This is a genomic window from Nonlabens arenilitoris (assembly GCF_002954765.1).
In the GTDB taxonomy this organism is placed as follows: domain Bacteria; phylum Bacteroidota; class Bacteroidia; order Flavobacteriales; family Flavobacteriaceae; genus Nonlabens; species Nonlabens arenilitoris.
On record NZ_MTPW01000001.1, the window covers coordinates 2141616 to 2199286 of the forward strand.

The 57671-nt window shown below is 35.4% G+C and carries 57 protein-coding genes (2 of these 57 cut by a window edge); 33 read left to right on the forward strand and 24 right to left on the reverse strand.

The genetic code is table 11. The annotated features are described in order from the left end of the window. The 7 genes from BST92_RS09385 to BST92_RS09415 form a co-directional block, all read left to right on the forward strand. Positions 1 to 227 carry the 3' end of an enoyl-CoA hydratase/isomerase family protein gene (locus BST92_RS09385; RefSeq protein WP_105071216.1) on the forward strand. The gene continues 526 nt to the left of window position 1, outside the view, so 227 of the gene's 753 nt are visible here — the last part of the coding sequence; its start codon lies off the left edge, out of view; the stop codon is at positions 225 to 227. Between the two features lie 83 nt (positions 228 to 310). Next, positions 311 to 685: a four helix bundle protein gene (locus tag BST92_RS09390; protein WP_105072237.1), complete on the forward strand. Its 375-nt coding sequence runs from the start codon at positions 311 to 313 to the stop codon at positions 683 to 685. Positions 686 to 731: 46 nt separating this feature from the next. Further along, complete coding sequence (locus tag BST92_RS09395) at positions 732 to 1328, forward strand: acyltransferase (protein WP_105071217.1); 597 nt, start codon at positions 732 to 734, stop codon at positions 1326 to 1328. An 88-nt stretch (positions 1329 to 1416) separates the two neighbouring features. Then, positions 1417 to 2784 (forward strand): dihydrolipoamide acetyltransferase family protein, encoded by a 1368-nt coding sequence (locus tag BST92_RS09400; RefSeq protein WP_105071218.1) that lies wholly within the window; start codon positions 1417 to 1419, stop codon positions 2782 to 2784. 107 nt (positions 2785 to 2891) lie between these two features. Further along, positions 2892 to 4916, forward strand: a complete 2025-nt coding sequence (locus BST92_RS09405; RefSeq protein ID WP_105072238.1) for an alpha-ketoacid dehydrogenase subunit alpha/beta — start codon at positions 2892 to 2894, stop codon at positions 4914 to 4916. Between the two features lie 2 nt (positions 4917 to 4918). Next, complete coding sequence (locus tag BST92_RS09410) at positions 4919 to 5311, forward strand: hypothetical protein (RefSeq protein ID WP_105071219.1); 393 nt, start codon at positions 4919 to 4921, stop codon at positions 5309 to 5311. 30 nt (positions 5312 to 5341) lie between these two features. Then, positions 5342 to 5758, forward strand: a complete 417-nt coding sequence (locus tag BST92_RS09415; protein ID WP_105071220.1) for an OsmC family protein — start codon at positions 5342 to 5344, stop codon at positions 5756 to 5758. A gap of 36 nt (positions 5759 to 5794) precedes the next feature. On the opposite strand, the gene BST92_RS09420 is transcribed toward BST92_RS09415, so the two are convergent. From BST92_RS09420 to BST92_RS15010, 4 genes are all read right to left on the reverse strand, one after another. Then, entirely contained in the window at positions 5795 to 7504 is a 1710-nt protein-coding gene (locus tag BST92_RS09420; RefSeq protein ID WP_105071221.1) for a hypothetical protein, read from the reverse strand. 206 nt (positions 7505 to 7710) lie between these two features. Beyond that, complete coding sequence (locus BST92_RS09425) at positions 7711 to 8250, reverse strand: DUF4136 domain-containing protein (RefSeq protein ID WP_105071222.1); 540 nt, start codon at positions 8248 to 8250, stop codon at positions 7711 to 7713. A gap of 59 nt (positions 8251 to 8309) precedes the next feature. Beyond that, on the reverse strand, positions 8310 to 10322 hold the full coding sequence (locus BST92_RS09430; protein WP_425437383.1) for a urocanate hydratase: 2013 nt from the start codon (positions 10320 to 10322) through the stop codon (positions 8310 to 8312). 2 nt (positions 10323 to 10324) lie between these two features. Beyond that, entirely contained in the window at positions 10325 to 10489 is a 165-nt protein-coding gene (locus BST92_RS15010) for a C1orf53 family protein (RefSeq protein ID WP_170061730.1), read from the reverse strand. 77 nt (positions 10490 to 10566) lie between these two features. Here BST92_RS15010 and BST92_RS09435 point away from each other — a divergent pair, with 77 nt between their 5' ends. From BST92_RS09435 to hemL, 4 genes are read left to right on the forward strand one after another with little or no spacing between them, the layout of a single operon-like run. Continuing rightward, complete coding sequence (locus BST92_RS09435; RefSeq protein WP_105071223.1) at positions 10567 to 10902, forward strand: hypothetical protein; 336 nt, start codon at positions 10567 to 10569, stop codon at positions 10900 to 10902. Continuing rightward, positions 10899 to 11864: a 1-aminocyclopropane-1-carboxylate deaminase/D-cysteine desulfhydrase gene (locus tag BST92_RS09440; RefSeq protein ID WP_105071224.1), complete on the forward strand. Its 966-nt coding sequence runs from the start codon at positions 10899 to 10901 to the stop codon at positions 11862 to 11864. The genes BST92_RS09435 and BST92_RS09440 overlap by 4 nt, the downstream gene beginning before the upstream one ends. Continuing rightward, complete coding sequence (locus BST92_RS09445) at positions 11854 to 12705, forward strand: glucosaminidase domain-containing protein (protein ID WP_170061731.1); 852 nt, start codon at positions 11854 to 11856, stop codon at positions 12703 to 12705. The genes BST92_RS09440 and BST92_RS09445 overlap by 11 nt, the downstream gene beginning before the upstream one ends. After that, positions 12705 to 13997 (forward strand): glutamate-1-semialdehyde 2,1-aminomutase, encoded by a 1293-nt coding sequence (gene hemL / locus BST92_RS09450; protein ID WP_105071225.1) that lies wholly within the window; start codon positions 12705 to 12707, stop codon positions 13995 to 13997. Before BST92_RS09445 ends, hemL begins: the two co-directional genes overlap by 1 nt. 68 nt (positions 13998 to 14065) lie before the next feature. On the opposite strand, the gene BST92_RS09455 is transcribed toward hemL, so the two are convergent. The 4 genes from BST92_RS09455 to lysS form a co-directional block, all read right to left on the reverse strand. Further along, on the reverse strand, positions 14066 to 14455 hold the full coding sequence (locus BST92_RS09455; RefSeq protein WP_105071226.1) for a hypothetical protein: 390 nt from the start codon (positions 14453 to 14455) through the stop codon (positions 14066 to 14068). 153 nt (positions 14456 to 14608) lie between these two features. After that, on the reverse strand, positions 14609 to 14974 hold the full coding sequence (locus tag BST92_RS09460; protein ID WP_105071227.1) for a hypothetical protein: 366 nt from the start codon (positions 14972 to 14974) through the stop codon (positions 14609 to 14611). Positions 14975 to 15104: 130 nt separating this feature from the next. Then, positions 15105 to 15683 carry an OmpH/Skp family outer membrane protein gene (locus BST92_RS09465; protein ID WP_105071228.1) on the reverse strand — a complete coding sequence of 193 codons (579 nt, stop codon included), beginning with the start codon at positions 15681 to 15683 and terminating at the stop codon, positions 15105 to 15107. A gap of 36 nt (positions 15684 to 15719) precedes the next feature. After that, positions 15720 to 17411, reverse strand: coding sequence for a lysine--tRNA ligase (gene lysS, locus BST92_RS09470; RefSeq protein WP_105071229.1), 1692 nt, complete (start codon positions 17409 to 17411; stop codon positions 15720 to 15722). 160 nt (positions 17412 to 17571) lie between these two features. On the opposite strand from lysS, the gene BST92_RS09475 reads away from it, so the two are divergent. The 4 genes from BST92_RS09475 (at position 17572) to BST92_RS09490 (ending at position 20115) form a co-directional block, all read left to right on the forward strand. Continuing rightward, on the forward strand, positions 17572 to 17727 hold the full coding sequence (locus BST92_RS09475; protein WP_081923490.1) for a YqaE/Pmp3 family membrane protein: 156 nt from the start codon (positions 17572 to 17574) through the stop codon (positions 17725 to 17727). A gap of 79 nt (positions 17728 to 17806) precedes the next feature. Then, positions 17807 to 18190: a hypothetical protein gene (locus BST92_RS09480; RefSeq protein WP_105071230.1), complete on the forward strand. Its 384-nt coding sequence runs from the start codon at positions 17807 to 17809 to the stop codon at positions 18188 to 18190. Between the two features lie 68 nt (positions 18191 to 18258). Continuing rightward, the gene (lipB, locus tag BST92_RS09485; RefSeq protein ID WP_105071231.1) at positions 18259 to 18954 is read left to right on the forward strand and encodes a lipoyl(octanoyl) transferase LipB; all 696 of its coding nucleotides are present in this window, start codon (positions 18259 to 18261) and stop codon (positions 18952 to 18954) included. Between the two features lie 81 nt (positions 18955 to 19035). Next, entirely contained in the window at positions 19036 to 20115 is a 1080-nt protein-coding gene (locus BST92_RS09490; protein WP_105071232.1) for a DNA topoisomerase IB, read from the forward strand. 8 nt (positions 20116 to 20123) lie between these two features. Here BST92_RS09490 and BST92_RS09495 read toward each other — a convergent pair whose 3' ends face one another. Then, positions 20124 to 22553, reverse strand: coding sequence for a hypothetical protein (locus BST92_RS09495; RefSeq protein WP_105071233.1), 2430 nt, complete (start codon positions 22551 to 22553; stop codon positions 20124 to 20126). A 62-nt stretch (positions 22554 to 22615) separates the two neighbouring features. Further along, positions 22616 to 23215 (reverse strand): ribonuclease HII, encoded by a 600-nt coding sequence (locus tag BST92_RS09500; RefSeq protein ID WP_105071234.1) that lies wholly within the window; start codon positions 23213 to 23215, stop codon positions 22616 to 22618. A gap of 221 nt (positions 23216 to 23436) precedes the next feature. Here BST92_RS09500 and BST92_RS09505 point away from each other — a divergent pair, with 221 nt between their 5' ends. From BST92_RS09505 to BST92_RS09525, 5 genes are all read left to right on the forward strand, one after another. Further along, positions 23437 to 25407, forward strand: coding sequence for a putative porin (locus BST92_RS09505; RefSeq protein WP_245910898.1), 1971 nt, complete (start codon positions 23437 to 23439; stop codon positions 25405 to 25407). A 179-nt stretch (positions 25408 to 25586) separates the two neighbouring features. Continuing rightward, the gene (locus tag BST92_RS09510; protein ID WP_105071236.1) at positions 25587 to 26573 is read left to right on the forward strand and encodes an NHL repeat-containing protein; all 987 of its coding nucleotides are present in this window, start codon (positions 25587 to 25589) and stop codon (positions 26571 to 26573) included. 100 nt (positions 26574 to 26673) lie between these two features. Then, entirely contained in the window at positions 26674 to 26958 is a 285-nt protein-coding gene (locus tag BST92_RS09515) for a hypothetical protein (protein WP_146105138.1), read from the forward strand. Between the two features lie 40 nt (positions 26959 to 26998). Further along, positions 26999 to 29476, forward strand: a complete 2478-nt coding sequence (locus BST92_RS09520) for a TonB-dependent receptor (RefSeq protein WP_105071238.1) — start codon at positions 26999 to 27001, stop codon at positions 29474 to 29476. 56 nt (positions 29477 to 29532) lie between these two features. Then, positions 29533 to 30123: a type 1 periplasmic binding fold superfamily protein gene (locus tag BST92_RS09525; RefSeq protein WP_105072241.1), complete on the forward strand. Its 591-nt coding sequence runs from the start codon at positions 29533 to 29535 to the stop codon at positions 30121 to 30123. A gap of 75 nt (positions 30124 to 30198) precedes the next feature. On the opposite strand, the gene BST92_RS15015 is transcribed toward BST92_RS09525, so the two are convergent. The 7 genes from BST92_RS15015 to BST92_RS09555 form a co-directional block, all read right to left on the reverse strand. Next, positions 30199 to 30339, reverse strand: coding sequence for a hypothetical protein (locus tag BST92_RS15015; RefSeq protein WP_170061732.1), 141 nt, complete (start codon positions 30337 to 30339; stop codon positions 30199 to 30201). A 29-nt stretch (positions 30340 to 30368) separates the two neighbouring features. After that, complete coding sequence (locus BST92_RS09530) at positions 30369 to 30536, reverse strand: lmo0937 family membrane protein (RefSeq protein ID WP_036581536.1); 168 nt, start codon at positions 30534 to 30536, stop codon at positions 30369 to 30371. A gap of 88 nt (positions 30537 to 30624) precedes the next feature. After that, positions 30625 to 32166 carry a cryptochrome/photolyase family protein gene (locus tag BST92_RS09535; protein ID WP_105071239.1) on the reverse strand — a complete coding sequence of 514 codons (1542 nt, stop codon included), beginning with the start codon at positions 32164 to 32166 and terminating at the stop codon, positions 30625 to 30627. Between the two features lie 69 nt (positions 32167 to 32235). Continuing rightward, positions 32236 to 33564: a DASH family cryptochrome gene (locus BST92_RS09540; RefSeq protein WP_105071240.1), complete on the reverse strand. Its 1329-nt coding sequence runs from the start codon at positions 33562 to 33564 to the stop codon at positions 32236 to 32238. Between the two features lie 13 nt (positions 33565 to 33577). Further along, complete coding sequence (locus BST92_RS09545; protein WP_105071241.1) at positions 33578 to 33709, reverse strand: DUF2256 domain-containing protein; 132 nt, start codon at positions 33707 to 33709, stop codon at positions 33578 to 33580. Beyond that, complete coding sequence (locus tag BST92_RS09550) at positions 33702 to 34355, reverse strand: flavin reductase family protein (RefSeq protein ID WP_105071242.1); 654 nt, start codon at positions 34353 to 34355, stop codon at positions 33702 to 33704. The genes BST92_RS09545 and BST92_RS09550 overlap by 8 nt, the downstream gene beginning before the upstream one ends. Positions 34356 to 34470: 115 nt before the next feature. Further along, positions 34471 to 38487 carry a fibronectin type III domain-containing protein gene (locus tag BST92_RS09555; protein ID WP_105071243.1) on the reverse strand — a complete coding sequence of 1339 codons (4017 nt, stop codon included), beginning with the start codon at positions 38485 to 38487 and terminating at the stop codon, positions 34471 to 34473. Positions 38488 to 38795: 308 nt separating this feature from the next. Between BST92_RS09555 and BST92_RS09560 the strand changes: the two genes are divergently transcribed. Further along, the gene (locus BST92_RS09560) at positions 38796 to 39593 is read left to right on the forward strand and encodes a class I SAM-dependent methyltransferase (RefSeq protein ID WP_105071244.1); all 798 of its coding nucleotides are present in this window, start codon (positions 38796 to 38798) and stop codon (positions 39591 to 39593) included. 203 nt (positions 39594 to 39796) lie between these two features. Here BST92_RS09560 and BST92_RS09565 read toward each other — a convergent pair whose 3' ends face one another. From BST92_RS09565 to BST92_RS09580, 4 genes are all read right to left on the reverse strand, one after another. Then, a complete protein-coding gene (locus BST92_RS09565; RefSeq protein ID WP_105071245.1) occupies positions 39797 to 42226 on the reverse strand; it encodes a TonB-dependent receptor domain-containing protein in 2430 nt (809 codons plus the stop codon). Beyond that, positions 42207 to 43589, reverse strand: a complete 1383-nt coding sequence (locus tag BST92_RS09570) for an HTTM domain-containing protein (protein WP_105071246.1) — start codon at positions 43587 to 43589, stop codon at positions 42207 to 42209. The genes BST92_RS09565 and BST92_RS09570 overlap by 20 nt, the downstream gene beginning before the upstream one ends. 67 nt (positions 43590 to 43656) lie before the next feature. Further along, positions 43657 to 44778: an imelysin family protein gene (locus BST92_RS09575; RefSeq protein ID WP_105071247.1), complete on the reverse strand. Its 1122-nt coding sequence runs from the start codon at positions 44776 to 44778 to the stop codon at positions 43657 to 43659. A gap of 78 nt (positions 44779 to 44856) precedes the next feature. After that, complete coding sequence (locus BST92_RS09580) at positions 44857 to 46062, reverse strand: DUF4856 domain-containing protein (protein ID WP_105071248.1); 1206 nt, start codon at positions 46060 to 46062, stop codon at positions 44857 to 44859. A gap of 253 nt (positions 46063 to 46315) precedes the next feature. On the opposite strand from BST92_RS09580, the gene guaB reads away from it, so the two are divergent. The 12 genes from guaB to BST92_RS09635 all read left to right on the forward strand — a co-directional run bounded on the left by guaB (position 46316) and on the right by BST92_RS09635 (position 56485). Beyond that, on the forward strand, positions 46316 to 47791 hold the full coding sequence (gene guaB / locus BST92_RS09585; protein ID WP_105071249.1) for an IMP dehydrogenase: 1476 nt from the start codon (positions 46316 to 46318) through the stop codon (positions 47789 to 47791). Positions 47792 to 47793: 2 nt separating this feature from the next. After that, positions 47794 to 48408, forward strand: coding sequence for a fumarylacetoacetate hydrolase family protein (locus BST92_RS09590; protein WP_105071250.1), 615 nt, complete (start codon positions 47794 to 47796; stop codon positions 48406 to 48408). After that, a complete protein-coding gene (locus BST92_RS09595; RefSeq protein ID WP_105071251.1) occupies positions 48405 to 48740 on the forward strand; it encodes an Hpt domain-containing protein in 336 nt (111 codons plus the stop codon). The genes BST92_RS09590 and BST92_RS09595 overlap by 4 nt, the downstream gene beginning before the upstream one ends. Continuing rightward, positions 48741 to 49988 carry a CinA family nicotinamide mononucleotide deamidase-related protein gene (locus tag BST92_RS09600; RefSeq protein WP_105071252.1) on the forward strand — a complete coding sequence of 416 codons (1248 nt, stop codon included), beginning with the start codon at positions 48741 to 48743 and terminating at the stop codon, positions 49986 to 49988. 158 nt (positions 49989 to 50146) lie between these two features. Continuing rightward, on the forward strand, positions 50147 to 50386 hold the full coding sequence (gene rpmB, locus BST92_RS09605; RefSeq protein WP_036581503.1) for a 50S ribosomal protein L28: 240 nt from the start codon (positions 50147 to 50149) through the stop codon (positions 50384 to 50386). Between the two features lie 19 nt (positions 50387 to 50405). Next, positions 50406 to 50588 (forward strand): 50S ribosomal protein L33, encoded by a 183-nt coding sequence (rpmG, locus tag BST92_RS09610; protein WP_040003760.1) that lies wholly within the window; start codon positions 50406 to 50408, stop codon positions 50586 to 50588. Between the two features lie 6 nt (positions 50589 to 50594). Next, complete coding sequence (locus tag BST92_RS09615; protein WP_081866548.1) at positions 50595 to 50747, forward strand: DUF4295 domain-containing protein; 153 nt, start codon at positions 50595 to 50597, stop codon at positions 50745 to 50747. A gap of 167 nt (positions 50748 to 50914) precedes the next feature. Beyond that, positions 50915 to 51868 carry a signal recognition particle-docking protein FtsY gene (ftsY, locus tag BST92_RS09620; RefSeq protein ID WP_105071253.1) on the forward strand — a complete coding sequence of 318 codons (954 nt, stop codon included), beginning with the start codon at positions 50915 to 50917 and terminating at the stop codon, positions 51866 to 51868. Positions 51869 to 51950: 82 nt separating this feature from the next. Next, positions 51951 to 53552 (forward strand): amidase family protein, encoded by a 1602-nt coding sequence (locus BST92_RS09625; RefSeq protein WP_211292471.1) that lies wholly within the window; start codon positions 51951 to 51953, stop codon positions 53550 to 53552. Between the two features lie 12 nt (positions 53553 to 53564). After that, positions 53565 to 53888, forward strand: coding sequence for a hypothetical protein (locus BST92_RS14935; protein ID WP_146105139.1), 324 nt, complete (start codon positions 53565 to 53567; stop codon positions 53886 to 53888). 441 nt (positions 53889 to 54329) lie between these two features. Beyond that, positions 54330 to 55634: a 30S ribosomal protein S12 methylthiotransferase RimO gene (rimO, locus tag BST92_RS09630; RefSeq protein ID WP_105071254.1), complete on the forward strand. Its 1305-nt coding sequence runs from the start codon at positions 54330 to 54332 to the stop codon at positions 55632 to 55634. A 170-nt stretch (positions 55635 to 55804) separates the two neighbouring features. Continuing rightward, positions 55805 to 56485, forward strand: coding sequence for a TlpA family protein disulfide reductase (locus tag BST92_RS09635; protein WP_105071255.1), 681 nt, complete (start codon positions 55805 to 55807; stop codon positions 56483 to 56485). Between the two features lie 2 nt (positions 56486 to 56487). Here BST92_RS09635 and BST92_RS15020 read toward each other — a convergent pair whose 3' ends face one another. The 3 genes in view from BST92_RS15020 to BST92_RS09645 are tightly spaced (at most 57 nt apart) and all read right to left on the reverse strand, a layout consistent with a single transcriptional unit that may run on beyond the window. After that, the gene (locus BST92_RS15020; RefSeq protein WP_170061733.1) at positions 56488 to 56655 is read right to left on the reverse strand and encodes a hypothetical protein; all 168 of its coding nucleotides are present in this window, start codon (positions 56653 to 56655) and stop codon (positions 56488 to 56490) included. Then, a complete protein-coding gene (locus BST92_RS09640) occupies positions 56643 to 57344 on the reverse strand; it encodes an ABC transporter ATP-binding protein (RefSeq protein ID WP_036581482.1) in 702 nt (233 codons plus the stop codon). The genes BST92_RS15020 and BST92_RS09640 overlap by 13 nt, the downstream gene beginning before the upstream one ends. A 57-nt stretch (positions 57345 to 57401) precedes the next feature. Then, positions 57402 to 57671: the 3' end of an O-methyltransferase gene (locus BST92_RS09645; RefSeq protein WP_105071256.1), read on the reverse strand. 498 nt of this gene lie beyond the right edge of the window; 270 of the gene's 768 nt are visible here — the last part of the coding sequence; its start codon lies off the right edge, out of view — the gene reads right to left on this strand; it ends in the stop codon at positions 57402 to 57404.

Consider the following 57671-nt stretch of genomic DNA (forward strand, 5'->3'; position numbering starts at 1 on the left):
ACGGGCTATTTGCTGAAGTGTATGAATCTACAGAAGAAATGGACGCAGGAATACAAGCATTTGCAGAGAACCTATGCACTTATAATCCAGATGCTATGGTCGAGATGAAAAAGATGTTCTGGACTGGTTGTGAAAATTGGGATCAATTACTTTTTGAAAGAGCAAAGATTTCTGGAAGATTGGTATTGAGTGAGTTTACTAAGGAGACCTTGAAGCGCTTTCGCTAGTCTTGAGTTATGAGTTATGAGTTATGAGCTATGAGTTATAAGTGGATCCTAATAAAATGACAATAAATATTCAAATTAGAATTATGGAATTTGAAAGTAATTATCATTTCAGTTTTGAAAATCTAAAGGTTTATCAAAAAGCTGTTTATTTTGGCGAGACTATTAATCAACTTGTAGATAAATTTCCTAAAAAGGAAATGTATCGCTTATCCTCACAATTCTGTCGAGCAGCAGATTCAATAGCAGCTAATATATCAGAAGGTTCAGGAAGCACAGATCCTAATTTTAATAGATACCTAAAAATGGCCTGGGATAGCAGTCATGAATGCGTTACCTGGAATACTAAAGCATTTCTGAGAAAGTATATCTCAAAAGAGGAATTTGAAAATAATCGAGCCGTGCTTACTGAAATAGGTAAAATGATTTTTGGACTAAGAAGTAAATTAAAATCAAAATAATTGAACGCTAGGAGCTAACCGCTCATAGCTCAAAACTCATAGCTCTATGATCTACTCTTTCAAATCCCACATTCCAGTAATTCACGAGTCTAGTTTTGTGCATCCACAAGCAACTGTAATTGGTAATGTGATTATAGGTAAGAATTGTTATGTTGGGCCTAGTGCAGTAATACGCGGTGATTGGGGTGAGATCATAATTGAAAATGGTGTGAATGTGCAAGAAAATTGTACGATCCATATGTTTCCAGGTAAAAGCATCACGCTTAAAGAAGGTGCGCACGTAGGTCACGGAGCTATTATCCATGGCGCAAACCTAGGTCGCAATTGTATGATAGGTATGAATAGTGTCATTATGGATGACGCAATTATAGGAGACGAGTGCATAGTAGGTGCCATGGCATTTGTAAAAGCCGAAGCCGTTTTTGAACCACGTAGTCTTATCGTAGGAAATCCAGCCAAAAAAATTAAAGATGTTTCTGATCAAATGATCAAGTGGAAAACTGCTGGAACTAAACTATATCAACAACTACCTGCAGACTGTCACGAGACCATGCAAGAAGTAGAACCACTTCGTGAGATTCCTGAAAATAGACCTGTTCAAGAAGATTTTTATAAGACACTACAGGAGATTAAAGGTAAATAAAATAATTGTTGTAGATCCGCTTTCGCGAAAGCAGAATTACAACAAACTTTTCACTACTAACAAGCGTTAGTTTTCTTATTTTTATGCCATGGCAAAGACTATGGATTTTATACTCCCAAAAATGGGAGAATCAATTACAGAAGGAACAATACTTAACTGGCTAGTTCAAGAAGGAGAAGCTTTTGAAGAAGGAGATATTCTTGTAGAAGTAGGAACGGATAAGGTAGATAATGAGGTGCCGGCACCTGTGGCAGGTGTAATGTCTAAACATTTATTTACCGACGGTGATGTTGTCGAAATAGGAAGCGTGATTGCACAGTTTGAAGAGTCTGATGGTACTGTAAAAACTGCGGCTGGCCCAAAATCTTCAAATGCTAATCAGGCAGTTAAAAAAGATTTAATCGTAGATAAGCCGCCTAAGATGGTAAAAGCAAGTTCAAAAGCTACTGCGGTTTCTAATTCTTATGTTAATCAAGATCTTTTTGTGAGTCCGCTCATAGATAGTATGGCACGTAAGCATCATATTTCTTATGAGGAACTTGCTCGCATACCAGCAACTGGTCATGAAGGTAGATTGCGCAAGAGTGACGTGGTAAATTATATTAATGAAGGTAGACCTTTTCAGTTTGCGCAAGCAGTCTCAAATGAACCAGATCCTACCGCATACCGTATACCTCAATTAAAACTGGATAAAGGAACTGGAACCATTATAAAAATGGACCGCATGCGCTCTATGATTGCAGATCATATGGTGTATTCTAAACATACCAGTCCACATGTGACTGCTTATGTAGAAGCAGATCTTACAGATTTAGTGAACTGGCGTAATAAAAATAAAGCACCTTTTCAAGAAAAATACGGTGAGCGATTAACGTTTACACCACTTTTTGTAGATGCAGTAGCGAGAGCGATTAAAGAATATCCTAATATCAACGCTAGTGTAGATGGTTCCAATATCATCGTTAAAGAAAATATCAATGTAGGAATGGCAACAGCATTACCATCAGGTAATTTAATAGTACCTGTGGTTAAAAATGCAGACCAAAAATCTCTACAAGAAATCGCTGCAGATGTGAATCGCATGGCAAACCTAGCAAGAGAAAATAAATTAGGTGGTGACGATATTAAAGGTGGAACGTTTACTATATCAAATGTGGGAACTTTTGGTTCATTAATGGGAACACCTATTATCAATCAGCCAGAGGTGGCTATTCTTGCAACAGGAATTATAAAAAAACGTGCCGAGGTAATAACCATAGATGGCGTGGACAGTATTGAGATAAGAAGTATGATGATGCTATCATTATCATTTGATCATAGAGTAGTAGATGGCTTTTTGGGAGGTAGTTTTTTAAAGCAAGTGGCTTTGAATTTAGAAGCTGCACCTGATAAAGATTTTTTAAAAAAATTTAGGTGTCAGTCTGAGCTTGTCGAAGACGAATTAAAAATCTACTGAGTTAATTATTAAGCATAGCCGTTCTACAACGGCTTGACATAAAAACAAACAAATTGGAAAAGTCAATTTTAGAATTCGGTTACAAAAACCTAACAACTGCCAAAGCCATGGCAGAACTCTACGAAGAGAACTTTAAAACAGTTTCTAAGTACGTGCATGCAACTAGTCGTGGTCACGAGGTGATTCAGACGGCGCTAGGAATGCAGTTGTTACCTCAAGATTATGCGTTTCCGTACTATCGTGATGATGCCATGTTACTCTCTATAGGGATGAAACCTTATGATTTAATGTTGCAGTTACTGGCTAAAAAAGATGATCCATTTTCTGGTGGACGTACGTATTATTCACATCCATCATTGAATGATATCGATAAGCCTAAAATCCCACATCAATCTAGTGCTACAGGAATGCAGGCGATTCCTGCGACTGGTGTTGCTTTAGGACTTCACTATCGTGAGAGTTTAACTGATGAACAAAGAGTTGCTATTGATTCAAATTCAAATTCAAGTTCAAGTTCTGATTCCATTGTCGTTTGTTCTCTAGGTGATGCATCTGTGACCGAAGGTGAGATTGCTGAGGCTTTTCAAATGGCAGCTTTAAAGCAATTGCCTATTTTATATCTAGTGCAAGATAACGGTTGGGATATCAGCGCAAATGCTGCAGAGACTCGTGCACAAAATGCGGCAGAATATGCTGCTGGATTCCATGGAATAGAGGCCATTTCCATTGATGGAACTGACTTTGAAGAAAGTTACAACACTTTGAATGCGGTGATAGAAAAAATAAGGACAGAACGCAGACCGTTTTTAGTCCATGCTAAAGTTCCTTTGTTGAATCACCACACGAGTGGTGTAAGAATGGAGTTTTATCGTGATGATTTGGAAGAGGCAAGAAGCCGTGATCCGTATCCGCGTATGAGACAGTTATTGCTCGATAATGGATTTAGTGAGCAGGATGTGGATGATTATGACGCTTTCGCGAAAGCGGAATCTAAAAAAGCTCTTGAGCAAGCTATGACCATGCCAGATCCTGAGCCATCAGATTTATTCACACATGATTTTGCGCCAACTCCAATTACGGAAGAAAAAGGAGAACGCTCTCCAGAAGGCGCAGAAAAAGTCGTGATGGTAGATTGTGCACTGTTTGCCATTGAGGAATTAATGAAAAAACATCCAGAATGCTTGTTATATGGGCAAGATGTAGGTGGTAGATTAGGTGGTGTTTTTAGAGAAGCGGCGACGCTGGCACAAAAATTTGGCGATAATCGAGTATTCAATACGCCGATTCAAGAAGCATTTATAGTAGGTAGTACGGTAGGAATGAGTGCTGCAGGTTTAAAACCTATCGTAGAGGTGCAATTTGCAGATTATATCTGGCCTGGATTGAATCAGCTGTTTACAGAGGTGTCTCGTTCTTGTTACCTAAGTAATGGAAAATGGCCAGTATCGATGATCTTGCGCGTTCCGATAGGTGCTTATGGTTCTGGTGGTCCTTACCACTCTAGTTCTATGGAAAGCGTGGTGTCTAACATAAGAGGTTTAAAGATCGCCTATCCATCAAATGGCGCCGACTTAAAAGGATTGATGAAAGCTGCTTATTATGACCCTAATCCGGTGGTGATTTTTGAGCACAAAGGATTGTACTGGTCTAAAGTAAAAGGAACTAAAGGAGCTACAAGTGTAGAGCCTAGTGAAGATTATGTATTGCCTTTTGGGAAAGCATGGGTGCTTCAAGAAATCTGGAAAAAACAGGAAGAAGAAACCTTGAGTATTATTACTTACGGAATGGGTGTGCACTGGGCAATGAATGCTACAGAAGAATTAGGCTTACAGGATAGAGTAGAAGTAGTGGATTTAAGAACGCTGCATCCACTAGATTATGAGACCGTTTTTGCTAGTGTAAAAAAATGTGGTAAGTGTTTAGTAGTCACCGAAGAACCTAGTGAAAATAGTTTCTCACGTGCCTTACAAGGTCGTATTCAAGAAGAGTGTTTTAGATATTTAGACGCACCAGTAATGGTTATAGGTTCAGAAAATATGCCAGCGATACCATTAAATTCAGTGCTTGAAGAAACGATGATTCCAAGTACAGAGAAAGTAAAAACTAAGATTAAGGAAATATTGTTTTATTAGTTATGAAGCGATTTCTAGTTTTATTCGTACTGATTGTTGTTCTTTCATGCGCGCATAGGAATTACAGCTATGTTCAATCACCAAGTTATGTATTAAAACCTGGTGATACTTTGTTTACATTTAATGAAAATGCGGTTCAGGGAAAATGGCTTATCAATTATCCATCGGACAAGAGCTATGTTATTTATAAAGATGGTTATAGATTAAATAAGGAAAATAACTTTACTAAAAATGAGAATCAAAAATATGTTTTGAAAATGGATAGTATTTTCTATTTCAGAAATTCGAAAGTTTATTCTGGCAAACTCCTATTTCAAACTTATAAAGAATTAAAAATCAATTGGGGAAATTCTGAAACGATATCTTATTACCGACCTAAAGTTAGAGTTAAATAAGTTTTTTAATTAAAATTATAGCTAGAAAGCATGAAAATAACCCTAGAAAGAAAGAATACAGAATATCTACTAGAAGCAAAAGGTGTTTCTGGAAACACCGTGATGATAGACCATAGCGGTATGGAAACTGTTCAAGGAGTAAGTCCTATGGAGTTACTTCTTATGGGTGTAGGCTCTTGTAGTGCGATAGATATTATCGCGATTTTAAAAAAACAACGCCAGAATATTACTAGTTATAAGGTTGAGGTAACTGGAGAGCGTTATGAGTTAGATGATTCTAAGCCATTTAAATCTATGCATGTTCTTGTGAAATTAGAAGGAGATATCCATCCAGATAAAGCTCAAAAAGCTGCAGATTTAAGTTTTGCTAAATATTGCTCAGTTTCAAAGAGTTTTGATAAGTGTGTGGAGATTACATATAGTATTCAAATAAACAAGCCTTCTTAGTTAAGAAGGCTTGTTTATTTGAAGATGATTTTGAAATTATTTTATTTTCTCAATCGTAAAAAAGTTGCTACCAGCATCAGGCCGCATTGTAATGGTTCCATTATTTCCAGCTTGTTCAACATGAACAAAAATTTCATCACCAGCTTGAATTTCAATTATTTCAGTGATGTTAATACTGGAAGTATTAACTCCATTTCGATTTCTTATGTAATTATTTGATGTAGGTGATCCGGGAAACTCAAAAGATCCAGATCGATCAATTCTTAATTCTGCATCTAATTGTAAGTCGGCCACAGTAGTCGTAGGGTCAATAACCATCGCCATTGCTACAACAATTCTGTAGCGTCCATCTTCATTAACGGTAAGACGAGTTTGTGAATCACTTTCAGCAACAGTAAAAAGACTTGTGTCATCATTCCATTCATTGAAAGCAAATAACTCTAATTCATTTCCTGTAAAATCATTAAGGTTTTGTGGTCTACTAGCGGCATTACCGAATCGCGCTGAACGATCTTCTCTAAATTGAGGAATCCATCTACTTCCGTTCCATGAATATAATCCTTCTCTAACATCGTTGCGATAACCTGATGGACTGAGGTCTTCATTAGTATTGTAGATAATTGTTCCTTTTACAACACCAGTTACAGGTGCAGCTAGTGATGCGTCAGTAAGAGCAACTCTATTTATCAATAGTCCTTTATCTGTAGCTCCTAGCTCTAGACTAGCTGCATCTTCTATAGAAGTAGTACCTATTCCTACACTACCATTAGTGTAAATGTTATCAGTAATATCAGTAGCAGCGTTAGTAGTAGATTCTACATGCCAGTCATAATCCTTGTCAGCAGATGTTATAATTCTATTCCATCTTTCTTGCCAGACATATAAACCTTCTGTACCTGAGCTCGTCCTGGAATTATAAGCAATTAGTCCATTTAATGGATCACTTACTAATGGAGCAAAGGTTGATAAATCTGCAATATTAATACGGTTAGGTAGAAAACCTTTGTCACTATGAGCTAAAGATAAAGAAGCATAATCAGGATTACTATTTGCTCCTATTTGAATGTTTTCTCTCTCTGGATTTGCATTGAGTATCACTCCAGAATCTCCACGTATTTGTAGATTCATATCTGGATCACCATCAGGATTAAAGGTAATCTGACTTGAACTACCAAAAGATTGATGAGCTAGAAAATCGTCACCATTACTGGTAAAAGTAAGATTGAGGTTACTCGAGCTTAAATACATTCCAGAATTTGATGAGTTCACAAAAGAATAACTAGGTGAAGTCTCAGTACCGTTAGCAATACTTCGTAATGTTCCGTTAGTCTCAAATCTAAATCTGTCACTACTATTTGTTTTTATAATCACAGGTTGTGAATTATTACTCCCTAATCTATTTGTTGAAGTGATGGTATTACCTTCAAGAGACCAATCCGAGTCATTCCCTAAAGCAATCCATTGATCTGTACCATTCCAATAGTAAAAGCCTTTATTTAAAGGATTTGAACCATTTACAACATTTATGTTGTAGACTAAAACTCCTTCTTCTAGAGTGCTTCCAGAAAGTGAGATTCCAGATAAACTATTACTGGCTGATAGAGCTACCTTAGGTATAAGAATTCCTTTATCAGTTTCATTAATATCTAGTGCGGTTCCATCTGCTGGGGAAGAAGTGTTGATCCCGACTTGCGCAAAAATGACTTGAGAGCTCAGAAAAATAAATAAAAGAGTAAATATTCTCATATAAATAAAATTGTCTTCAAATTTAAGTTATGTTACCCATTGATGACCTAATAATATCATAATGAAACACTTTGTCGATGTTTTTGCTTTTTAAATCGGTAAAATGTCATTTTTGCCATACCGTTGAACGGAAATTTGTACACTGTAAAATAAAAAAATCCCATTTCATATTAAAGAAATGGGATTTGAGTTAAAATGTAATAGGATTATTGTTTTGGTGGATACTGCATTAAGATTTCTTGTACGATTTTATTAATTCGTTCTGTTTTTTTAACTGGGTCGTTACTACGTATAGGCGCAGTTCCTACACCTTGCCATATTAATTCTTTTTTTTGCGCATCTATAAAGTCTATATGTAGAACACCTTCATTAACTGTGTTTACATTATTGCCGCCAAAACCGTTATTCCAGCCTAGTCCGCCCCAGCCCCAACCAAAGCCAGCATTCCAGCCCCAATTGTTGTACACATCAACACGCTGTTGTGTTTTAGTGAAAATGTTGATCATAACGTCAGGCGTTTGTGATTTGCTCCAGCCGCTCGCTAGCATTTGTGCATCAATTGCTTTTAAAATACGTTTTTTATCTAAGTCGTTAATGTCAGCCTCATCGATACCTTGTTTAAAATATCCGTAGGTCTTAAATTGATTAAAATCGGTTCCTACTGCATAGTCTTGAGAAACTCTCACGGTTTGACATCCTACTAGCAATACAATTGCTGCGATTAGTAAAGTAGCTTTTTTTATCATGGCTTTATAGATTACGCTTTTGCGAAAACGTGATTACTAATCAACTTTCTCAAAAGCAATTAAACTTTATTCAATAAATCATCACTCACGCTATGCGGTAAGGTAACTTGCAGCTGTGGATTCAATTCCATAGCTCTTTTAATAGCAAAAACAGCATTGTCATTTCTAGCCCAGTTACGTCTAGCAATACCATTATTAACATCCCAAAAAAGCATAGACTCAAGTCTCGTTTCTGCTTCAATAGTACCATCAATAAACATGCCGAAACCACCGTTAATTACCTCGCCCCAACCGACGCCACCACCATTGTGAATAGATACCCAGGTAGCACCTCTAAAACTGTCTCCTATTACATTCTGTATCGCCATATCTGCGGTGAAACGAGAGCCATCATATATATTAGAGGTCTCTCTATATGGTGAATCTGTACCTGATACATCGTGATGATCACGACCTAGAACAACTGGTCCTATGTAACCATCAGCAATCGCTTTATTAAATGCTCTTGCTATTTCTATACGTCCTTGCGCATCTGCATAAAGGATGCGTGCTTGAGAACCTACTACAAGTTTATTCTCTTGAGCGCCTTTTATCCATTTTATATTATCCTGCATTTGCTGTTGGATACATTCAGGTGCATCTTGTGATAATTGCTCTAATACATCTGTCGCAATTTGATCTGTTTTCTTAAGATCTTCTGGATCATTAGATGCGCAAACCCATCTAAATGGACCAAAGCCGTAATCAAAACACATAGGTCCCATAATGTCTTGTACATAAGATGGATATCTGAACTCTTTGTCTTCACCAGTGATATCAGCATCTGCACGGCTAGATTCTAGTAAGAATGCGTTACCATAATCAAAGAAATAAGTGCCTTTATCTGTGTGTTTATTTATGGCATCTACATGTCTGCGCAATGAGCGTTGCACTTCTTTTTTAAATTCTTCGGGATGATCACTCATCATCTCATTAGACTCTTCAAAGCTTAAATCAACTGGATAGTATCCACCTGCCCAAGGATTGTGTAAACTGGTTTGATCGCTACCTATAGATATGTCTATGTTTGCCTCATAAAGTGCTTCCCATACATTAACAATATTACCTTCATATGCTATGGATACAATCTCATTGTTAGATTGGGCTTCTTTAACTCGTGTAATTAATTGTTCTGTATTTTTAATCACAACATCTACCCAGCCTTGTGAGTGTCTGGTATGAACAGCTTTAGGATTCATTTCAGCACAGATAGTGATGCATCCTGCGATATTACCAGCTTTAGGTTGTGCGCCACTCATTCCGCCTAGTCCAGATGTAACAAAAATATTACCAGTAGGTTCTTTTTTTATTTTTCTAAACGCGTTCAATACTGTTATTGTAGTTCCATGAACAATGCCTTGTGGTCCTATATACATGTATGAACCAGCAGTCATCTGTCCATATTGAGTAACACCTAATGCATTAAATTTTTCCCAATCATCAGGTTGAGAATAATTAGGAATCATCATGCCATTAGTCACAACACATCGTGGTGCACCTTTATGTGAAGGGAAGAGTCCCATGGGATGACCACTGTACATCGCTAACGTTTGTTCATCAGTCATCTCACTGAGGTACTTCATGGTTAATAAGTACTGTGCCCAATTTGAAAAAACACCACCGTTACCACCATAGGTGATTAATTCATGTGGATGTTGTGCTACGGCATGATCTAAGTTATTTTGAATCATTAACATAATCGCGGCAGCCTGTTTTGATTTATATGGGTAATCTTCAATATTACGAGCTTTGATTTCATAAGCAGGCATAAATCGATACATATAAATACGACCATAATCCTGCAGTTCTTTTTTAAACTCAGGAAGTAATGTGGCATGATGTTTTGGTTCAAAATATCTTAAAGCATTGCGTAAGGCTAGTTCTTCTTCAGCTTCAGAAAGAATTTTTTTGCGTTTAGGTGCATGATTCACATTAGAATCATAGACATACGGTGCTGGTAATGTATCTGGGATTCCTTGTTTTATGCTTTCGCGGAAGCGTGTTAAAGAATCATTTGGGGCTATTTGCATCATAGTTATTTTTTAATACTATCTGATGATTTATCATAACCGTAAGGACAATGGCGGCAACCACTTTTACAACAATAGCCTCTTTTAAGGTGGTATTGTTCTGTAAAACAGCGATAACCTTGAGGTGTGAGATAATAATCTCCTTCTTCTACGGGAATGATTTTTTTCATTGCCATAAAAATACGACACTGTTTGCGGTCTATAAAGTATTGTAGTAGCAGAATCCTAGAAGTGGTATTTTTGTTCCATGTTTATAAGACGCGTTACATTATTTAAATGGGTAAATGGAATGGTGATATGGCCATTTTTATTAGTTCAAGATAAAAAGTCTATTGAAGATCCTGTTTTTATGAATCATGAGAAAATCCATGAAAGACAGCAGTTAGAATTGCTAATTATTCCATTTTTTATATGGTATCTTATTGAATATTGTGTGTTAAGATTAAAGTATAAACATGATAGAGCATATCGCAATATCGTTTTTGAAAGAGAGGCTTATGTTATGGAGTGTGATCTGGATTACTTAAAATCTCGTAGGACTTTGAGTTTTATGAAATTTTACTCTCAAAAGTATAGGGTATGAAGATTTTTGATGTGAAAAATGCAGTGAATCAACGATATCGTGAATTTAATAATGGAGCGATTGTAGTGGATATAAAACGCGAAGATTTATTAAATACTCATGTATCTGGGAATAAACTGCGCAAATTGAAATACAATTTATTACAAGCGCAACAAAAAGGTATAAATACTGTACTCACCTATGGTGGGGCGTTTTCTAATCATATTGCTGCTACAGCGGCTGCTGGGAATATTTGCGGATTTAAAACCATAGGTGTTATAAGAGGTGAAGAGTTAGGACGCGATCTAGAGAAAACTCTCAACAGCAATAAAACTTTACAAACGGCACATCAATTAGGGATGCAGTTTAAATTTATATCTCGTTCTGATTATAGAGTTAAATATGAAAAAGAATTTCAGCAACGATTAAAAGCAGAATTTATAGAGTTTTATAACATTCCAGAAGGTGGTACTAATCAACTAGCAGTTAAAGGTTGTGAAGAAATTTTAACCTCAGTGGACAAAACTACATATGATTACATTTGTCTAGCCGCTGGAACTGGTGGTACAGCCGCAGGAATTATTAATAGTGTAGAAAGTCATCAAAGAGTATTAGTGTTTTCGGCATTGAAAGGTGATTTTATGTTTGATGAGATCGCTAAGTATACCGATAGAGAAAACTTTATGGTATTTAATGAAGATAGATTTGGCGGATATGCAAAGTCTAGTGATGGATTAATTAAGTTTATGAATGGACGCTTTCGCGAAAGCGTAACTGAGCAAAATCCTAAGGGAATACCACTTGAACCCATTTATACAGGAAAAATGATGTATCGATTAGAACATCTTATTAAGTCTGGCGTTATCTCTGGAGAAACTCGTATTTTAGCCATTCATACTGGCGGTTTGCAAAGTGTCGCAGGATACAATGACATGCTAGAAAAAAAAGGCAAAATTACCTTAGATTATATCAATGAAATTTAAGTCCATACTCTACATCGCACTTATTAGTTTATTTATAGCTTCTTGTGGCTCAAATAAAAAGGTGGTCACCACTAAAAAACGGGATAAAACGACCAAAACCCGTAACGATAACCCTAATACCGAAACACATAATACAGTAATTACTGAAGATGAAGAAAAAATCACAGAAACTGTAAAAACGCGTAGCGGTGATAAAGTGGCTAATTATGTAGATCAATTTAAAGATGTTGCGATGAAGGAAATGCGACTCTATAAAATTCCAGCAAGTATCACTCTTGCACAAGGTATTTTAGAAAGTGGTTCTGGATTCGGTAGATTATCAGTAGAGGCAAATAACCATTTTGGGATTAAATGTCACACGGCATGGACAGGTGAACGCATTTACCATGATGATGATGAAGATCAAGAGTGTTTTAGAAAATACGTTTCACCTGATTATTCTTATCGCGATCATTCTTTATTCTTAACACAGCGTAAAAGGTATGCCGGCTTATTTAAATTAGATAAAGATGATTATAAGGGTTGGGCACACGGATTACGTAAAGCAGGATATGCGACTGATAAAAAATATCCTCAAAAATTAATAAGCCTTATAGAAAGATACCAACTATATCAATATGATGCCATTGTTTTAGGTCATCCTGTAAAAACATATACAGAGACGACCACATCAACAGACAAAACAGAACGTCATATTGTTAAATCTGGAGATACACTTTATGGTATCGCCAAAAAATATAATCTTACCGTAGAACAATTAAAAACTTATAATAGTTTAAAATCTACAACACTAAGTATAGGACAAGTCCTAATTGTTAAACCAATTTCTAAAGATTTTTAATGTCATTTAGTTATCAACGTAGTAGTGCGCTTTTTAAAGAAGCGCAAAAAGTAATTCCTGGTGGAGTCAACTCTCCTGTTCGTGCATTTAATGCAGTAGGCGGATCTCCTGTTTTTGTTAATCATGCTAAAGGTGCTTATTTATATGATGTAGATGGAAATAAGATCATCGATTACATAGCCTCATGGGGACCTATGATTTTAGGTCATGCCTTTGATCCTGTAGTAGATGCCGTAAAAGCAGCTGCAGATAAAGGAACCTCTTATGGTATGCCTACAGAATTAGAAACCAAAATAGCAGAACTAGCAGTGTCCATGGCACCTAACGTAGACCAAATACGTATGGTAAATTCTGGTACTGAGGCTTGTATGAGCGCTGTACGATTAGCTCGTGGATTTACTGGTCGTGATAAAATCATCAAATTTGCAGGTTGCTACCATGGTCACAGTGATTCTTTTTTAATTCAGGCTGGTAGTGGTGCTGTCACTTTTGGTAGTCCTAATAGTCCTGGAGTGACTCAAGGTACTGCAAAGGACACCTTGTTAGCGCAGTATAATAATCTAGAGCAAGTTGCAGATATATTTAAGAAAAACGAAGGAGAGATAGCTTGTGTTATCATTGAACCTATTGCAGGTAATATGGGATGTATAGTTCCTCAAAAGGGTTTTCTAGAAGGTGTAAGGTCGCTTTGTGATGAGAATGGTTCTTTATTTATTTTTGATGAGGTGATGACCGGTTTCAGACTAGCTGCAGGTGGTGCTCAAGAAACAACAGGAGTAAAGGCAGACATAGTTACCTATGGAAAAGTGATAGGTGGTGGATTGCCAGTAGGAGCATTTGCTGCGAGACAAGAAATAATGAATCATCTAGCGCCATTAGGTCCTGTTTATCAAGCAGGAACATTGAGTGGTAATCCACTAGCTATGAGTGCTGGTATTGCAATGTTATCTCATTTAAATGACAATCCTGATATCTTTACGAGTCTAGCTCAAAAAACGGAACGTCTTCACAAAGGAATTGATGTCGTATTAACAGAGAAAGGCATGCCGTATCAAATTAATAGATATGGTTCCATGATGTCTGTTCATTTTACAGATCAACCAGTGATCGATTTTACTAGTGCGGCAACAGGTAATAATGACTGGTTTAAGAAATTTTTCCATGGACTTTTAAATCGTGGTATTTATTTACCACCTAGTGCGTTTGAAAGTTATTTCTTAAACAATGCATTGAGCAATGAAGATATAGATAAGACTATTGAAGCTACTAGAGAAGTAGTTGCAGAGTGGTAGAATAAAATATAACATATAAAAAAGCCGTTTCAATTGAAACGGCTTTTTTATATGTTAAAGAATAAATCTTATTTAGGATTCATCGCGTTTTTAACCATTGCATATTTTTCCTCTCCTAAAAAAGTTTTTAGTTGAGATTCAAATCTATCGCTGATATCATTGATTTTGGACTGCATTGCAATATCAGATAGATTTTCTCTTTTTACACTTAAAGTTTGAGTCTCTTTTTCATGGACTAGCTCAAGTAATTCTCCTCTTCTTTTTGTTTCTACATTACCTAATGTCATGATTTGATCTACCTTTTGATCAATTATTGCATTAATCTTGTCATTCTTTTCAGAGATTAAACGGCTGTTTTCTAATTGAGCATCAGTTATTTGAGGTGTTTGAGCATAGCCTAAACCTGCCACTGATATTGCTAGTATAAAAAGTAATTTTTCATGATTGTTGTTTTTCAAGGTTTTAAAAATAAGAAATAAAATAGTTAAACAAAATAAAAGCCCTTAACATTCTAATGATAAGGACTTTTAAACCAAACTAAACTAAATCAAACTAATCTCTATTTTTTCTTTTTCTGTCGCCTTTTCCGCGCTTTTTTGCTCTTTGCTGCATCATTTTTTCCCATTCTGCATATTGATCATTATTAAGTATTTTTTCATACTTCTTTTAACCGCAATCTTTTCATCTAGCATTTTTAGTCTTGCTTCCTTCTTCTGCTCATCAGTCAGTTTTTCACGATCTTCACGAGATATTTTGTTTGCTTTTCTCTTTTCAGCTTGTTTCAAAAGAATTTGATAAACGTCTTTTTCTTGTTGATCAGATAAATCTAATGCAAGTGTTAACTTTTTAGATTGAACTGTGGCCATTTCTTGAGGTGAGACATCTTTCATTCTTTCTCCTCGCTGTCCTTGTCTTCCTTCTTGTGCTTGTGTTACTGTCATTACCATTAAGGCAATTAGTACAATTATCTTTTTCATGTTTTTTATTTTTTGTTACATCTCTATGACTAGAGTAAAGATGAAAAGGTTTAATAATGGTATAAAAAAAAGCCAAGCGATATGCTTGACTTTTTAAACTTTAAGAGACTAATAGGTTTGTTATACCTTACTATTCAGCAGTTTCATTATTTTCTGTACTATCCTCAGTATTTGGGGTCTTAGAATCTTTTTTACTGCTGTATGAAGCATTAATTTCTTTGATGATAGTCTCTGTAATATTACTAGACTCATTACCATAAATTAATCCACCAGATTTATTTTTTCCTAGCACAAAAGAGTAATTATTCTTCTTTGCATAGTCTGCAATAAACTCTTCTACATGAGTGTCTAATTCTTTTAAATCATTTTCAAGCTGCTCTTGTAAACTTTGTTCTTGAGTTTTGATTTGAGACTCTATCATCTGCCATTTCTTACCAAATGCGACAATATCTGGATTAGTTTGTTGTTGTTGTTGGCTTAGTTTATTGAATTTTGCTTGCAGTGGTGCAGCTTCAACTTGATAAGCCATCGCTAGACTATCTGTTCTTTTCTTAAAGTCTTCTTGTCTTTTAGTAATAGAAGCTTCTAGATCAATTTTTTCTTGATATTCTTCATAAACTTTAGCATTGTCTATAAAAGCAATTTTTTGAGTTTCTTGACAGGATGCTGCGATTGTTAAAACGGCAACTAGGGCTATAATCTTTTTCATATGTATTTTTAAATTTTAAAAGGTAATGATTCAGGTTTATATAGTTTTGATAATTAAAGAATCATCGGTCTTTTCTACTTTGGTGATTTTTTTTGCGTTTAAGCCTTTTATAGCCTTATCCCATTTTTTATTACTTAAGCTTACTTGCTCTTTAAGCTCATTTAAATCCATTTCTGTTTGTTTTTTAAGAATGTCAAAAACGGTTTTTTCATCTTCAGTAAGATCTAGAGCTTTCTTCTCAGGTTTCATTTGAGGGAAGAATAATACTTCTTGTATAGAAGGATTATTGGTTAAGAACATGATCAACCGATCCATCCCTATTCCTAGTCCACTAGTAGGTGGCATACCGTATTCTAGTGCTCTTAAGAAATCCTGGTCGATAAACATTGCCTCATCATCGCCACGATCACCTAGTGCAACTTGCGCTTCAAAACGCTCGCGTTGATCAATTGGGTCATTCAACTCAGAGTAAGCATTTGCGATCTCCTTACCACACACCATCAATTCAAAACGTTCTGTAAGTTCTGGATTATCTCTGTGTGCTTTACATAGTGGTGACATCTCTTTAGGATAGTCTGTGATAAAGGTAGGTTGGATATAGTTTCCTTCACACTTTTCTCCAAAGATTTCATCGATAAGCTTTCCTTTACCCATTGTGGCATCTACGTCTATTCCTTCCGCTTTCGCGAAAGCGTATAACTCAGCCTCACTTTTTCCATCAATATCAAATCCTGTAAAATCAATGATCGATTGACGCATGGTTATTCTAGGATAAGGTGCTTTCCATTCTATTGTTTGATCTCCAAACTGACTACTTGTTTTTCCATTAACAGAAACAGCACAATGTTCTAAAAGGCGCTCTGTGAAATCCATCATCCAGTTGTAGTCCTTATAAGCGACATAGATTTCCATTGCGGTAAACTCTGGATTGTGAGTTCGATCCATACCTTCATTACGGAAGTTTTTACTGAATTCATATACACCATCAAATCCACCAACGATTAATCTTTTTAAATATAATTCATTTGCAATACGCATATAAAGCGGTATGTCTAACGAATTGTGATGCGTTATAAATGGACGTGCAGCAGCTCCACCTGGGATAGGTTGTAGTATAGGAGTTTCTACTTCAAAATACTCGCGGTCGTTAAAAAATGTGCGCATGGCGTTGAAGAGTTTTGTACGTTTTACAAAAACTTCTTTTACCTGTGGATTTACCACTAGATCTGCATAACGCTGGCGATAACGCATTTCTGGATCTACAAATCCATCATGTACTTTACCTTCTGCATCAACCTTAGGTAATGGTAATGGTTTCAATGCTTTAGTAAGAAGTGTGAATTTTTTAACCATGATGGTCATTTCTCCCACCTGTGTTTTAAATAATTCACCTTCTATACCTATAATGTCACCTATGTCTAATAATTTTTTATAAACATCATTATACTGTGATTTATCATCACCTGGACAGATTTCATCACGATTAAAATATACTTGTATACGGCCTTCACTATCTTGAAGCTCAGCAAAAGAGGCAGCTCCAGCAATACGTCTAGACATTAAACGTCCTGCGACGTTTACCTGTTTACCTTCCTTGAAATCTGCTTTTATAGATGTAGAGGTATGATCTACTGGATATAAAGCTGCAGGATAAGGATCAATTCCCATCTCACGCAATTTGCCTAGTTTCTCGCGGCGTATGATTTCTTGTTCAGAAAGTGGATTCATGTCTTAATTTATTAAGCTTGCAAAGATAACTTGCTTACATGGTGTAACAAAATTGTTTTTGTGCAGTCCTATTTTTAGTCGCAGTTTTAAATTGTGACTGAAGATTATTTACTCTTAAGGTGATAATTTAATTATTTTCAACTGATTACTATATAAAATTATGAGTTTCTGGCGTGTATTACTCGCGATTATTTTTCCTCCATTATCTGTTATAGGGAAAGGATGCGGTTCTATTTTAATTGTTTTTATACTAACTTGTCTAGGTTGGGTTCCTGGAGTTATAGCTGCGTTAATTATTTTGAATAAAAATAACTAGCCTTTATAAGCAACCTATAAGTTAAATAAGCATCTATGATGTTGTAAAAGCATTACCTTTTATATAATCGTCCAATTTAATGAAACGTCTTATTTTTTTATTTATCGCAGTGGTTACTATTATTTCTTGTTCGATTGAAGAAGATTATAATACGTTTATTGTAACTAACAATTCTAGTGAAGAGATTTATATCGCCTTTGATTTTGATAATTCTGTAATTTCTTCGTTTGAAGATTCTAGTCTTGAATCTTCAAGATTAATTCAATCCATGAGTAGTAGTTTATTTTCTGTAGATGAAAGTGTCTTTTCTGGTAATACAGATTTGACGCTTATTATTATCAGTAAAGATGTGTATGATACAAATTCATGGCAAGATATCGTGGATAATCAACTATTTGATGAGCGATATGATTTAACCTTGAGTGAATTAAGAGAATTAAATAATGAGATTGTCTACAACTAGAAAAGTCTTATTTCTTTTTTAAGATACTAGTCTGATAGTTTTATGGCTGCAAGTTTTACCTTTGCCATATGAATAAACAAGTGCAGTTTAAAGATTTGGGTCGCAAGGATTATAAAGAAACTTGGGATCATCAAGAGCAACTTTTCAAAGATATTATTGATGTAAAAATTAAGAATAGGAGAGAAGATGCAGGTCTCGAAACTGATAATCATTTACTTTTTGTAGAGCATGATCACGTTTATACACTAGGTAAAAGTGGTGATTTAGAAAACCTATTAGCTAACGAGAGTTTACTTAAAAACATAGGAGCTACTTTTTACAAGATCAATCGTGGTGGCGATATTACTTACCATGGACCAGGACAGATTGTTGGTTATCCTATACTAGATTTAGAAAACTTCTTTACTGACATACATAAGTACTTACGTTTCCTTGAAGAGATTTTTATTAAAATTCTAGCAGATTATGGTCTTAAGGGAGAACGTAGTGATGGCGAGACAGGTGTATGGCTAGATGTAGGAACTCCATTTGCGCGCAAGATTTGTGCTATGGGTGTACGAGCTAGTCGCTGGGTGACCATGCATGGGTTTGCATTTAATGTAAATGCTAACCTAGGCTATTTTGATCACATCATTCCATGTGGTATTGAAGATAAGGCCGTCACTTCACTTGCTGTAGAACTAAAACGTCCAGTTGATGAGAATGAAGTGAAAGAGAAAATTAAAATGTATTTCTCAGAACTTTTTGAAGCAGAACTAGTATAAACAATAGTTTTAATAGCTAATTGTTTCAGAATTAGCCTTTTTTTATGTTTTAAAAGTAGGATTCTGTTCTATTTTTAAAACATGACTTTATCACCAGATCAAATAAAAGAATGTCTCACTCAACCTGAAGCAGCTGCTCAACTAGCAGATCTTGTGTATATACATAATGATCATTTAAATATTTATCGTAAAAAATATGGTAGAGGATTTACCTACTTAATTCATAACAAGGAACGACTGGTAGATAAAAAGCAGCTTAAAAGAATAAAATCTTTAGTGATACCGCCGGCATGGCGAGAAGTTCGTATCAGTGAATTACCTAATGGTCATTTACAAGTAGTAGGTCGTGATGATAAAAATAGAAAAGTCTATTTATATCACGACATGTGGTCGTTATTACGCAATCAAACTAAGTTTTTTAAAATGTCAGCTTTTGCAAAGGCATTACCTAAAATAAGAAAGAGATTGGAAAATGACCTCGATCAAGATGGGATGCCACAAAGTAAATGTCTAGCTTTAGTTTTAAGCATCATGGATCAAACCTATATAAGAGTAGGAAACCAATATTATGCAGATAAGAATGATACCTATGGTTTATCAACGATGCGTACTAGGCATCTTAAAAATACTAATCAAGGCATTCAATTCTCATTTATAGGTAAAAAAGGAGTTCAACAAGAAACTAGTATTGAAGATCCAGATCTAGTGAATCATATCCATCAATGTGAAGAAATACCAGGATGGGAATTATTTCAATATTATGATGAAAATGGTCAACATCAATCTATAGATAGTGGAATGATTAATGACTATATACATGATGTTGCAGGTGATATTTTTAGTGCAAAAGATTTTAGAACATGGGGTGCTACTCACGAGTTTTTTAAGAACCTAACAGAGTTAGATCACTATCAAGATGATAAAGAGTGTGAGAAAAATATTTTAAAATCGTATGACGCTGCTGCAGATGCTTTAGGGAATACAAGAACGGTTTGTAAAAAATATTATGTGCATCCACAGCTGCCAGAATCTTACAGAAATGGATCTTTTAAAAGTTATACACAGAAACTTAAAAAATTAAAGGATAGCGAGTTTTTTGAAGCAACTGAGAAATGTGTTCAAGAAATTATAGCAGATTTTGAAATCAAATTTAACACCTAATCTACATACTACCACTTATAGATGATAATGTCATCACCGTCTAGTGTGGCTAGTAAATTGCTTTTAGATCTTGCAACGGCCGTGTTGCCGCTACCATAAACAGGAAAAGAATTTAAAATATTCCCATTTTTATCTAGCAAATAGACTAGATTCTCACCAGAATCTATAAGATGAATAAACTCTTCTCTAAGTAGTTTGTCCATTTTGGCTTTAGAATAAGTCCCGTACGGTAATTCTATCGTTTTGCCGTTAATTGTCAGCTTATTGTTGTTTTGAATTAGTTCTACACTCTTTAAGGCTATGTAGTGTTCAGTATCAGTAAGTTTTTTGCCAGAATCTGTTATTTTACCGGTTGTAGGGTTTAAATAGATCAGTTTGTCATCATCTAACATTTTTATTAAGTTTTTCTGAAAACTCATGGTTCCTACCAGTTGAACATTCTCTTTAACTTTAGTTCTTATTTTTCCTGTACGGTTGAGTAGAGAGATAGTATTATCCGCTTTCGCGAAAGCGATGTAATCACGACTGCCTACTCTATAATGCTGTGGTTGACTTATGATCTCTTCCTGATCTTTATACTTAAAACCTTTTACTTCATTACCACTAATGTCATACATGGTAAGCATTTTACCATGTGTTATTAAAAAGCGATAATTACGATTATTATCATAGTCAAATACGCTGAGTGGCTGAGTAATACCACCTTTAATCTTAATAGGGTATTTGTTCACATCATTACCATTGCGATCTAGGTAATAGACGGATTTATTAGTGCTGAATGCAAGTTGTTTGCGTCCATTTTTATAGCCGTCTACCGCATTTATCTCACCTATTATAATAGCGTCTAGATCCTTGCTCCAGTATTTTTTACCAGTGTCTGATATTAGGTGTAATTTAAAGTCCTCATCTTGAAAAGCGACATCGTGTTTCCCGGTAAGATGATTAGGGAATATAAATGGACCTGCGATAATTTTGCGTGGTGATTTAAAAGACCCAGATTGAACAATGCCGCTAGATTGAATACTAGCGTCTAATTGTGGTATACTGGTGTGGTAGTGAGCATAACCCTTTTCATGCACATATTGACTGACCATAAAAGGGTAATCTTTACTCGATACTTTATTGATGATTTTAGAGTCATCGTTATCTGTAACAGATTCTTGAATATTACTTAAACTGGTAAAGTACATAAGTGTGCTAGAATCACTTATATTATTAGATAAATCTTCCCACCAGGCTTGTTGTGATAAAGCAGATTTGTTTTGGTAACTGACTATAAATTCCTCTGGAGCAGTAGCTGTGGTTGATAGTATTAAAAAGTCTTCTATAACGGTAAGGAACTTATAGTCGTTAACAGGTAGTAGTGGTTGCATACCAGCTGTTTTAACGGGTTCTCTTAGTTCATAGATAGTGAAATTGCGATAGTCAAATTTTGCACTTGTCGCACTGTCCATATCCATAAATAAGGCCTCAAACGGTTTAAGTGAAAAGACCAAAGCTTCTGTTTTAGGTAGTGCCACTTGCGCTAGTTCTGTGCTATTGTCTAGTATTAATTGTAGGGTCTTATCTAGTTTAGTGGTGTTATCATTGTAATAGTCGATCTGTTTGTGTAATTTATTTATGTCATTATATGTGACAATCACCGCTTGATTAACATTACTAGGTATGATCGCAGGTAGACGGTTTTGTTGTGCTTTTAAGTCATTAAAAATCGCATGGAATTGCTGTGATGAATCTGCATAAGTGAATATACCGTCAATGTTAAAGGCATGATCTGTTTTACGTGGTTCTAATTGAAACCAGTGGCCTCTAATTTTAGAACTATTAGATTTTTGCTTTAATAAAAAATGCTGTAACCAGTCTTTTTGAGAACCGTGAATGTAAATACTTAAATCTGCTCCAGATGTGCGATTATAAATGGATGCAAATTGAGAATCAAAAACATAATCATCAACATTGCGACGTATCAAACTTTCAATAACTAATCGTGAGGTACTTGCTATATGGAATCCATTATGATTAAGATAATAATATGGTATATCATGTGTTGAATCTTCGGCATAAGTTATCTGATCATAAGTGTGGACGGACATGCTGTCTGCTATTACAACTTTACTCTCTATGAGGTCAGTAATTAAAGTTATGGCGATGTTGTCCTTACCTTCAGGACTGATGGCGATAATACTTTCTCCTTTAAGATCATAATCCATCAAAAAAGCACTTGCATTTGTTAACTCTTGGATGCGCTTTAAATCTTTAACTTCTTTTAAAAGGGCGCTAGAGGAGAGTACATCACTTAAGTTTTTTATATCATTAGTTGCTACGATTATTTTAGAATCAGTAGGAATGCGATTTAAAATCTGTTGATTAACGGTAGTATTATCGTTACAGCCTATTAAAAAAAGGCTAAGAAAAAGTACGGCAATAAGGCCACGCATAGTTTAAGTGTTTGTACAAAAATAGAAAGATAATTTACGATAACGTTACAGTTTGCAATAAGTTATAGATCTACCTTTAACTGATCTGGTAAAAGTTTAAAAGTCATTCTATGGTATGGAGTAGTGCCGTGTTCTTTAATGGCTTCTCGATGTTTTTTTGTTGGATAACCTTGGTTTTTATTCCAGTCGTATTGTGGATATTCCATAGATATATTTTCCATGTAATCATCACGGTAGGTTTTGGCCAGAATTGATGCTGCGGCAATATGTAAGTACTTACCATCTCCTTTAATAACTGTAGTGGCAGTGATATTTGCATATGGTTTAAAACGGTTACCATCAACCGCTATATGTTCTGGTCTTATTTTTAGCCCATCAATAGCCTGGTGCATGGCTAGAATGCTAGCATTAAGAATATTGATTTTATCTATGGTATCCATCATTACATGAGATACGTGATAGGCGATGGCGTGCTCTTCTATTATGGTGCGTAGTTGATATCTACGCTTACGCGAAAGCTTCTTACTATCATTTAATAAATCACTTTTAAAATTAGGTGGTAAAATAACTGCGGCAGCAGTCACAGGTCCAGAAAGGCAACCTCTACCAGCCTCGTCAGTACCACATTCAACAATATCAGGATGTATTTGATTTAAAAGCATATGCTAAAATAGGAATTATTGTTAAAATTAATTTGTGATTACAGTTGAGAAACTACTTAAGATTTGAGATCGATGACCGATAATATGTTTATGACCATTTAACATACAAAATTTAAAACCTTAACCTAGTGCTTGAAAAACTTGTGATTATCGTTTTTCATAATAGGACCACTTTAAACGCGTTATTATGTTTACTTTTGATGCCTTGAGCAGCTATGCACATGAATAAGAATATATTACTCTTTTTACTATTACCGCTTTGGGCTTGGGCTCAATTGCCTACTCAAACTACAACTAGTGGTCTTAATAACAATCGGCCTCAATTTGGTAAAGAAAAAGATTTAACGGTTGAAGGTGAAAAACCGCCTATTACAGATTATTTAATCATATCGCAAGATCGTGATACTACATTTGTAGACACGACTCTTACTATGGCCAAGGATTATAAATATAATTACTTGCGTCGTGATGATTTTGAATTAATGCCTTTCCATAATATAGGTAGACCATATAATAGTTTAGGGAAAAATTTTGATTTTGATTTATTGACTCCACGTATAGGTGCTCGAGCAAGGCATGCTAATTATATAGAAATAGATGATGTTCTTGATTATCATGTGCCTACACCTCTCACAGAGTTATATTTCAAAACGGTTGTGAATCAAGGTCAGCAATTAGATGCTCTTTTTACGACAAATGTGTCACCAGAATTGAATTTTTCTATATCATATAAAGGTTTACGTAGTGCTGGTAATTATGTTAATACACTTACTAGTACAGGGAATTTTAAGTTTACCACTAATTATGTTTCAAAAAGTAAAAAATATAGACTGAGATTGCACACTGTTTTTCAAGATAATTTAAATCAAGAAAATGGTGGTCTTAATCCAGAATCATTAGAAGGATTTATAACAGGTAATGAGGATTTACAAGATCGTGGCAGGTTAGAACCTAATTTAACAGATGCCACTAGTTTTTTAGAAGGAAAACGATATTATCTTAATCACGATTATGAGATTTTAGGCGATAAGGATTCTACTTCCTATTACAGTGCACGGGTTTATAATACAGCTTTCTATGAAGATAAGCTTTATCGCTATGAAGAAAATAGTGCTAGCAATAGTTTTTTAGGAGCTTCATACGTGAGTAGTAACTTAAGAGATCAGACAGATTTAGAACAAGGCGCTTTAGAGGCTGGAATTACTTATGATCACTATATACTAGGTTATTTTAAAGCTGGTGTTGTAAGGCAAGAATATAATTATGGTTATAATAGAACGTTAGATTTAGGCCCAGGAAATTTTATTACTAATAGATTAAAGGGTGAATTATATCAATTCAAAGGTGCCTTTGAAAAACGTATAGGTAAGTTTGATATTAAAATAGCTACGGGAATAAATGTTGCTGGTGATTTAGATGGGCAGTATCTTAATGGTAGCGCTCGTTATGCTTTTAAAGACGTGAAGATTGATGCCGGTATTGCAATTAGCTCTAGAGCGCCAGATTTTAACTATCAATTATTTCAAAGTGATTACGTAAACTATAACTGGCAAAATAATTTCAGTAATATAGAAAAACAGCAGTTAAGCTTTAACGTACAATCAGAAAAATATTTTGATTTAGATATCAGTTTTACAACCTTACAAGATCATGTGTATTTTGAGGAAAATAATGTGCTGAATTCTGATAACGAAGTGACCGGTTATAACTCACGACCTGTTCAAGCTTTAGATGATATAACTTATTTAAAAATAAAAGCGCACAAGGATATTAGATTCTTGAGATACTTTGGTTTAGACAATACCATTATGTATCAAAACGTTTCTCAAGGATCAGACATTATTAATGTTCCAGAATTTACTACTAGAAACTCCTTATACTACAAAGATCGACTGTTTAAAAATGCCCTTTTATTACAAACGGGTCTTACTTTAAAATACTTTAGTAGCTATTACATGGATTCATATGATCCTGTACTAGGAGAATTTACGGTACAAACAGATCAGGAATTAGGAGCGTTCCCAATGGTCGACTTTTTTGTAAATGCTAAGGTTAGACAAACACGGATCTTTTTTAAGTTAGAGCATCTTAACCAGCTATTTGCTAGTGGCGACAATTATTTTAGTGCTCCACGTACTCCATATCGCGACTTTACTGTCCGTTTTGGTGTAGTTTGGAATTTCTTCTTATAAGTACTTCTTCTTACTATTCTAAATTTTATCTTAAAGAATGTTAATTTATGGGTTTTTGATCTGCTTTAGCGACAGTAAAACTGTTGAAATTGTTAAAACTGATTGAAATTAGTCATTTTTATAAAACCATAAGAACTGTTCTAGCGTACATATTGTAACTAACAATAAATAGTACAACTATGAAAAAGCAAATTATTGCCATCGCAGTATTAAGTTTAACCATTTTCTCATGTTCAAATGACGATGATAATGGAAACAGTAACCCTAAAAGAGCTGAACTATATGCAACTAGTACAGCAAATGGAAACATAACCGTATACGACTTTTCTACCGGTGCCAGTCCTTCCACAAGCACACTAACAACAGCTTCCACTTCAAATGAAGGTATTCAATATAGCGCCGCTGCTGATGAGCTTTATGTAGCCTCCCGTAGCTCATTCAACTTAAATGCTTACTCAAATATAGAAGCACAGCTTTTAGGAACTACAACAGCGATAGTAGGTGTAAATGGTTCTATTGATTTTACAAGTCCTCGAGCTCTTGCAGTAAGTGGAAATAGTGTTGTCGTTGCAGATAATGGTAACAATCAATTATTTGTATATAATAGAACGTCTAATGGTCTTTCTCTAGCAAATACTTTTGATATTTCTTTTCCTGTATGGGGAATTGAATTTGTAGGCAACGATTTATATGTCGTAGTTGATACAACAGGTGATCTTGCAGTTTTCAATAACTTCTTAAGTAACTCAGCAGATGGAGCTCTTGCAGCTTCAAAAAGAATTACCATTGAAGGGATAGTAAGAACACACGGTATTGCTTATGACGCATCAGATGATTTATTAATCATGACTGATATAGGTGATGCAGGAAGTGACTCAGATGGTGGTTATCATCTTATTGAAAATGCAACTTCTCAAATTTCAGGAGTAGCAAATGGCGGTACATTAGCAGTAGCATCTCAAACAAGAATCGCTGGGTCTAACACCTTATTAGGTAACCCAGTAGATGTGACATATGACACAGATGCAAATGTTGTTTATATTGCCGAGATTGCAAATGGTGGTGGTAGAATCCTAGGATTCCCAGTAACAGCAACGGGTAATGCAACGCCTATGGTAAACAATATGTTGACATCTGCTAGTTCAGTAGATTTCTACAATGAATAAAAAGGAATGATGAATTTTTTAAAAGCTGCTATTTTATAGCAGCTTTTTTTATGCCTTTATTTAGAATTAATTAAGAATTAGTATTCTATATTTGGCATTGATGAAAGCTAGATTGTTCATATCGCGTCTATTGCTAGCCATTTTTGTAATGGTTCAGCTATCTGCATTGCATGAATTGCAACACGATGATGCATCGCACAATTGCGATATTTGCATGATTTCTCATGATTTTCAATCTCAATCTTATCAATTAGCAATAACGACCACAGTTTGCTCAGTAATAGAAATACCTGTTATTCAAGATAAGGGTGATGAGTATTTTGCTTTCGCGAAAGCGTCCTATACACCTTTACACATTTCCATCAGGCCACCGCCAGCTGTATAATCCCAGTATTTTTTTTACGATTAACAGTTAATTTACTACAATGAAAACACTTACATTGTGGTTGCTCATAATGCTTTTTGCAGCACTATGGTCAACTGCACAGGACTGTGCCTACACATTAGAAGGTACTGTCAAAGACTATCATGATAATAGTTCACTAGAACTGGCAACAGTTTATATAGCAAATTTACAGAGAACAGTAAGTACTGATGTGAATGGTTCTTTTAAAATAAAGGACTTGTGCGCAGGAGTTTATTATTTATCAATTGCCCATATCGATTGTGAGCCTAAAAAAATTACGGTTGACCTTACGAACTCTCAAAAAATTGAAATTTTACTAGAGCATCATGTTGAGGATCTGCAAACTATTAAAGTTATTGCAGATGTACACGATGATCACAATAATACACAGTCCACAACGCGTATCAAGAAAGAAACGGTACAAAATTATAGTGGAGCAACTTTAGGTGATGCTTTATCGAGTGTTGCTGGTGTTAGTTCATTAAAAACCGGGAATAGTGTAGTAAAGCCTGTAATACATGGTCTTTATGGTAGTAGAGTAGCTATAGTTAATGATGGAATCCGTCAACAAGATCAAGAATGGGGAATTGAGCACGCGCCTAATATAGATGTAAATACTGCAAGTAGTATACAAGTGATTAAGGGAGCAAGTGCTTTAAGGTATGGTGGTGATGCGATAGGAGGAACAATAATAATTGAACCAGCTAGAATTATATCAAAAGATACTTTAATAGGAACAGTTATTAGTCAGGTGCAGTCTAATGGTCGTGGTGGTTCTATTACTGGATCATTAAATAACTATCGCAAATCGGGCTGGTATCAACAAGTCACGGCTACTTATAAAAGATTAGGCGATTATGAAGCACCAGATTATGTATTGAGAAATACTGGTAATGAGACAACTGCATTAAATCTAGGGATAGGTTTTAAGTCATTTGAGTATGGGGGAAATTTTAAATATTCTTATTATGAATCATCTTTAGGGATTTTAAGAGCTTCTCATATAGGAAATGCAGCAGACTTAGTGCGCAGTATTAATTCTGGAACACCTACGGTCATTAATGATTTTACTTATGCTATCGATGTCCCAAGGCAAGAAGTAGCTCATCATAGTTTGAGATTTAACGCTTTTAAAAGGTTTGCTAGTCTAGGAAAACTTGAGGCAGATTACTCGTTACAATTTAATAATCGAAAAGAATATGACATAAGACGTGGAAGTAATGCTGGTAGGGCGTCTTTGGACATGGATTTAATTACACATAACGCTTCATTAAATATATTATTGGATGCTAGCAATACAACCACAGTAAATGTAGGGATAGATGGAATGTATCAAGTCAATACACCAGATGCTAATACTGGTGTACGTCGATTAATCCCTGATTATAATGCAACAAAGGTGGGAACTTATCTTAGTGTTAATCATCATCTTAAAGATAATTGGATTATAGATGCTGGTTTAAGATTAGACTCATATAAAATAGATGCAGATAAATTTTATTTTCAAACTCGCTGGGAAAGTCTAGGCTATGACCAGCAATTTCCACAGTTTGAAATAAGAACAGAAGGAAATCAATTACTTACTAATCCTGTTTTAGATTATGGTCTATTTGCTTTTACAGCAGGGACTAAATATTTCTTTAATGATCATTATGATCTTGCTGTTAATGTTAGTTCTGCAAACCGTGCACCTAACCCTAGCGAGTTGTTTAGTGATGGACTACATCATGCTCTAGCGACGATTGAATTAGGGAGATTAGACCTAGATAAAGAGCAATCTTATAAATTTAATACCACTTTCCATGTAAATCATGGAAAGCTTGACCTGGAATTTAATCCTTATCTAAATTTTGTAAGTGATTTTATTCAGTTAGTACCTACCTCAATAGAGACCACGACTCGAGGTGCTTTCCCAGTGTATCAATATGAACAACTGGATGCGAGATTATGGGGAATGGATGTAAGTGCGAGTTATAATTTTTATAGTAAACAGCCTGTAAAGCAAACAACTGAAAACGATCTGGTTTATAAAGTCAAACGTTTGTTGAATTTTAATTCGCAGTTTTCTTATATACATGGAACTGATATTGACGCAGATGAGCCTCTTATCGATATGCCACCAGCACAGTTCAGTAATACGATAACTTGGTTTAATGCTGTGAATACAGGATTAGAATTTTACTTAACAAATCATACTGTGCTGGAGCAAACACGATTTCCTAATAATAACTATGAAGTAAATGTTCCTTTAGAAACAGGTGGTTTTGAAATGCGTGAAGTAAACATTTCACAGCCACCGGCAGCTTATAGTCTATGGAATGCTGGAGTGAGTTATAGTTTTTTCTCTAAGAAAAATCCAAAAGTCAGAAAATCTCTTTTAAAACTCAGTGTGCTAAACATATTTAATACCAGCTATCGCAATTACCTTAATAGACAGCGCTTCTATGCTGATGATGTAGGTCGTGATATTCAACTTCAATTCATATATAATATTTAATAATAAACCATAATAACAATTAATTAAACAAGTAAATTAAGTAAATAATGAAAACAATGAAAACAATTAACGCAATCAACCCGAGAACAATGAGATCAAATGCAATTAAAGTACTAGGATTACTAGCGGCAACAGCTGTCTTTACATCATGTGATAATGATGATGATATTAGTGCTGAAAATGAAGAAGAAGTAATAACAACTGTTGAGTACACATTAACGAGTACAACTGATGCTAATAATGTAGTAGTGTTTACATCAGTAGATGCAGATGGTGAAGGGCCGCTTTCTCCAGTAGAAACTGTTACTGGAACCTTAATGGCTAATACAGTCTACAATGGTAGTATTAAATTTTTAAATGAATTAGAATCACCAGCAGAAGACATTACTGTTGAAGTTGCAGAAGAAGATGATGAGCATGAAGTTTTCTATATCGATTCTATATCTGACTTAACTATCGCAAAAGTTGATACAGATGTAAACGGTAATTCTCTAGGCTTAGATACTACATTCACTACTGGAGCTTCTGGCACAGGTACATTGACAGTTGTTTTAAGACATGAGCCTTTAAAGCCTAACGATGGAACACTAGCAAATGCAGGCGGCGAAACTGATGTACAAGTTGAATTTGATTTAGATGTTCAATAAGAACTTTTGAATATAGCCTAAGAAAAAAGCCATTCCTTTAAGAATGGCTTTTTGTTTATAATATATACAGTACAACTAGTCTACTGCATCTTCTACGTCATCTGCAACGCTTTCAACAGCGTCTTCTACTTTATCTCCTGTGCTTTCTTCACGACAACTAGATATAGAAATAGTGAATAATGCAACAATGGCAATTACGATTGATTTTTTGATCATGATATTGGTTTTTAAAAGTTAGTGTTTGATTATAATGGTTTCTTACCTGATATAATATTGTAAAGAATTACGATTACTGCAATTACTAGTAAAACATGAATAAGATTACCCATTCCCATTCCACCGCCTATTCCAGCTAGTCCTAAGACCCAAATAATTATACAGATTACTGCTACAAGCCATAAAATACTTCTCATAATTTAAATGTTTAATTGGTTATATGACTAATTTATAACTATTCTTTTATCAATTTGCTAATAAAATCAAAATTCACATTAAATTATGTTAATAATTGTGAGGATTATTAATTACGTCATTTGCTCTTGATTTATGAGCCATTAATTTATCTGTATCCATCTTCTTCAATAAATTCATCATCATAGCCATGCGATGATTTCCTTTAAAATAATCTTTCTTCTCATCTAGAAAATTCCAGTATAAAGAATTGAAAGGGCATGCATTTTCCTCAGCATTCTTTTTAGAAACTTTATAATGGCACCCTTTACAGTAATTACTCATTTTATTAATGTAACTACCGCTAGATACGTAAGGCTTAGTAGCAACTATCCCACCATCTGCCCATTGCGACATACCACGTGTGTTAGTGATCTCTACCCATTCTATAGCATCTATATAAATGCCTAGATACCATTCGTCTACATAACTAGGCTCTGTCATGGTCAGTAATGCATAGTTCCCAGTGACCATCAATCGTTGAATATGATGTGCATATGCATTATCGAGGGAATTATTAATGGAGTGACTTAAACAGTTCATCTTAGTCTTACCAGTCCAGTAAAATTCTGGTAACTTATTTTGATTTTCTAGTTGGTTTTGACTTTGATAGCTAGGCATTTCCTTCCAGTATATTCCTCGCATAAATTCGCGCCATCCTAGTATTTGTCTTATAAAACCTTCTACTTGGGAAATGTCAATTTTTGGTTTTCCGCTTTCGCGAAAGCGAACTAATACAGCGTCTATGACTTCTCTAGGGCTTAATAGTTTACAATTCATTGCAAAGCTCAACCTCGAATGATATAAATAGTGTTGGTCTGTATGCATAGCATCTTGATAGGTGCCGAATTCTATAAGTAAATGCTCACAGAAGTAATTTAATACATCCAGTCCATCCTGTCTACTGGTAGGCCAGTTGAAGTCTTTTTCATCGATGCGTCCCATGGTTTTTACACCTTCTTTTTTAAGAAGATTTACTATTGCAGTAACGTCTTTTCTAAAACCACGCTTGTGTGGTATGTCAGTCTCGCCTTTCCATTGATTGCGGTTACTGTGATCATAATTCCATTTTCCTCCTTCGGGTTCTAGGTCATCATCAATCATAATTTGATGCTTCTTGCGCATATCTCGATAGAAATATTCCATTGTCATGCGTTTTTTACCTTTAAAGAATTTCTCAACATCTTTTCTTTTAGTAAAAAAATGTTCGGTATCATAACCTTGCCATTCTATTTCTAGTGATTTACAGAAGTCTTTGAGCTGTTGATCTAGTCTGTATTCATCTGGTGCTAGGTATTCAAACTTTTCAATCTTTTGTTCTTTGATGATTTGGTTAAGGTTCTCTACTAGATCTTGGGTATTTTTATCATCATCGAGGTGGTAGTAAATGCTTTTCCAGCCACGATTGTTTATCCATTCATTAAAACCACGCATCGCCATAAAAAAGGCAACGACTTTTTGTATATGATGGGTGACATAATCTGTTTCCTGACGCATTTCGGCCATGAAGTAAATGATGTTTTCTTGGTCACCATTAAACCAAGAGTGTTTATGATTAAGTTGATCGCCTAGTATGAGTCTTAATGTTTTCATTTTTTAAAATTTCAGATTGGGTCTGTAATGGCTTTTTTACCTAGAGATTTGAAGTACTGCTAATGAGTTTTAAAACAATTCCTCTTGTAACCATATTCTTTGATATTTACCATCACTATCGTACCTACTTGCTTGCAATTGAATATTAAAGGTTCTATTTCTAGGATCGTTACCTACACCACTATTGTACATCCAGTTACCATAATTAGAATGCACATCATAATCAATTAAAATATGCTCAAAATATGCTGCGCCTATACGCCAGTCTTGTTCTTTATGCATGGACCAGTAGCTGGCAACGTTTTGCCTACCTCTATTGCTCATCCAACCAGTGGCGGCCAGTTCCATCATGTTTGCGTTTACAAATCTCTCATGAGTTTCACCATTGATCCATTTTATTAATTCACGTTCACTGGTTTTCCATTCATAATCTTTGTGTAGGATACCACCTAATTTGAAGATGTTGTTCCCATTTTTCAATGAAACATATTTAAAGAAATCACGCCATATAAGCTCAAAAACAAGCCAATAGGTATCTTGATTTTTTTTCACTTCTTTTTCAAATCGTTGTACTTCCCAATAGATTTCACGTGCACTGATGCAACCTATTGCTAGCCAAGCACTTAATTTGCTACTGTAATCGATGCCTATTAAACCGTTTCTAGTTTTTTTATAGTATTGAAGTTTGCCAGTATCCCAGAAATAATGATTGATTCTATCCCATGCTGCAGTGGCGCCACCTTTCCATGGAAATGTGCTGCGATGATCTTTTTCAAAGCTTTCTAGGCCTAGGTCTTGTAGTGTTGGGATTGTAGTAAGAGCAACTTCCGGAAGTTCTTGTTTGTAATTTCTTATATCAACTAACGATCTTACTCGAGATTCTTTCTCACACTTTTTACGGAACTGCGTAAAAACGGTTGGGATTTTTTGAAAGTTAGAGTAGGGAACATCTTCTGGATGAAAAAGGAACTGATCATAAATGCGATGTCCTTTAGGTTTTATCTCTAGCTTATCGAGTGCTGTACCTAATCGTTTTTCTTGCTCAACCTCATCACGTGTCCACTCTTTTTGTAAAAAGATATTTGTGATGTGATGCTCTTTAATTATATCTGGAATCACATTTGCTGGCGAATCGTAGTATACTAGCAAAGGAATACCGTGGTCTTTTAATTGTTTGCGTAAATCTTCTATAGCTTCAATAATGAACTGCGCTCTAAATTTTCCCATTTTACCAAAAGGTAAATCTAGATCAATATCAAGACCAAAATTACTGTTCTGATAAAAGATTGGGTCAAAACAATATACACCTATTACTTCACCGTTATTATCACACGCATTTTTAAGGCTATGATTATCAGTTACTCTTAAATCATTTCTAAACCAGACGAGATTATTCATATATCAATTAATGCTATTTATTTGCGCTACATTTTTTACTGCAATACTTTACAGTTTCCCAATTCTTTTCCCATTTTTTACGCCAGGTGAATTCTCTATTACACACCGGACATACTTTAGTAGGTAAGTTGTGTTGGTTACGCATTATGGTGAATTGAAAGTTCTTCTAACTCTTTGTCTACTTGTGCATAAGACAATCGCTTTTTTGTGTTGGTGACAGCATAACCGTCTAAACCATTAATTGCAATGCTACCTGCTTTACCTATGTCTAGCCATCCATCTAGGTGTAAAATATCTGGTGTTATAAATATGTCAGTTATTTTACAAATGACTAGAATGCAGTTGTTCTCTTTAATAGGGTATTCGTTTACATAATCTGCTGCAACTTGAATGGATGCTTCCTTTACAAAAGGTGCAACAAAATTATCACGACGAAGTAATTCTATATCTAACTCATCAAATTCAGAAACTTGCTCAGCATATTTTGCACTCGATTGATGTGCTCTGTCTACTAGATTCATATTCACATGGTTTAAGGTAATTTTACCAGTAGTTTTTAAATTCTGATAAGTATGACCGACTCCATGTCCTAATGGTCGTTGGACAAAACTAAACATGGCTGGATTGCTTCCTAAATGTGTGACACTACTAAAAATGGCTACATTGTCTGTATCGTCTATGGAACGAGATGCTAGTAGGTTAGCGCTCTTAAATCCAGTTACACTATTAATAAGATTGCCGCGATAAAAGCGATCATAGTTTTCTAAGTCTTTGTGTGAGATATGTTGCATGTAGTCAAAATTACGTTTAATATTTCAACTTAAAAGTTAAACATTATTAAATACAGAATAAAAAAATGGTCTCTAATAAAGAGACCATTTTAAGGGTTAATTAAATTTTAATCCATTATTCAACTATAAATCTTTTGATTATAGTTTCTTTATAAGTCTTAATTTGAATCATATAAATTCCTGTAGGTAAGTCTGATACATCGACTTTTTGTTTTGTTTTACCACTAGAAATATATTGTCCTTGCAAATTAATTATGCTATAGTCTATAGACTCTAATCTAGGTGCCGCAATGTTTAAGTAGCCATTACGTACTGGATTTGGATATATTGTTATAAACGGTGTACTTACGGCCGTAACGCTGCTTAGGAAGCTATTAGCAATAGCGCCACCTACACAAAAGTTAGTAACCTCTGTAGTGGTAAAAGATCCACCAGCAGCAAGTGTTGTTCCATCTGCGGTCAAGCTATAGCTTCCATTCCCATAAGAACAACACATTCCGTCTCCATATGAATCATTAAAAGTTAATACATAGCAATCTGCTGGTAATGATAACGGAATATTGATGCTTGAACCTTCTGCCTGTCCATCATATCCACTACCAGAGGCTATAGTTGTACCATTGCCATTTGCTAAAGACCAACTTGTTTCTGAAGCATAACGGTCAAAGGTTATGGAAAGGTTTGCTGTGGTACTTGTGGCATTTGAACTTAAAGCTATATCGTCTATGGCTATATCACCTTGCCATTGATTAGTTGTAGTTCCTACAAATCTTAATTGAACGTCATTTCCAGTGTAAGGACTTAAGTCTATACTGGCCGTTAACCAAGCGTTTCCTTGATTGCCTGCTCGAGACCATAACGCAGACCAGCTAGAGCCATTATCAATACTTGCCTGCAACGTTAAACTTCCCATACTGGCAATGCCATACATATGATATTTAAAACTCATAGTTGCAGAATTTAAAGTGGTTAAGTCAAAACATGGCGAATTAAAATAGGTGGTTTTTGAAGTGTTGTTAGGAGCAGATGCCTCAACATACATATAAAACGAGCCTTGAGAAGCCGAACTAGGACCTGTATTACTTGATGGTGTACTACCTGATCTTCTAGTCCAGTCAAAATCATCTCCAGTTCCCTGAGACCAACCGCCTAAACCTGTTTCATATCCTTCATTATACGGTAAAGAAATAGCATTTACACAACCAGGTGTTGAGGTAGCTTCAGTGGTAAAATTAACAGCACTACTTAGTGAGCTGTTGTTACCGGCAGCGTCTTTTGCTCTTACTGCAACGCTATAAGATGTTCCAGCGCTCAAACCGGTTAAGCTTGCTGTAGTTCCAGTCACATTATTTAATAGAGAACCATCTATATAAAGGTCATAACTAGTTACTCCTATGTTGTCACTAGACGCACTCCATGAAATGGTAGCGGTATTTTGAGTTATTGAAGTAACACTTAACCCAGCCGGAACTGATGGTGCTGTTTGATCAGTTGGTGTGACACTTATACTATTAGAGGCGCTAGAGATATTACCTGCTGCGTCTACAGCTCTTATATTAAAGCTATAGCTAGTACCTATTACTAATCCTGTAATTTGTATACTAGTGTTTGCCGTGGTTGTCAATACAGTAGTGCCACGTCTAACTTCATAAGCAATAACGCCTATATTATCAGTTGATGCGGTCCAGTTTAAATCTACCGTAGATTCAGTAAGGTTACTACTAGTCAATGATGAAGGAGCGCTAGGTGCTGTAGTATCAACAGTGCTATTGCTTATAATCACCGTATAATCTTCTACCTCGCCATAATTAAAACTACCACAAGATGCAGGTATTGCATTGTATTGCATAGAAATTCTCATTCTAGTGGCACCACTTAATGCACTGTTAGGTATAGAAATAGAACCACTAGCAGGCGTGTTTTGCGATGCAGCTGCTGTCCAGACGGTTTCACCACTATCGTTAAAATCACCATCCTGATTAAAATCTATCCAGGCTGCATAACCTTCAGCATACACAGTACCTGTCCAAGTAGGTGTTACGGTTAAGGTGTAATCAGTTCCTTTAGAAAGATTAGTAGATACATTAGTATAGTTTGTATAACCACCAGCACCAGCAACGCTACTTTGATCAATCGTATTAAATTGTACACGACCTATAAACTCGTCTGCAACGCTATTACCATTTGAGGCACAGTATTGTACGCTGGTTGTTGAGAATGTGATGCTAGAACTGTATGCGCTAACACTTCCGTCGTCACAAACACTGCGTACTTGAGCCTGGTAAGATGTCGTCGCAGTTAATCCATTGATAGTTATACTAGGCGTGTTTGTGGCAAGGTTAGTCCATGTTGTGGTTCCGCTTTCGCGAAAGCGTACCTGATACGTAGCACTTGCCACAGCATTCCAGCCTATAGATGCGTCAGAACTACTTGAGCCATTTACATTGATGCCGGATGGAGTAGAGGCAACACATGGTTGAGCTTGAGCGGCAATTCCAGTCACGATTAAAGAATAATTTTGACTACCGCTACTTAAACTTCCTTTATGTGTTATGGTTATCGTGTATGTACCAGATGGATTGTTTATATCAACACGTTCATAGGGATCACGACTATTGTCTCCTTTGCCGTTAGAGGTGATACCAGTAAGTCTCCATGGATTAAATGTCGTTCCAGACTTAGTAACTCTAATGTCTAAATCATTTACCAGTCGCGCGGTATTACTATTTGCAGTGGTGGTTGCTGTACCGGCAACATCTGTCCATGAAATAGAAGCTTTAAGGTCTTCAAGTCCACTAGCATTTACATCTATAGTATAAGATTGTCCCGAGCTTAGTGTCAGTTCTGAAACGATAGAATTAGTTCCTTCTGTCATTAAAGTTTCGGCTGCTTTTTTAGTATTCATAAGTCCCCAACCATAGATGGCGTCAGGACCACTGCTTCCAGCATCATCTGCTGTGTGTAGTGCTATACCTTTTAAGGTTGCTGCTCTCATGTACGAGCCGTTAAGGCTGTTGTGATATTGTTGTAATAGTAATAAAGATCCCATCACATTAGGTGATGCCATCGATGTTCCTGTAATTGAATTATAGGCTGTATTACTACTTTCATAAGTAGAATAAACACTTGTACCATTACCTGTGATGTCTGGTTTTATACGTAAATCGTCTGTGGGACCTTCACTAGAACTACTATTGATTGAAACGCTGTTCAACGTACCATTTGAATTGATATTAGCATCATTTGCATTTGCGACAACTAGGTTATTTTTTGAAACGGCATGACCAGTTAATTTATCATAACTAGCATTTCCGTCTAGTGGAGCACCATTTGCACTGTTATCATTACCATCATTTCCAGCGGCAACTACCATTAAGTAATATGGAGCATTATACATGATAATGTCCCAATCTCTAGACTCATCAATATAACCACCAAAGAAGTAAGAAGGCAGTTGTGGATTACCAAATTGATCTCTGGTCGCATAACCATAAGAATGGTTAGAAAGTAACATACCATTTGAGGCTTGCGATGTTGCTTCGGCTTTATCATTATTCCAGTCGTGGCCTACAGCGCTAGCACGTGGAGCCATACCTTTAGCGGCTGGTTGAGCTCCATAAGCTATTACAGTTCCCGTGACGTGTGCAGCATGGTAATTAAGTGTGGTTGAGCTGTCACCTATAGAAAAACGATTAGTGCCACCAGGACCATCATACTCTTGATGTGATGCACGAGCCAGTCCACCATCCCAAATGTAACCGGTCATGTTTTGACCTTCTATGTTTAGTCCTAGTCCACCATTGCTATGTAAATAATTAGTGCGTGTAGATGTTGCGGCATCTACATTTAGGGTTGAATAATAGATAGGAGTGCCATTTACAATTCTTTGTATTTCCACTAATGTACCATCATCTAATATTTTTCTAACAGCGATGTTGTTGGCTATGGCATAGCTCATAGCTTCCTGTTTTTCTTGAACAGACTCTAGTTGGAATCTGGTCTCAAGTTGCTGAAGTTTAACCAGATCCATTCTACTGGTTATCGTCTCGCGTTCTTTTTCTGTCTGAGCGACTGACAGAAGTCCTATTAGACCGATGAAAGAACAAAGTAAGCGTTTAGTAGTAATTCTCATTCTTTGATTGTTTTAAGGTTAATGACATATAGTTAATCAATTTATATGTTAAAAATTTAAGATATAGGTAATTTTATTCTTACTCGTTACAGATACTTAATTCCTAATCAATGTGTAAATGTTTGGTTTTCAGTATGTTGATTTGTTAAGTGAATTGTTGATAGAATTTTACAGTTGAACTGAACTAATTGTTGTTTTATCCGATTAAAAGCGCGGTTAACCGATTTTATTTGCTCTTCATATACTAGTTCACTGTTTCGCGATAAGATATTATCTATTATTGTTTTACATCAATTAAATAGTGCGTCATGGATCTTGAAAAAGCTTTTGAAATAAATAAAGAAACTTGGAATAAAAAGACAGCTGTACATTTTGAGAGTGAGTTCTATGATAAGGACGCTTTCGCGAAAGCGAAGAATTCTCTTAATACTTATGAATTAACGGCACTAGGTGATGTAAAAGGTAAAAAGTTGCTGCATTTACAATGTCATTTTGGTCAGGATACCTTGAGCTGGGCACATAAAGGCGCTGAAGTTACAGGAGTAGATATAAGTGATGAGGCTATAAAACTAGCTCGTAAATTGAGTAAAGAGCTAGATATACCTGCGCAATTTGTGTGCTGTAATGTGCTTGAAACATCAGATTATGTTGAAGATAAATTTGATATCATCTTTACCAGTTATGGTACTATAGGCTGGTTGCCAGATCTAAAGCCATGGGCACAGATGATAAGTGAACGCTTAAAATCAGGCGGAATTTTCTATATAGCAGATTTTCATCCTATCGCCTGGATGTATGATTACAATGTGACACCGCCGGTTATGAAATATCACTATGCGAGAGAAGAAGCCATATATGATGAATATGAAGGTACTTATGCAAATAATACATCTAAAATAATTAGTAAGGAGTATGGCTGGAATCACAGCCTGAGTGAAGTAGTACAGTCACTCTTAAATGCTGGACTTGATATAGATTTGCTTACTGAGCATGATGGAAGTCCCTATAATGTTTTTCCAAACATGAAGTTGCAGGATGATGGATTGTATTATCTAGAAGATGGATTGTATCCTATAATCTTTGAAGTAAGAGCTAGAAAGGCATAAAAAAAATGCCCTACTTATGAATTAGGGCATTTTAGGGGAAAGCATTTTGAATTAACTTTACAAAACGTTAGCAATTTAGTAAAATACTTTTCTAGATACAATAGAAAAAAATGAAAATAAGCTAACTATTAGTAAGAATATTCCAGTATCTATAATTGAGGCTAGTAGTTTTTAAGAATATAATATTTTTAAAGATTATTTTCTTAGATCTTAATCTCTAGAGTTACATAGTAATTACGGTTAGGCGAGGTGATAATTCCTGGTCCTGGATAACCGGTTGCTCTTCTTGTAAAATAGGAATTGTCTAGTACGTTATTAATTCCAGCTTCTAGTTTAAAGCGATTGTATTTATATGATGTTGAGAAATCTAACACATCATAAGCAGGTATGGCACCTATCACACCACTTAAATTTCCATCAGTTGCATTTGTTGCATCTGTAAATTGTTGTGATAAGTAAGAGTACTGTATACTGGATAAGAAATTTTTATATCCTAATTGAATTCCGGTTTTAAAATTAACTTCTGGTATAAATTCTACCTTATTACCTTCAATACCGTTTGCATCAGAATTTGTGTACTCTGAACTTACTAGAGAAGTGTTGAAAAATAGATTGAATTTATAATCTCGATTTTTAATGAATAATTTCTGTAAGTTGAGGTCAACCAGGCTTTCTAAACCATAGATAACTGCGTCACCTACATTACCACGTTGACTTTTTACACGACCATCATTGGATACAACCTGAGTAAAACCTATACGGTCATTATAAAATAAGGCAAACGCACTAGCGTCATAAGAAACGAAGTTATTAATATTACCACGTGCACCTATATCTGCTGTAAAACCTTTCTCATCATCTATATTTGGGTTAATCTCAAAAGCTGGATTTATGGTGCTTATGTCTGTAAATGTTACTGACCTATAGTTTTGTGAAATGTTACCATAAAATTCTACAGCGTCAGTAGGTTTATAACTAGTTCCTAATCCTAGTAAGGCAAATGCCCTTTCATTAGATCTATTTTCGTCAATTATTTCATTAAAGATGACATTGCCTGCAGCGTCCGTTCTTATTTCTCTTGTAAATCCTTCACTTTCGGTTTTTATATATTCTAGTCTGAAGCCTGGTGTAAAAGAAAGTTTATCGTTTGCATAAAAGATGTTTTCACCAAATAGAGAAATATTTAAATTGGGATAAATAAAGTCATTTTGATTTGAGTAGTTAGGAAACTCATCAAATCTGAAGTTGAAATCTGCATCGCTACCATCGCTTCCAGGACCTTGAGTACTTGTGTTGTTTGCTTTATAAAACTTAGAACCGATTAAGAAAATATTTTTCTTTCCAGCAAGATTGTAGTGGCTTAATAATCGAGCTTCGGCTCCATAATTATTAAAATCTCCTTTTATTAAATCTCTTTCATTACCTGGATCAACTTGATCGACACGATTTGTTCTGAAACCTAACGCATTACGTTGTGCTTGCAGTCCAAATGCGTTAAATGTGAATTTTGTGTCTTCAGTAAAATCATGAGAGAACTTAAGATTGTATAAAAACCAATCTACTTCAAACCAGTTACGTTCTCTATTGCTTTGAAAAGGATCATCTTCAAATTGTCGATCATTAAGACCACCAGCCTGCTGTGCTAGGTAATTAAGATATGTGATCTCTCCTGTTACCTTAGTCTGATCACTAAATTGATAACCGATGTGAGCATACACATTTTTTGATTCAAACTGAGAATTAGGTCTAAAACCATCGCCTTTTTTATAATTGAAAAAAGTATAATAACTCCATTTACCACTGGTGCCGCTTAGGCTGGTAAAGTTAGTGTATAGCCCATTAGATCCTATAGTGTTTCTAGTGATAAGCTCTAGAGATTTAGATGGATGAGGTTCTTTCATAACAAAATTTACTAGACCACCGAATTGTGTGCCGTATTGCAAGGATGCTGCACCACGTATTACTTGAATACTCTTTAAACCTTCTGCAGGTGGAGCATAGTAACTCTCTGGATAACCCAGCACATCTGCACTGATGTCATAACCATTTTGTCTCGTATTAAAGTTTGCGGTTCTATTAGGGTCTAGTCCACGGCCGCCTATGTTTAATTGTAAACCGGCATCATCATTTTGATAAATGTTTAGGCCAGCTACTTGATTAAATATTTGACGCGCGTTATTTGCCGCTAGGTTTGCAGTAGAATTTTCAATCAGGACAACTTCTGTTTTTTTACCAGCATATATAGAAGTTCCTTCAACATCTTTTAAACGTTCTAGTTGAAATATTTTTTCTTTACGTACCGTTAACTCAATTGCTGTTAGCTCTTCACCTAGTTGCTGTAATTGTACATCTTTTACAAGGTCTGTATTAATATTTATAGATTCTTCATACACAACATATTCATAACTGAACCAGATGAGTGTTAACTGATTTTGTGTGGTTGAAAAACGATACTTTCCATTTAGATCAGTTATGGCTAGTTGCCCAGCGTTTTTATCATAGATGGCTACATTTTCAATGGCTGTACCAGTGATGCGATCAGTAACTGTACCCGTAATTTGGTAAGCTTGTGCATATGACACAGACCAGGTCAGTATCATTAATAGTAAAATACTATAATCCTTTAATTTCATCTTCTAGTGGTAATATCCAGTCTTTGTGCTGGAATGAATCTTTAATCTGGTATAGATCTGTTGTAGGATCTATTAATCTGCGGCTGGTCCTTCCATTTAACGCGGCATAACAGTCTACATAAACTTGTACATTTTTATAACCTTGTGCGCTGTAGTGATCCCCTAAAAAATGAGCATATTCTAAAATAAAATCTGGTTGAAAGCTCATTTGTTTCTCTTGAAAAGACGTTAAAAAATCATCATTTTGTATGTAAAATGACTGTCCTGATGCGTCGACTATTTTGAATTGTGCATTTCCCATTTTCTCCATTAACATCACTCGCCACGAGAATCTATAACCTTCTTCAGTCCAGAACAATTCACCGGGATAGGTAAGGTAGCGCCATGGGAATAGTAGTTGGAATGTGAAAAATATAACTAATACTGGTATAATGATATTTTTAAATTTAATTTCATATGGTGTATGACCAGTACGCTTTCGCGAAAGCGGAGTTAATAAAAAGCTTAATGGGCTCAATTGTTTTTTTAGAAAGGCTATTATATTTTCATGCAATTTACTGTCAAAAAATACCAAGGCACTTACAATCATTATAAATGGAAACATTCCTATAGGAAACAATACACGTGTCAATACATGAAATATAATCACAGCTATGAATGCCCAAAGCCTTGTTTTTTTATAAAGTAATAGAAAAGGGATGAGCAAGTCATAGATCATGCCAGTCCAACTAAATGCATAATGTACCCATTCTTGTTGCATGATGTTACCCAGAAATGGTAAGTCGTATTTTGAAGGTAGCCATATTTTTAAAGGCATGGCTTTTAAGAGCCAGTCGCTATTGATTTTTGCTAGTCCAGCATAAAAATAGACAATACTTAATAGTAGTTTTATGCTATCAATACTCCATTGTGGTATGGATGGTGTGGTTAGATTGTTAGTTTTTGTTTTATTATAGTCTAGGGAAAAATAGCGGTTTGCTGGTAAAAAAATCATCAAAAAACTAAGTAGGCTAATAAAGTAATAGTGATTTAAATAAGTAGTTTTATCCATCAACTCTATATAAGTGAAGCTTAAGAAAAACAGGATAATAGATAACCTATATTTAAATCCTATGGCAATAAAAAAAGCGGTTAAACCGCAAATAGTAAATAATAAATAAGTGAATGTGCCTAGAGGTTTTGCCCATTCAAATCCAAAATATGAGAAATGAAATTGAGGTTCTATGTAAAGGCTATTGATCCATCCATGTGCAGCAAATCTTATAATACTATAAAACATCATGACTCCAAATCCAATGCGGAAAACCGCTAATGGCGCAGCAGATGTGTTCTTATCTAGATATGTCAGTATCGTTTTTTTCATAACCTAAAAAAAGGTTGTCTCATATTTTTCTATGAGGACAACCTTTTTTAAAATGTATTGATAGGGATTAATCACCATCAGCATCGACATAATCTACACTTATATTAAGTGTTTGTAACATGTCTACTTTTAACATAACGGTGACACGTTGTAGTTCATCATAAGTCATTAACATAGCAACATTATTATTATTTACCTGATCAAATAAATTATTATCCAGTTGATTAAGTTCAGTTCTGGCGGCTTCTATCTGACTATTTATAGAGGCTGTAAGGTCAGAAGTTCCACTGTTATCTCTTAATAGAGTCACATAACTTGCATAGCTTATACCATTGGTTGAGTTATTATAAGCTCTACCATTAAAGAAGTCTTGAACCGCTTGTAGAGCAGTTAGGGCAAGTTCTTTAGAATAAACTTTACTGTATAATCCTTCAACTTTATCTGCAAGTGGTGTTGTTGAAAAAACTCCTGCAGGTATTCCTACTTTATTTGCACGCAATCCCTTTTCATAATAAAAAATGAAATCGTTAATCAGCATGTTTACAGAGCTTGAAGCTGTATTTGCAGTGCTGTTTACAAATATATCTCTATAAGAACTAGTCCAGTCAGTTAATACAGTTGTGGTAAGTATATGCATTTGATCAATAATATCACTTAGGTAATTTTTGTATCCTAGTGCGTTGCTGTCAGTGGTGTAAAAGTCTATTATAGCACTGTCGTCATTACCTAAACCGTATAGTAAGTAGTCTATTGCAGGAAAGCCTACAGCGTCATTATTATTAGGACTGGTAAGGTCATAGGTTCCAGATGCTATGTTGTTTTGGATATCAGTCGTATTTGTAGGATAGATATTCATCTGGAAACTATATAGAATTTCTTCAGCCTTACCAATGTTAAACATCTCAACGTACTGCCATGTTTTATAAGCTGCTAGCCAGTCAGTTCTTAAATTATCAAGATTAGTCTGATTAGGCGTCGCTATAAAAATTTCTTTTGAAGCTTTTAAAGCAACTAAGTCAGAATCCAAATCTTGTAAAGCAGGTATGATAATGTTATCTGCTGCATTTTCTAAAAGCGATTTTCTGTCAAAGTTGTCTGATGAACCGTTAGCAGAATCGTCATTAGATTCAGTACATGAGCTGATCAGTATTACAGAAAACAGGGCTAAAGCTAATTGTTTGATCTTCATTATTAATTTTTAAAAGTTTGCAAATGTACCGTTGTAGTCGAGAGTATGTCCTATTAACTACATTAAATAAATGATAATTTAATTACTAGCTTGTGTGGTAGTGAAATTAAACCTTGCTGCGATATCATCTGATATTTGATCTAAAGTAGCAGGAGTAACGTCCCAGAAACCATTTCCAGTCATTAATTGATTTAAATAGTTATCTACTTCGGTCTTACTAAAATAAGGGGCATCAGTAATAGGATTACGTGTGAATTGAAGACTATAGATAAATCCGTAAGCTTCAGATAATCCATGAAAAGCTCTTGCAGGATCTGTTGTCAAGTTGTCTTTTCCGTTTTGTAAGTAAAACACAGCTCTTACAGCAGGAATTAATGAGATGTTCTCTCTAATTATAGCCGCTTGCTCATCTCTTACACTATAATTTTTATCAACAATTGCTTGACGTCCTAATTTAAAAGCATCATAGATTGTACTTGCTATACCAGCAAAATCTGCATCACTTTCTACACGATCGATATATTCACTTAAAAAGCTGTCTTGATCTAAAACAGGCGCGGTTGCATCTGGTTCTGCTCCATATAAGTATCCAAATGCTTCATCCCATTTGTGCTCCATATTAGTATAGTTTTTACCTGATACTAATATATCATTATCATTATCTGCTCTGTTTGTGCTTTCGTCAAGTACGGTTGTACTCAAATAATTATTTAAAATCTGGTCAGACATTAAAGCTCCTAAAAGACCTTTAGCAAATGCTTGATCATATTCTAGACCTTTGGCATTAACGTATCTAATGGTACCGCCACCAGCTTGTTGAATCTGTCCTGGTACACCAGCACTAGCAGTGTTGTTCCATGCAGGGAATATGTCATTTACTTGGGATGATATATAGTTATCAAAATCTGCTCTAATCGCAGCAGCATCTGTAGCGTTGCTAGAAAAATAGTCAGCACTGGCAGCAACTTTACTGCGTACACTTTTATCAGATGCGTTTAGGTCTGCGTCGCTAAAATCATTAGATCCTGCTACATGAGCAAACATGTTAGCTAATTGCGTTTCTGTAGTGGTAGTTTCTTTAAAAGCCGTTTTAATTTCTTCTGCCATTGCTATGCGTGTGGTCTGACCAGAGTAACTAACGGTACTTTCAGTTCCTCTAGTGAATGAATAAGTTGCAGGTGCAATTACATTGTTAGCAGTCATGTCATCATCATTATCACATGAAGTGGTAAGAAAGATAGCTAGGACAGCAGTAGCGATTAAAGATATTTTTCTAAGAGTCATTTTTCTTTTATTTAGACTTGATATAAATAGTTGAACTAATTTCGGCTGCAAATTTAAGCCCTTATTTAGATTTAATAAAGATAAGGCTGTGAATTTGTTATCGATATTTCTGATAAAAAATGATTTAATGATTGTTTTTTGTTATTAATACTGGTTCTAAATAGTAAGTTATTGACTATTTAAGTATTGTAATATTCATTTAAGTACTCACTAATTAAAAAACGTATATTTGCATGCAATAAAATTCTATTGCATGATTTCCCACGATTCTAAATTTCTAGGTGAAGGTTTAACCTATGACGATGTACTTCTTGTACCTGCTTATAGTGAGGTGCTCCCTCGAGAAGTAAGTATAAAAACAAAATTTTCAAGAAATATTACACTTAATGCACCTGTAATTAGTGCAGCTATGGATACGGTAACAGAAAGCCGTATGGCTATCGCTATGGCGCAAGAAGGTGGAATAGGGATCTTGCATAAGAACATGTCTATAGAAGCTCAAGCTCAAAAAGTACGACGTGTAAAAAGGGCTGAGAGCGGTATGATTATCGATCCAGTTACTCTAACCATAGAGGCCACGATAGGTGATGCTAAGGCTAGTATGAGAGAACACAGTATAGGTGGAATACCTATTGTTGATGAAGCTGGTTTTATAAAAGGAATCGTTACTAATAGAGATTTAAGGTTTGAAAAAGATAATAGTCGCTCTGTTACAGATGTGATGACATCAGAGAATTTAATCACCGCAAAAGCAGGCACATCCTTACATGATGCTGAAGCTATATTACAAGAATATAAAATAGAAAAATTATTAGTAGTAGATGATCAGGACAAGTTAGTTGGTCTTATAACCTTTAGGGATATTACTAAACTAACTTTAAAGCCTAATGCTAATAAAGATCAGTACGGCCGTTTAAGAGTGGCAGCTGCAATAGGTGTTACAGGAGATGCTGTTGATAGAGCTGGTGCTTTAGTAGATGCAGGAGTAGATGCCGTTGTTATCGATACCGCACATGGTCATACTAAAGGTGTGGTAGATGTTCTTAAAAAAGTAAAAGCAGCTTATCCAGATTTAGATGTTGTAGTAGGTAACGTTGCTACTGCTGAAGCTGCAAAATATTTAGCAGATGCTGGTGCAGATGCTGTAAAGGTAGGTATAGGTCCTGGATCTATATGTACAACACGTGTTGTTGCTGGTGTAGGTTTTCCACAATTAAGTGCTGTTATGGAGGCTGCTCATGCGTTAAAAGGTACTGGAGTTCCTGTAATCGCAGATGGTGGAATACGTTATACTGGTGATATCCCTAAAGCAATAGCGGCTGGAGCAGATTGTGTGATGCTGGGCTCTATGCTAGCTGGTACTACAGAGTCTCCAGGAGAAACCATAATATATGATGGGCGTAAATTTAAATCTTATCGTGGTATGGGATCTGTTGAGGCCATGCAACATGGTTCAAAAGATCGTTATTTCCAAGATGTTGAAGATGATATTAAAAAGTTAGTTCCAGAAGGTATTGTAGGTCGTGTGCCATATAAAGGTGATCTAGTAGAAAGCATGACGCAATTTATAGGTGGTTTGCGTGCAGGAATGGGTTATTGTGGAGCTGGTGATATAGAATCACTTAAAAATAATGGTCGCTTTGTGAAAATCACAGCAGCTGGTGTTCATGAAAGTCATCCGCATGACGTTACTATTACAAAAGAGGCACCTAATTATAGTCGTAAATAATAATGAAAATAATTTGCATCGGGCGTAATTATACAGAGCATATAGCAGAGCTCCAAAATGAGCGACCTACTGAGCCAGTTGTGTTTTTAAAACCAGACACTTCTATTTTACTACATAAACAGCCGTTTTTCATACCTACATTCTCAAATGATGTTCATCACGAGGTTGAAGTAGTAGTACGTATTAATCGTATCGGTAAGCATATCGATAAAAAATTTGCACATAAATATTATAATGAAATCGGTCTAGGAATTGATTTTACGGCAAGAGATGTACAACAACGTTGTAAAGAAAAAGGATTACCTTGGGAAAAGGCTAAGTCTTTTGATGGAGCTAGTGTTGTTTCAAGAGAGTTTGTTGATAAAGAAGAATTAGGTGATTTAAATAAATTATCTTTTGAACTATATAAAAACGATAACTTGCAGCAAAGTGGTGATACTAGTCATATGCTTTGGAAAATAGATGAAATTATCGAGCATGTCTCTCAATACTTCACACTTAAAATAGGAGATCTTATTTTTACAGGAACTCCGGCAGGCGTTTCTAAAGTCGCTGAGAATGATGTTTTAAAAGGAGTTCTAGCTGGTAGAGAAATGTTCCAGATTAAAGTAAAATGAAACAAACACTATACGATCTACAAAAGTTAAAAGAGTTATCTGATAACGATGCAGGCTTTATCAAAGACATGGTAAACATGTTTATAACTGAAATTCCTAAAGATCTTGAACATCTTGCGGTCGCTATAATTGATGATGATAGAGCGCGAGTGCACGAGTACGCTCATAAAATGAAACCCAGTATTGATATGTTTGGTCTGGACTGCCTGTCAGACATATTGATTATTGAAGCTTGGGGAAAATCAAATGATGAAATGGAAATTAAAGAACATTTCATGCGTGTAAATCAAGAGTTAGATATGGCACTTATACAACTTAAAAGAGATTTTTAAATGCAAGCAACTATAATTACTATAGGAGACGAAATTCTTATAGGACAAATTGTAGATACTAACTCTGCATGGATGTCACATGAACTCAATAAAATAGGAGTAAATGTGTATGAGATCATATCTATTAGTGATGATAGGGATCATATTCTTTCCGCTTTCGCGAAAGCGAAACAACAATCAGACATCGTTCTTGTAACTGGAGGATTAGGTCCGACTAAAGATGACATAACTAAGAAGACAATTTGCGAGTTTTTTGATGATCATCTGGAATTAAATCAAGAAGTTTTAGATCATGTAACAAGGTTGTTTAAAGAATATGTAAAGGCACCTATGGTTGACATGAATAAAGATCAAGCATTAGTACCGTCTAGAGCGCAGGTAATATCTAATCAGTACGGTACTGCGCCAGGTATGTGGATTGAAGATGAAGAAACCATTTTTGTATCCATGCCAGGTGTGCCATTTGAAATGAAGGCTTTAATGTCTGATGGTGTTATACCAAAAATTCTCAATATAGGTGAATTACCATTTATACATCACCGTACGATTCTTACAGCAGGTCAAGGAGAAAGTACAATAGCTACACGATTAGAGCAATGGGAAAATAACTTACCTGCTCATATTAAACTTGCTTATTTGCCCAGTTTAGGAACTGTACGTTTAAGATTGTCCTCTCGAGGAATGGATAAAGATTTTATTCTTAGAACGGTTGATGATCAAATTAAGCAGCTTTATGTACTTATAAATGATGTTATTGTAGGAGAAAGTAATGATGAGAGTTTAGTTCATGCAGTAGTTCATCTTTTAAAAGAGAAAAGTAAAACGGTTGCGACGGCTGAGAGTTGTACAGGTGGTAAAATAGCGAGTCTTATCACAGAAATTCCTGGAGCATCAAAAGTATTTATGGGAAGCACTGTTACTTATGCTACACAGTCTAAAGTTGATATGTTAGGAGTTGACCCAGCAATTATAGAAAAGTACAGCGTGGTTAGTGAACAAGTAGCACTAGAAATGGCTTCTAAAGCCCGTATAAAATTTAAGTCAGATTATGCAGTGGCTACTACAGGAAACGCTGGACCTACTCAAGGTGATAGTGATGCACCTGTAGGAACAGTCTATATAGGGATAGCAACACCAGAAAAAGCTTATGCTCTACGATTTATGATGGGTAATCATCGAGAAAGAGTAGTTCAAAAAACAATCAATAAAGCATTAGAGCTATTGCAAAAAGAGCTGATAGGTCAGTAATATTAGTCGTTGCGAGAAGATTGGGATTGCTTTTTTTAATATAGAAATAGTAAGATAATTAGCTTTTAGAAAAAAAATATAAAAAAGGGTACAATTTAGGCTTGTGAGAACGAATAAATAATCGTTATTTTGCAGTCCGATTTTAAACACAGATAATCATGTCACGAGTTTGTGAACTTACAGGTAAGAGAGCGATGTCAGGAAACAATGTTTCTCACGCAATGAATAAGACTAAACGTAGATTCAACGTGAATCTTTTTACTAAGCGTTTCTACCTTCCTGAAGAGGATAAGTGGATTTCACTTAAAGTATCTGCTAAGGCGATAAAAAACATCAATAAATTAGGTATTACTGAGGTAATGAAGCAAGCTCGCGCTAAAGGGCTTCTTACTAAGTAATCTATTAATATACTAGAAGATGGCAAAGAAAGGTAATAGAATTCAAGTAATACTTGAATGTACTGAGCACAAGGAGTCTGGTCAAGCTGGAACTTCTCGTTACATTACAACTAAGAATAAAAAGAACACGCCAGATCGTTTGGAAATTAAAAAATTCAATCCGATCTTAAAGCGTATGACTGTTCATAAAGAAATTAAATAATACGACATGGCAAAGAAATCAGTAGCAACCCTACAAACTGGGTCAAAGAGATTAACAAAGGCCATTAAGATGGTTAAATCACCTAAGTCAGGTGCATACACATTTGTAAGTGCTATTATGGCACCAGAATTAGTAAACGATTTCTTGAAAAAGAAATAAGTTGGTTAGTTAAGATGATAAAAGACCGCTCTGCTTGCAGAGCGGTCTTTTTTTGTAGACCATTTGTCAGTCATCTCTTAATGGCCTACAAATTGACTGCATAAAATGATGATACTTCTATAGTATCACATATATGATTAAATTTGCAACCACCAGAAATAGCCAAAATGAGTTTTTTTAAAAAGATATTTTCAAAAGAGAAGAAAGAAACACTAGATAAAGGACTAGAAAAAACCAAAACAACATTCTTTGATAAATTAGGTAAAGCCGTAGCTGGTAAATCTAAGGTCGATGCAGATGTTCTAGATGATCTTGAAGATGTATTAATTTCTAGCGATGTAGGTGTGGCTACTACTATTAAAGTAATAAATCGTATTGAAGAACGTGTCGCAAAAGATAAATACCTAGGTACTACTGAGCTTAACGGGATTTTACGAGATGAAATAGCAGGGCTTCTTAGTGAAGTTAATAATGGCGATGCCACTGATTTTACTATCCCAAAACAAGATGGGCCTTATGTAGTTATGGTGGTAGGAGTTAATGGTGTAGGTAAAACGACTACCATAGGTAAGCTTGCACACCAATTTAAACAAAAAGGTCTTAAAGTTGTTTTAGGTGCTGGTGACACTTTTAGAGCAGCGGCTGTTGATCAATTGCAAATCTGGGCAGATCGTGTAGGTGTAGAAATAGTTAAGCAAGAAATGGGTAGTGATCCTGCAAGTGTCGCTTTTGATACATTGCAAAGTGCCGTCGCTCAAAATGCAGATGTTGTGCTGCTAGATACTGCAGGTCGTTTACATAATAAGGTTAATCTTATGAACGAGCTTACTAAAGTCAAACGTGTAATGCAAAAAATTATACCTAATGCTCCTCATGATGTAATGTTAGTTCTCGATGGTTCAACAGGTCAAAATGCATTTGAACAAGCAAAACAGTTTACTGCTGCGACAGAGGTAAGTTCTCTTGCCGTTACTAAATTAGATGGTACTGCAAAAGGTGGAGTCGTGATAGGTATTTCAGATCAATTTCAAATTCCGGTAAGATATATAGGTGTGGGCGAAGGAATGGATGATTTACAAGTTTTTAATAAAACTGAATTCGTTGATAGTTTCTTTAATTAAGTCCAACAATAAACATTTAATAACTCTTAAATCTAGCAACGGTTAGGTCTAAGAGTTTTTTTACTTTTAAGAAAAATAATATATGCGTTTTATACTACTTCTTTTAGCATTAACTATGTGGAGCTGTCAATCTCCTAAAGCTGCAAATCAAGGGCCTCAGTCGACGTCTCAAGATGATGAAAATTATAAAGTGTTGGACTCAAGGTTTTTAAATAAAGAAGATATTATAGCTCCTTTTAAAGAAGATTTGTCCAGCTTTCGCGAAAGCGAGGAACTCAAATCATTAATTTTAGAAAAGAGCATTCCTGAAATTCAGCAAGCTGTATATGATGGTAAGCTCTCTTACCAGCAACTTACCTTATTTTATATCAATAGAATTGCAAAGTATGATAGAGAAAATCGAAAATCTTTAAATTCGATTATAGCACTTAATCCACAAGCTATGGAAGATGCTTATGCTTATGATTTAAGAATAGATGAGTTCAGACGTGGAGAAGGTAAGTTTAACCCTTATAGTTTAATGGGTATGCCTATTTTATTAAAAGATAACATCAATGCCGCAGGGATGAAAACTACTGCTGGTGCGGCTGTCTTAAAAGATCTAGAACCTCAAAATGCTCGTATAGTACAACGATTGATTGAGGCAGATGCTATCATTTTAGGAAAAGCAAATCTAAGTGAATGGGCTTATTTTTTCTGTGGTGATTGTCCTAGTGGTTATAGCGCAATAGGTGGACAAACATTAAATCCCTATGGTCGTAAGGATATGGATACAGGTGGATCGAGTAGTGGTAGCGGTGTTGCTGTGGCTGCAAATTTTGCAGTGGCTGCTGTAGGTTCTGAGACGGCAGGTTCGATATTATCGCCAGCGTCACAAAATAGTGTAGTAGGTTTAAAACCATCAGTAGGTACTTTAAGTGGGATAGGTATTATTCCTATATCAACTTATCTCGATACAGCAGGTCCTATGTCTAAGAATGTTGTGGATAATGTCATTTTAATGCGTGGGATGTTAAGTGATAAACGCATGTTTAGCGATTTGTTTATTGCAAATTTGGGGACCTCTACGGTTCAAGGTCGTGTTTTTGGGGTATTTCCTGGTTATAAGAAAAATCCATTATATGCCAGTGCTGTTGAACAAATTGTTGCACTAGGAGCAACGGTGGTAGAACTAGAAGAAAAACAACCGCAACTAGAAGGATTTGTTTCTTTACTTAATGTCGATATGAAAAAGGATTTGCCTGCATATTTCATGGGATTAGGATTGCCTGAGTATCAAGGATGGGATGTGGCTAAGGTGATGGAATTAAATAGAGTAGATTCTTTAAATTATATGCCTTATGGTCAACGATTGTTTCAAGGTATAATGGATGAGAAGGATTATTCTCCAGTAGAATCTGCGGCTCTTAAAACCAGATTAACAACACAAGCGCAAGAGTATTTTGATTATTACATTCAGTCTCACAATCTAGATGGTTTTTTATCAGTTAATAATTATAATGCGGCAGAAGCTGCTGTGGCTTTTTATCCTGCAATCACTGTTCCTATGGGATATGATGAAAATGGTCAGCCATATGGATTAACTTTCATTGCACCTACTGAAGAAGAGAAGATGCTTTATCAATGGGCAGCTGCTTATGAAAAAGCAACCCAACACCGTAAGATGCCTAAAGGTTACAATTAAAATCAACAGTCATTGAAAGATTCAACTCAAAAGCCGTCGTTGCTTAGTTCTAAAAGTCTCGTTATTCTAACGAAGTTTATGGCAATCTATGCAGCCTTTCATATCGTTACCGTATTAGGAAAAACTTATGTAGATTCCCTATCTGAAGAATCAACGATTGTGGATACCTACCAGTTGCCTATATATATAGTCGCTGGTATACATTTCATCATGTTACTTATTTGTAGTGCGATGCTGCTGACTAAAAAGTATTATTGGTTAGTTACCGTGGCCTGCATTGTGATCTCATTGTATACTCGATTCTTTTTTGAGGATATTGTAAATTGGGTAAATTAGTATCCAACATTCTAATTAAGGCGTATCATTCCCAGATTTTAATATTGTAAGAGCGTCTTGAGCTTCATATCATGATGTTTTTATAAAGCTATCTTTCAAACCGAAAAATGCAATTGAAATCATAAATGACCATATCTTAAATATGTAACATGACACATGAGCATACAAACCATGCGCATAAATGATCTTGAAATATAACGGCCATAGGATGTGTATAATCCATTTCCCATAAGCTATTATCTATTTAAATAGGTATTATATAAAATAAGCTATACAAAAAAAAGGTCAATAATAGTCCTTGAAAAAAAGCAGCTCCGGTGAGTATTACCATTTGATTTACTTGAGATTGTTGAAAATACTAATTTTTATGAATACGCTTTCGCGAAAGCGTGATCAAAAACAACATTTACATCTAGTTAAGTCGTAAATTTGCAGCCGCTTATGAGAACAAAATCAAGAAAAAAGAATAAGATTAATGTCATCACTCTAGGATGTTCAAAGAATGTCTATGATAGTGAAGTGTTGATGGGACAGCTGAAGGCCAGTGGCAAAGATGTGGTCCATGAAGAAGAAGGGAATATCGTCGTAATTAACACCTGTGGTTTTATCGATAACGCAAAGGAGGAATCTGTAAACACAATCCTAGATTTTGTAGAACGCAAAAATAATGGAGAAGTTGATCAGGTATTTGTGTCGGGTTGCTTGTCAGAGCGTTATAAGCCAGATTTACAAAAGGAAATTCCAGATGTGGATCAGTATTTTGGTACCACAGAGTTGCCGTCTTTATTAAAAGCGCTAGGTGCAGATTACAAACACGAGTTGATAGGTGAACGTGTAACAACGACTCCTAAGAACTATGCATATTTTAAAATCGCCGAAGGTTGTGATAGGCCATGTTCTTTTTGTGCAATCCCATTAATGCGTGGTGGTCATAAAAGTACACCTATAGAACACCTAGTCATTGAAGCTGAAAAACTGGCTGCAAATGGTGTTAAAGAGCTTATTCTTATCGCTCAAGATTTAACTTATTATGGACTAGATTTATATAAAAAGAGGCGTCTTGCAGATCTTTTAAAAGAACTGGTAAAAGTAGAAGGGATTGAATGGATACGCATGCACTATGCATTCCCAACTGGTTTCCCTATGGATGTTCTTGAGGTTATGAAATCAGAGCCTAAAGTGTGTAATTATTTAGATATACCATTACAACATATTTCAACACCTGTTTTAAAATCGATGCGTCGCGGTACTACATTTGAGAAGACAAATGCGCTTCTAGAAGATTTTAGAGCAACGGTTCCAGAAATGGCGATACGTACTACTTTAATTGTAGGATATCCTGGAGAAACAGAAGAGGATTATCAGATTTTAAAACAATGGGTAAAAGATCAGCGTTTTGAACGTATGGGATGTTTTACATACTCTCATGAGGAGAATACACATGCATATAAGTTAGAAGATGATGTGCCTGAAGAAGTAAAACAAGAGCGTGCAAATGAGATCATGGAAATTCAATCACAGATCTCTTGGGAATTGAATCAGCATAAAATAGGTCAGACTTTTAAAGTTATTATAGATCGCAAAAGAGGTAATTACTTTGTAGGTCGTACAGAGTTTGATAGCCCTGATGTGGATAATGAAGTATTGATCGATGCAGAAAAGCATTACCTGTCTGTAGGTTCATTTGTTAATGTTACCATTACAGAAGCAGAAGATTTTGATCTTTATGGTAAGCCAGTAGACTAATTTTTGTATTTTAAAACACTATTAAATATATAATGAACAATGCTTCTTTTGGTAAGAACTAAAGAAGCATTTTTTATTTCAACATTGTCGATGTATAAAAGTTATTCAATCAGAACTTGGCATCTTCTTTGAATACTGTGATACGTTCTACAAATCCGTATTTTTGACTTATGAAAAAGTTGTTTTTTATTATTTTATTGATCAGTGCAGCTGCATTGTCTCAGGCGCAAATTACTTACTATCAGATAGAGGATGGAACTGTGATGGACTTTTTTGAGTTTGAGAAATATAAAAAAAACTTATCCACAGGTTTAGTAATACATAATTCAGTTAGTACACGAACGGCTCAGGATTCAGTAATTCAAACGGTTAAAGTTACGATTGTAGACAGTAATCCAGATTCGAATTATTATGATCCTTTTTTAGTGCATCGTAAAAAGATAGGTGATCGATTTCCTATGGAGGAGTTTATAGCTAGTGATAGTTCTGGAATTGATGATGTGGATTATACAGGTAAGCCTACAGTTGTTAATTTTTGGTTTACTCGATGTGGACCTTGTATTATAGAAATCCCATATTTAAATCAACTATCAGAAGAGTTCAACGGCGAGGTTAATTTTGTAGCTATCACTTTTGATAAAGACTATGTGGTCAATCATTTTCTAGATAGAAAGGCATTCAATTTTGAACATCTTACAGATGTGCGACCTGCAATCGATGCTTATGGCGTTCAGGCTTTTCCTATGAATTTACTATTAGATAAAAACGGTAGAATTGTTCAGGTCTATGGTGATATCATTGCAGAGCATTTGAACTTATCTGCAACATTAAGAGAAATGGTAAATGAGTAATATTATTTCCTCTGTTCTTTTTTACGATCTTCTAGTCTGGCTTTAAAGCTACGTCTATTTTTTGTTCTAGACTGGCCATGTGTTTTGCGATTCCATAATAAGAATACAAAAAAGGCAATGATAACAGCACCTATATACAGCCAGTCTTGGTAGTCGCTTAATCCTTCCATTCTTTATTTCTAATGTCTGTTTCAATAACGCCATCACGTAGTCTGATGACTCTATGAGCATGCTCTGCAATTTCTTCTTCATGCGTTACTAGAATCACTGTATTTCCATCGGCATGAATCTTGTCAAAAAGAGCCATAATCTCGACACCAGTTTTTGAATCTAAATTTCCGGTAGGTTCATCAGCTAGTATAATAGAAGGATTGTTAACTAGCGCTCTACCTACCGCAACACGTTGGCGTTGTCCACCAGATAGTTGATTAGGTTGGTGATCCATACGATCACCTAATCCTACACTTTCAAGCACTTCAGTGGCGCGAGCATTACGTTCTTTTTTAGACTTACCGGCATATACCATAGGTAATGCGACATTATCTAATGCTGTTGTACGAGGTAAAAGGTTGAAAGTTTGAAAGACAAAACCTATTTCTGTGTTTCTAATATCTGCCAGTTGATCATCGCTTAAGCTAGAAACGTCTGTACCGTTTAATTTATAAGAACCAGCTGTAGGAGTGTCTAGACAGCCTAGTAAATTCATTAAAGTGGATTTTCCAGAACCTGATGGTCCCATAAGTGCTACATAATCACCACGTTTAATCTCGAGATCGATTCCTTTAAGCACCTTGACAACTTCTTGTCCCAGTTTAAAATTACGCACGATACCACGTACATCTATCACATTATCACTCATAGGTTAAAAGTATGGAATTATTAGCCTTTCTCATAGGACGTTCAAATTCTCATAACGTTACAACTTGATGTAAAAACGTTCTTGCAATTGTTCTGTTCTTAAAAATAAGAGTCCGACATCATAAAGATCTATACTAGCGGTCACGTTTGCATGTTGACATAGTTGATTCCATGCATCTGTCATATCTCGCGACCAGTATATGTCGTCCAGTATAAAAATGGTGTCTTTATGAGATAGTTTTAGGCAAGCATTAAAATAGTTTATGGTTGCCATCCCATCGTGATGGCCGTCTATATAGATAAGGTCATATGTAGTCCCTATTTGATG

What these genes read in the sequence shown, in the direction of transcription:
- BST92_RS09390 (WP_105072237.1), top strand. Translation starts at nt 311, where the DNA reads ATGGAATTTGAAAGTAATTATCATTTCAGTTTTGAAAATCTAAAGGTT.
- BST92_RS09395 (WP_105071217.1), top strand. Translation starts at nt 732, where the DNA reads ATGATCTACTCTTTCAAATCCCACATTCCAGTAATTCACGAGTCTAGT.
- BST92_RS09400 (WP_105071218.1), top strand. Translation starts at nt 1,417, where the DNA reads ATGGCAAAGACTATGGATTTTATACTCCCAAAAATGGGAGAATCAATT.
- BST92_RS09405 (WP_105072238.1), top strand. Translation starts at nt 2,892, where the DNA reads ATGGCAGAACTCTACGAAGAGAACTTTAAAACAGTTTCTAAGTACGTG.
- BST92_RS09410 (WP_105071219.1), top strand. Translation starts at nt 4,919, where the DNA reads ATGAAGCGATTTCTAGTTTTATTCGTACTGATTGTTGTTCTTTCATGC.
- BST92_RS09415 (WP_105071220.1), top strand. Translation starts at nt 5,342, where the DNA reads ATGAAAATAACCCTAGAAAGAAAGAATACAGAATATCTACTAGAAGCA.
- BST92_RS09420 (WP_105071221.1), bottom strand. Translation starts at nt 7,504, where the DNA reads ATGAGAATATTTACTCTTTTATTTATTTTTCTGAGCTCTCAAGTCATT.
- BST92_RS09425 (WP_105071222.1), bottom strand. Translation starts at nt 8,250, where the DNA reads ATGATAAAAAAAGCTACTTTACTAATCGCAGCAATTGTATTGCTAGTA.
- BST92_RS09430 (WP_425437383.1), bottom strand. Translation starts at nt 10,322, where the DNA reads ATGATGCAAATAGCCCCAAATGATTCTTTAACACGCTTCCGCGAAAGC.
- BST92_RS15010 (WP_170061730.1), bottom strand. Translation starts at nt 10,489, where the DNA reads ATGAAAAAAATCATTCCCGTAGAAGAAGGAGATTATTATCTCACACCT.
- BST92_RS09435 (WP_105071223.1), top strand. Translation starts at nt 10,567, where the DNA reads ATGTTTATAAGACGCGTTACATTATTTAAATGGGTAAATGGAATGGTG.
- BST92_RS09440 (WP_105071224.1), top strand. Translation starts at nt 10,899, where the DNA reads ATGAAGATTTTTGATGTGAAAAATGCAGTGAATCAACGATATCGTGAA.
- BST92_RS09445 (WP_170061731.1), top strand. Translation starts at nt 11,854, where the DNA reads ATGAAATTTAAGTCCATACTCTACATCGCACTTATTAGTTTATTTATA.
- hemL (WP_105071225.1), top strand. Translation starts at nt 12,705, where the DNA reads ATGTCATTTAGTTATCAACGTAGTAGTGCGCTTTTTAAAGAAGCGCAA.
- BST92_RS09460 (WP_105071227.1), bottom strand. Translation starts at nt 14,974, where the DNA reads ATGAAAAAGATAATTGTACTAATTGCCTTAATGGTAATGACAGTAACA.
- BST92_RS09465 (WP_105071228.1), bottom strand. Translation starts at nt 15,683, where the DNA reads ATGAAAAAGATTATAGCCCTAGTTGCCGTTTTAACAATCGCAGCATCC.
- lysS (WP_105071229.1), bottom strand. Translation starts at nt 17,411, where the DNA reads ATGAATCCACTTTCTGAACAAGAAATCATACGCCGCGAGAAACTAGGC.
- BST92_RS09475 (WP_081923490.1), top strand. Translation starts at nt 17,572, where the DNA reads ATGAGTTTCTGGCGTGTATTACTCGCGATTATTTTTCCTCCATTATCT.
- BST92_RS09480 (WP_105071230.1), top strand. Translation starts at nt 17,807, where the DNA reads ATGAAACGTCTTATTTTTTTATTTATCGCAGTGGTTACTATTATTTCT.
- lipB (WP_105071231.1), top strand. Translation starts at nt 18,259, where the DNA reads ATGAATAAACAAGTGCAGTTTAAAGATTTGGGTCGCAAGGATTATAAA.
- BST92_RS09490 (WP_105071232.1), top strand. Translation starts at nt 19,036, where the DNA reads ATGACTTTATCACCAGATCAAATAAAAGAATGTCTCACTCAACCTGAA.
- BST92_RS09495 (WP_105071233.1), bottom strand. Translation starts at nt 22,553, where the DNA reads ATGCGTGGCCTTATTGCCGTACTTTTTCTTAGCCTTTTTTTAATAGGC.
- BST92_RS09500 (WP_105071234.1), bottom strand. Translation starts at nt 23,215, where the DNA reads ATGCTTTTAAATCAAATACATCCTGATATTGTTGAATGTGGTACTGAC.
- BST92_RS09505 (WP_245910898.1), top strand. Translation starts at nt 23,437, where the DNA reads ATGAATAAGAATATATTACTCTTTTTACTATTACCGCTTTGGGCTTGG.
- BST92_RS09510 (WP_105071236.1), top strand. Translation starts at nt 25,587, where the DNA reads ATGAAAAAGCAAATTATTGCCATCGCAGTATTAAGTTTAACCATTTTC.
- BST92_RS09515 (WP_146105138.1), top strand. Translation starts at nt 26,674, where the DNA reads ATGAAAGCTAGATTGTTCATATCGCGTCTATTGCTAGCCATTTTTGTA.
- BST92_RS09520 (WP_105071238.1), top strand. Translation starts at nt 26,999, where the DNA reads ATGAAAACACTTACATTGTGGTTGCTCATAATGCTTTTTGCAGCACTA.
- BST92_RS09525 (WP_105072241.1), top strand. Translation starts at nt 29,533, where the DNA reads ATGAAAACAATTAACGCAATCAACCCGAGAACAATGAGATCAAATGCA.
- BST92_RS15015 (WP_170061732.1), bottom strand. Translation starts at nt 30,339, where the DNA reads ATGATCAAAAAATCAATCGTAATTGCCATTGTTGCATTATTCACTATT.
- BST92_RS09530 (WP_036581536.1), bottom strand. Translation starts at nt 30,536, where the DNA reads ATGAGAAGTATTTTATGGCTTGTAGCAGTAATCTGTATAATTATTTGG.
- BST92_RS09535 (WP_105071239.1), bottom strand. Translation starts at nt 32,166, where the DNA reads ATGAAAACATTAAGACTCATACTAGGCGATCAACTTAATCATAAACAC.
- BST92_RS09540 (WP_105071240.1), bottom strand. Translation starts at nt 33,564, where the DNA reads ATGAATAATCTCGTCTGGTTTAGAAATGATTTAAGAGTAACTGATAAT.
- BST92_RS09545 (WP_105071241.1), bottom strand. Translation starts at nt 33,709, where the DNA reads ATGCGTAACCAACACAACTTACCTACTAAAGTATGTCCGGTGTGTAAT.
- BST92_RS09550 (WP_105071242.1), bottom strand. Translation starts at nt 34,355, where the DNA reads ATGCAACATATCTCACACAAAGACTTAGAAAACTATGATCGCTTTTAT.
- BST92_RS09555 (WP_105071243.1), bottom strand. Translation starts at nt 38,487, where the DNA reads ATGAGAATTACTACTAAACGCTTACTTTGTTCTTTCATCGGTCTAATA.
- BST92_RS09560 (WP_105071244.1), top strand. Translation starts at nt 38,796, where the DNA reads ATGGATCTTGAAAAAGCTTTTGAAATAAATAAAGAAACTTGGAATAAA.
- BST92_RS09565 (WP_105071245.1), bottom strand. Translation starts at nt 42,226, where the DNA reads ATGAAATTAAAGGATTATAGTATTTTACTATTAATGATACTGACCTGG.
- BST92_RS09570 (WP_105071246.1), bottom strand. Translation starts at nt 43,589, where the DNA reads ATGAAAAAAACGATACTGACATATCTAGATAAGAACACATCTGCTGCG.
- BST92_RS09575 (WP_105071247.1), bottom strand. Translation starts at nt 44,778, where the DNA reads ATGAAGATCAAACAATTAGCTTTAGCCCTGTTTTCTGTAATACTGATC.
- BST92_RS09580 (WP_105071248.1), bottom strand. Translation starts at nt 46,062, where the DNA reads ATGACTCTTAGAAAAATATCTTTAATCGCTACTGCTGTCCTAGCTATC.
- guaB (WP_105071249.1), top strand. Translation starts at nt 46,316, where the DNA reads ATGATTTCCCACGATTCTAAATTTCTAGGTGAAGGTTTAACCTATGAC.
- BST92_RS09590 (WP_105071250.1), top strand. Translation starts at nt 47,794, where the DNA reads ATGAAAATAATTTGCATCGGGCGTAATTATACAGAGCATATAGCAGAG.
- BST92_RS09595 (WP_105071251.1), top strand. Translation starts at nt 48,405, where the DNA reads ATGAAACAAACACTATACGATCTACAAAAGTTAAAAGAGTTATCTGAT.
- BST92_RS09600 (WP_105071252.1), top strand. Translation starts at nt 48,741, where the DNA reads ATGCAAGCAACTATAATTACTATAGGAGACGAAATTCTTATAGGACAA.
- rpmB (WP_036581503.1), top strand. Translation starts at nt 50,147, where the DNA reads ATGTCACGAGTTTGTGAACTTACAGGTAAGAGAGCGATGTCAGGAAAC.
- rpmG (WP_040003760.1), top strand. Translation starts at nt 50,406, where the DNA reads ATGGCAAAGAAAGGTAATAGAATTCAAGTAATACTTGAATGTACTGAG.
- BST92_RS09615 (WP_081866548.1), top strand. Translation starts at nt 50,595, where the DNA reads ATGGCAAAGAAATCAGTAGCAACCCTACAAACTGGGTCAAAGAGATTA.
- ftsY (WP_105071253.1), top strand. Translation starts at nt 50,915, where the DNA reads ATGAGTTTTTTTAAAAAGATATTTTCAAAAGAGAAGAAAGAAACACTA.
- BST92_RS09625 (WP_211292471.1), top strand. Translation starts at nt 51,951, where the DNA reads ATGCGTTTTATACTACTTCTTTTAGCATTAACTATGTGGAGCTGTCAA.
- rimO (WP_105071254.1), top strand. Translation starts at nt 54,330, where the DNA reads ATGAGAACAAAATCAAGAAAAAAGAATAAGATTAATGTCATCACTCTA.
- BST92_RS09635 (WP_105071255.1), top strand. Translation starts at nt 55,805, where the DNA reads ATGAAAAAGTTGTTTTTTATTATTTTATTGATCAGTGCAGCTGCATTG.
- BST92_RS15020 (WP_170061733.1), bottom strand. Translation starts at nt 56,655, where the DNA reads ATGGAAGGATTAAGCGACTACCAAGACTGGCTGTATATAGGTGCTGTT.
- BST92_RS09640 (WP_036581482.1), bottom strand. Translation starts at nt 57,344, where the DNA reads ATGAGTGATAATGTGATAGATGTACGTGGTATCGTGCGTAATTTTAAA.